The 57,671-nt window shown below is 75.9% G+C and carries 17 protein-coding genes (1 of these 17 running past the window's edge); 7 read left to right on the forward strand and 10 right to left on the reverse strand.

Annotation, left to right across the window (positions count from 1 at the left end; all coding sequences use genetic code 11):
• Positions 1-4,400, reverse strand: a 4,400-nt coding sequence (locus ACIBEC_RS17735; RefSeq protein WP_396287969.1) for an amino acid adenylation domain-containing protein, incomplete at its 3' end; no start/stop codon positions are given.
• A gap of 583 nt (positions 4,401-4,983) precedes the next feature.
• On the opposite strand from ACIBEC_RS17735, the gene ACIBEC_RS17740 reads away from it, so the two are divergent.
• Positions 4,984-5,613, forward strand: a complete 630-nt coding sequence (locus ACIBEC_RS17740; protein ID WP_360493039.1) for an ATP-binding cassette domain-containing protein — start codon at positions 4,984-4,986, stop codon at positions 5,611-5,613.
• Here the strand turns inward: ACIBEC_RS17740 and ACIBEC_RS17745 are convergent.
• Complete coding sequence (locus tag ACIBEC_RS17745; protein WP_360493042.1) at positions 5,576-6,334, reverse strand: thioesterase domain-containing protein; 759 nt, start codon at positions 6,332-6,334, stop codon at positions 5,576-5,578. The two genes, ACIBEC_RS17740 and ACIBEC_RS17745, sit on opposite strands and share 38 nt — an antisense overlap.
• Before the next feature lie 76 nt (positions 6,335-6,410).
• A complete protein-coding gene (locus tag ACIBEC_RS17750) occupies positions 6,411-7,724 on the reverse strand; it encodes an MFS transporter (RefSeq protein WP_360493044.1) in 1,314 nt (437 codons plus the stop codon).
• A 270-nt stretch (positions 7,725-7,994) separates the two neighbouring features.
• Here ACIBEC_RS17750 and ACIBEC_RS17755 point away from each other — a divergent pair, with 270 nt between their 5' ends.
• Positions 7,995-8,201, forward strand: coding sequence for a hypothetical protein (locus ACIBEC_RS17755; RefSeq protein WP_350516285.1), 207 nt, complete (start codon positions 7,995-7,997; stop codon positions 8,199-8,201).
• 52 nt (positions 8,202-8,253) lie between these two features.
• Positions 8,254-8,694 (forward strand): hypothetical protein, encoded by a 441-nt coding sequence (locus ACIBEC_RS17760; protein WP_360493047.1) that lies wholly within the window; start codon positions 8,254-8,256, stop codon positions 8,692-8,694.
• Between the two features lie 143 nt (positions 8,695-8,837).
• Here ACIBEC_RS17760 and ACIBEC_RS17765 read toward each other — a convergent pair whose 3' ends face one another.
• Both ACIBEC_RS17765 and ACIBEC_RS17770 read right to left on the reverse strand, forming a co-directional pair.
• Positions 8,838-9,500, reverse strand: a complete 663-nt coding sequence (locus tag ACIBEC_RS17765) for a response regulator transcription factor (protein WP_360493050.1) — start codon at positions 9,498-9,500, stop codon at positions 8,838-8,840.
• Positions 9,488-10,627 carry a sensor histidine kinase gene (locus ACIBEC_RS17770; protein ID WP_360493569.1) on the reverse strand — a complete coding sequence of 380 codons (1,140 nt, stop codon included), beginning with the start codon at positions 10,625-10,627 and terminating at the stop codon, positions 9,488-9,490. Before ACIBEC_RS17770 ends, ACIBEC_RS17765 begins: the two co-directional genes overlap by 13 nt.
• A 373-nt stretch (positions 10,628-11,000) precedes the next feature.
• Between ACIBEC_RS17770 and ACIBEC_RS17775 the strand changes: the two genes are divergently transcribed.
• The 4 genes from ACIBEC_RS17775 (at position 11,001) to ACIBEC_RS17790 (ending at position 16,567) form a co-directional block, all read left to right on the forward strand.
• Positions 11,001-11,810, forward strand: a complete 810-nt coding sequence (locus tag ACIBEC_RS17775) for an ABC transporter ATP-binding protein (RefSeq protein ID WP_396287975.1) — start codon at positions 11,001-11,003, stop codon at positions 11,808-11,810.
• 2 nt (positions 11,811-11,812) lie between these two features.
• Positions 11,813-14,575: an ABC transporter permease gene (locus ACIBEC_RS17780; RefSeq protein ID WP_360493052.1), complete on the forward strand. Its 2,763-nt coding sequence runs from the start codon at positions 11,813-11,815 to the stop codon at positions 14,573-14,575.
• Between the two features lie 64 nt (positions 14,576-14,639).
• Positions 14,640-15,053 (forward strand): hypothetical protein, encoded by a 414-nt coding sequence (locus tag ACIBEC_RS17785; protein WP_350516289.1) that lies wholly within the window; start codon positions 14,640-14,642, stop codon positions 15,051-15,053.
• A gap of 128 nt (positions 15,054-15,181) precedes the next feature.
• On the forward strand, positions 15,182-16,567 hold the full coding sequence (locus ACIBEC_RS17790; protein WP_360493055.1) for a serine hydrolase domain-containing protein: 1,386 nt from the start codon (positions 15,182-15,184) through the stop codon (positions 16,565-16,567).
• Positions 16,568-17,080: 513 nt separating this feature from the next.
• Here the strand turns inward: ACIBEC_RS17790 and ACIBEC_RS17795 are convergent.
• The 5 genes in view from ACIBEC_RS17795 to ACIBEC_RS17815 are tightly spaced (each overlapping or abutting the next) and all read right to left on the reverse strand, a layout consistent with a single transcriptional unit that may run on beyond the window.
• Complete coding sequence (locus tag ACIBEC_RS17795) at positions 17,081-26,362, reverse strand: SDR family NAD(P)-dependent oxidoreductase (protein ID WP_360493058.1); 9,282 nt, start codon at positions 26,360-26,362, stop codon at positions 17,081-17,083.
• Positions 26,359-33,297 carry an SDR family NAD(P)-dependent oxidoreductase gene (locus ACIBEC_RS17800; protein ID WP_360493061.1) on the reverse strand — a complete coding sequence of 2,313 codons (6,939 nt, stop codon included), beginning with the start codon at positions 33,295-33,297 and terminating at the stop codon, positions 26,359-26,361. Before ACIBEC_RS17800 ends, ACIBEC_RS17795 begins: the two co-directional genes overlap by 4 nt.
• On the reverse strand, positions 33,297-52,622 hold the full coding sequence (locus tag ACIBEC_RS17805) for an SDR family NAD(P)-dependent oxidoreductase (protein ID WP_360493064.1): 19,326 nt from the start codon (positions 52,620-52,622) through the stop codon (positions 33,297-33,299). Before ACIBEC_RS17805 ends, ACIBEC_RS17800 begins: the two co-directional genes overlap by 1 nt.
• Complete coding sequence (locus tag ACIBEC_RS17810) at positions 52,622-57,340, reverse strand: amino acid adenylation domain-containing protein (RefSeq protein WP_360493067.1); 4,719 nt, start codon at positions 57,338-57,340, stop codon at positions 52,622-52,624. The genes ACIBEC_RS17805 and ACIBEC_RS17810 overlap by 1 nt, the downstream gene beginning before the upstream one ends.
• Positions 57,337-57,671 carry the end of an SDR family NAD(P)-dependent oxidoreductase gene (locus tag ACIBEC_RS17815; RefSeq protein WP_360493070.1) on the reverse strand. Its footprint extends 12,124 nt past the window's final position, so 335 of the gene's 12,459 nt are visible here — the last part of the coding sequence; its start codon lies off the right edge, out of view; it ends in the stop codon at positions 57,337-57,339. The genes ACIBEC_RS17810 and ACIBEC_RS17815 overlap by 4 nt, the downstream gene beginning before the upstream one ends.

A 57,671-nucleotide genomic window follows, 5' to 3' on the forward strand; every position in this document is an offset into this window, starting at 1 on the left:
CCGGCCGTCCAACGCACCGCGTCACCCGTGCGGTAGAGCCGGCCGCCCACACCGAACGGGTCCGCGACGAACCGCTCCGCCGTCAGCCCCGGCCGACCCACGTAGCCCTGGGCGACACCGCCGCCGGCCACGTACAACTCACCCACCACACCCGGCGGCACCGGCCGCAGCCAGCCGTCCAGCACATACACCCGGGTGTCGGCGATCGGCCGGCCGACCGGCACCGTGTCGCCGTCGAGGTGGGCCGGGGTGATCCGGCAGACCGCGGCGAAGGTGGTGGTCTCGGTGGGCCCGTAGCCGTTCAGCAGGGTGAGCGAGGGGAAGCGCTCCAGCACGGCCCGGCAGTGCCGCGGCGACAGCGCGTCGCCGCCCGCGAGCAGCCGGCGCACCCCGCCGAGCGCCTCGATGCCGGAGTCGACGACCTCGTGGAACAGGCCGGCGGTGAGCCAGAGCGTCGTCACCCCGTACTCGGCCACGAAGGCGCCCAGCTCGCGGGTGTCCAGCACCCCGGGCGCGGGGATGGCCAGGGTGGCGCCGTTCAGCAGCGCACCCCATATCTCGAAGGTGGCCGCGTCGAAGGAGACCGAGGCCAGCTGCGCGACCACGTCCTCGCCGCCGAGTTCGAGGTAGCCGTTGTCCCGGACGACCCGCTCGACGCCGCGGTGCGTGGCCTCGACGCCCTTGGGGCGGCCGGTGGAACCGGAGGTGTAGACGACGTACGCGGCGCTGCCGGGGGTGAGCGTCACCTGCGGGCGGTCGGTCGGGCGGGCGTCGACGGCCGCGCGGTCGCGGTCGAGCAGGACCACCGCCGGCCCCTCCGGGGTCCAGCGGGCGGCGGAGTCCCGGTCGGTGAGCAGCAGCGTGAGGCCGGCGTCCTCGGCCATGAAATCGAGCCTGCCCAGCGGGTAGGCCGGGTCGAGCGGCGCGTACGCGGCGCCGGCCTTGACCACGGCGAGCAGGGCGACGATCAGGTCGGTGCCGCGCTCCAGGTGGATGCCGACCCGGTCGCCGGGCTCGACGCCGAGGGCGATCAGGTGGTGGGCGAGCCGGTTGGTGCGCTCGTCCAGTGCGGCGTAGTCCAGGCGGACGCCCTCGGCGCGCACGGCGGCGGCCCGGGGGGTGCGGGCCGCCTGGGCCGCGAACAGGTCGGGCAGGGTGGCCTCGGTGACGCTGCGCGCGGTGTCATTCCAGGTGTGCAGGAGGCGCTCGGTCTCGGCGTCGGTGAGCAGCGGCGCCTCGGCCATCGGGTGCTGCGGGCGGGCGGCGAGGCCGGCGAGGAGCACGCCGAGCTGGTCGGCGAGGCGTACGGCGGTGGGCTCGTCAAAGAGGTCGGTGCTGTACTCCAGCGAGCCGGTGAGGCCGCCGTCGGGGTTCTGCCAGAACTCCAGGGTGATGTCGAACAGGGCGGCTTCGCGGGGCAGGACGGTCTCGGTGACGGTGAGCCCGGGCAGGTCGGGCAGCCGGGCCGGGGCGTTCTGCAGGACCAGCATGGCCTGGACGAGCGGGGGGCGGCTGGGGTCGCGTTCGACGACCACGGCGTCCACGACGCGGTCGAAGGGCACGTCGTCGTTGGCCAGTGCGTCCAGGACGTCGGTGCGGGTGCGGTCGACGAAGTCGGCGAAGCTGAGCGTCTCGTCGACGTCCGCGCGCAGCACCAGGGTGTTGACGAAGAAGCCGACCAGTTCGGCGAGTTCGAAGCGGTCGCGACCGGCGTCGACGGTGCCGATGGCGATGTCGCGGCGGCCCGACCAGCGGGAGAGCAGCAGTTGGGTGCCGGCGGCGAGGGTGGTGAACAGGGTGGTGCCGTGGTCCCGGCCGAGGACGGTCAGGCGTTCGACAGTGCTCGGTACGAGGGTGAACAGGTGGCGGGCGCCGGCGGAGCTGCGCAGGGCCGGGCGGGGCCGGTCGGTGGGCAGTTCCAGGGCGGTGACGCCGTCGAGCTTCCGCTGCCAGTAGGCGAGTTGGCCGGCGAGGCGGGGGTTGTCCGCCTGGCTCTGCTGCCAGTGGGCGACGTCGGCGTGCTGGAGGGCGAGGGGTTCGAGCCCGGCCTGGCGGATCAGTGTCTCGGCGGTGGTGTCCGGGTCGGTGGTGGTCAGTGCCGCACGGTAGAGCAGGCCGAGGTCGTGAGCGATGACGTCCATCGACCAGGCGTCGGCGACGATGTGGTGCGCGGTGAGGACCAGCAGGTGGTCCTGGGGTGCGGTGCGCACCAGCAGTGCCCGCAGGGGGCGTCCGGAGCGCAGGTCGAAGGGGGCGGACACCTCGGCCCGCAGCAGTTCCTGGACGGCGGCGTCCCGGACCGGGCCGGTGAGGTCGGCCGGTTCGGCCACCGGCAGTGGCAGGGCGGCGGGTTCGCCGATCACCTGGGCGGGGGCGCCGTCGAGGTCGGTGAAGGCGGTGCGCAGCGGCTCGTGGCGGGCGACGAGGGCGGCCAGGGCGCGCTGCAGCGCGGGGTGGTCGAGGTGGCCGGTGAGGTGCAGTCCGGTGGCGCAGTTGTAGGCGGAGCCGCCGGGTTCGTACTGGTCGAGGAACCAGAGCCGGCGCTGTGCCGGGGAGAGTCCCAGTGGCCGTCCGCGCTCCAGGGTGGGGATCGGTTCGGCGGCGGTCTGGGCGGGGCGCTGTTCCAGGTGCTCCAGGCGGGCCGCGTAGCGGGCCAGGGTGGAGTGGTCGAACAGGTCGGCGGGGGCGGGGCGGTGGCCGAGGCGGCGTTCCACCTGGAAGGCCATCCGCAGGCCGGCGATGGAGTCGCCGCCGCGGGCGAAGAAGTCGTCGTCGGCGCCGATCCGCTCGACGCCGAGGATCTCGGTCCAGATCTCGGCGAGGTGGCGCTCCAGTTCGGTGCGCGGCGGGGTGTGGGCGGGTTCGGCGATGCGGCTGGGTGCGGGCAGGGCGGCGCGGTCGACCTTGCCGTTGGGGGTGAGGGGGAGGCTGTCCAGGAAGCCGAAGGCGGTGGGCACCATGTGGGCGGGGAGCCGCCCGGCGAGGTGGTCGCGCAGTTCGGTGGCGGAGGGGACGGCCTCGGGCAGGCGGGGGACGACATGGGCGACGAGGCGGCGCGGTTCGGGGCCCTGGGCGACGACGACGCACTGGAGCACGCCCTCGTACTCGCTGAGGGCGGCCTCGATCTCGCCGAGTTCGACGCGCAGTCCGCGGATCTTCACCTGGTGGTCGTGGCGGCCGACGAACTCGTACCGCTCGCCGCCGAGTCGGCGTACCCGGTCGCCGGTGCGGTACATCCGGGTGCCGTCGTCGGCGTTGGGGTCGGCGACGAAGCGCTCGGCGGTGAGCGAGGCCCGGTTGACGTAGCCGCGGGCCAGTGCGTCGCCGGCGATGCACAGTTCGCCGACGCCGCCCTCGGGCACGGGGCGCAGGCTGTCGTCGAGCACCATGACCCGGACGCCGGGCACGGCACGGCCGATGCCGGGGACCTCGCCGAGTTCGGGGGGCAGGGGGCCGTTGACGGTGGTGGTGACGGTGGCCTCGGTGGGGCCGTAGGCGGTGAACATGCGCCGGTTGCGGGCCCAGCGGGCCACCAGGTCGGGCGGGCAGGGCTCGCCGCCAGTGGCGAGGCCGCGCAGGTCGGGCAGTTCCACCGGGGGGATGGTGGCGAGCACCGACGGCGGGATCATCGCGTGGGTGACGGAGGTGGTGGACAGGAGTTCGGCGATGCCCTCGCCGACGGTCTGGGTGTCGGCGGCGGGCAGGATCAGGGTGGCCCCGGCGTACCAGGTCTGGACGAGGTCGGCGATGGCGACGTCGAAGTTGGGCGAGACCAGCTGGAGGACGCGGCTGTCCTGGCCGATGGCGAGGGCGTCGGCGTGGGCGGCGCCGAGGGCCTCGACGCCGCGGTGGGTGACGGCCACGCCCTTGGGGGTGCCGGTGGAGCCCGAGGTGTAGATGACGTACGCGGTGTTGTCCAGCAGCACCGGCACGTCGGGGGCGGTGTCCGGGCCGTCCTGGTCGGGCTGGCCGTCCTGGTCGGGCTGGTCGATCCGCAGGGTCCGGGCGGTGGCGCCGAAGGCGTGTTCGCCGGCGTCCCCGGTGAGGATGAGGTTGATGTCGGAGTCGGAGACCATGAAGGCGAGGCGCTCGGCCGGGTACTTGGGGTCGAGCGGGACGTAGGCGCCGCCGGCCTTGAGGACGGCGAGCAGTCCGGTGATCAGGTGCGGGCCGCGTTCGACGAAGACGCCGACCCTGCTCTCGGGCCGCACTCCCTCGGCCACCAGTCGGCGGGCCAGCAGGTTGGCCCGCCGGTCGACCTCACCGTAGGAGAGGCTGACGCCGGCCTGCTCCACCGCGGGGTGGCCGGGCCGGCGGGCGGCCTGTGCTTCGAACAGCCCGTGGAGCGTGGTGCCGGCGATGGCCGACCGATTGAACGACGAGTACATGCCAGACTTCATGCCGGTATCCCAAATCGCTGAGGAATTGTTCGTGGACGCCTGTGACCGTCGAGCGCACGGCGCGTCATCAGCCTCGGCCGGAGCGTGTTTCCGCCGATGCGGCCCGATGTTCTTCCCCGGGTTCGATCCGAAGTCCCCCGGGGCCGACGGCGTATCGGAACGCGTCGGTCCGGCCCGCCACCCCGACTGCACAGCGATGCCTCGGGAAACATTCTTCACCGCCGGAATTCGCTCGAACAGGAGTTTTAGACCTGCCGCAAACACCCACTCCGGAGGCGGTACCAAGGGGGGTCAGCCACCACTCCACGTGGGTATCTGCCGCACCCCACCCCCGGGGGAGTGTCAGCTGAACCCGAATCCATCCTGCAGACGGCATAGTGCGTCGCCACCATGTCTCGGTATGGTGCGGACCATCGATCGAACAGGGTGGGAAGTCGCACACCCACAGGCAGCCACAGGGGCGTCAATGCGGCGATATCGAACCGTTCCACCGCCGGCCCGGCCCGGCGAGGTGGTGGCCTCGCTCAACGCGGTTTCCGTCGCACTCCCCAGCGCCGGTGAGCCGCTTTTCGCACTGAAAAACGTGAACCTCGGAATCCGCTCCGGTTGCTTTCTGGCCGTGATGGGCCCGACGGGCGCTGGAAAGACCACGCTGCTGCGCTGCCTGGCCGGACTGGTCCCGCCGACCTCCGGTTCGACGTGGTGGGCCCCCGGACCGGACCCGGACGAACCGGTCCCCGCCGAACTGCTCCCGGACGAACCGCAACCGGACCACCCGGCCGCCTCGGTGGCCGAGGCCGTCCGGTCAGCGGGCCCGGCCGGCCGGGCCGACCTGGACCTGGTCCACCGGGCGACCCTGCTGGAGCGCAGTCTGGAGCGGCCGGTCCGGGAGCTGTCCGCCTCCGGCCGCCGGCGCCTGGCCGTCGCCCACGCACTGGCCCGGACCCCGCGACTGCTGCTGGCCGACGAGCCCGGCCCGGACCCCAGCCCCGCCGCCGAACGCGCCCGGGCCGCCGTCCTGCGGCGCGCCACCGCGCAGTTCGACGTCGCGGCAGTCATGGCCGTACGGGATCCGGTCGCCGCCTCCCTCGCCCGCGCGACGATCTTCCTCCACCGCGGGCAGGTCGTCGACGCGGTGGCCGGCGCCGCTCCGGCCGAACTCGCCGAGTGCCTGCTCAGGATCGCGCGGCAACCGTCCGCAGCCTGCGGTTGACCAGATCAAGCATCGCCGCCGGCTCGTTGAGGAAGAAGTGGTCGCCGGGCAGCTCCAGGGACTCGCTCGGGCCCGCGCAGTGCCGGGCCCACTCCTTCATGTCGGCGGGCCGCGCCTCCGCGTCGTCCACCCCGGCGAAGGTCGTCATCGGGACGGGCACAGTGACGCCCGGTTCGGTCAGGTACGTCTCGGTGAGCGCGAAATCGGCCCGCAACACCGGCAACAGCAGCGCGAGGATCTCCGGGTCGTTCAGCACCGCGGTCGGCATCCCGTTCATCTGCCGGATCTCCTCGGTCAGTTCGGCGTCCGGCAGCAGGTGCCGGCGCATCGCGGTGCGCTGCGGCACGCAGCCGCCCAGGAACAGCCAGGTCGGCGTCCGCGCCCCGCGCTCGGCCAGCAGCCGGGTCAGCGCGAAGGCGATCTGACCGCCCATGCTGTGCCCGAAGAAGGCGAACGGCTTGTCCGTCCACGGCTCCAGATGCTCGGCCAGCCGCACCACCAGGTCTGCCATCACGGTCGCCGGCGGCTCGCTGATCCGCTCCTCCCGGCCGGGCAGCAGCACCGGGCACACCTCGACGGACGGGTCCAGGAACTCGTGCCAGGACCGGAACACGCTGGTGCCGCCACCCGCGTACGGGAAGCAGAACAGCCGCACCCTGGCCGCCGGGCGCTGGGGCCGGGTGACCACCCAGCGCGGGCTACGGGACTTGGTGGTTTCCACAGGACTGCCTTTCCGGAGCTTTCCGAAGGGGACGCCGCCCGGGGTCTCCGGGGGGCAGGAGGCGGAGCGGACACGGTCAGGGCACGGGGTCGCCGATGTTCTCGGCGGGCTCGGCCGACCTGGTGGGTTCGGGGGCGGAACCGGCAGCGGGCAGGGCGCTGCGGACATCCGGAAACGCCCGCAGCGTACGGCTGAGGCCGGCTCCCAACGCAGCGAGCAGCAGGAGGCCGACGAAGACCGCGACCGCCGTCCCGCGCCCGGCCGTATCGGCGAGCACGCCGCCGAGCAGCGGGCCGGCCACCCCCGCGACGCCGCCGGTGAGCGCCATCGCCGCCCCGACCCGGCCCCGCAGGCCGTCCGGGGTGACGCTCATCTGGTACACCACCACGGTGGCGTGCACGGTCGGCGCGCAGAAGGCGATCGCCGCGAGCACGGCTCCGAAGAGGTACGCGCTGGTGCCGAGCACGAGCAGCGGGGTGACCGCGGCGCCGACCAGGCCGAGGCCGGCGATCGCGACCCGCGGCGCGATGAGCCGCTGCAGGACCGGCGCCACCACGGCGCCGAGCAGGCCCCCGACGCCCGTCATGGCCCCGATCACGCCGATCTCGTCGGCCGGCACCCCCGACCGCTTCGCGAGGGTCACCACCAGCAGGTAGAGCGCGTTGAACGCGATACTCACCGCCACCGCCACCAGCAGGGCGCTGCGCAGCACCGGGCGCTCCCGGATGAAGCGCACGCCGACCTTGAGGTCCCCGGCCAGCGAGCCGCCCTGCCGGGCGGGAGCCGCAACGGCGGCCGGAAGCCGCAGGAACAGCAGCAGCACGAAGGAGGCGGCGAAGGTGACCGCGTTGACGGCGAACGGCAGCCACTGGCGCGCGGCCAGCAGCAGACCGCCGAGGCCCGGGCCGACCAGCGTCGCCAGGTAGCTGCGGGCCGCGTTGCGCGAGACCGCCTCCGGCAGCTGGCTCGGGTGGACGAGCTGGGGCAGCAACGCCTCCTCCGCCGGGGTGAACAGCGCCGCCGCCGCGCCGTCCACGGCGGCCACCAGGAACACCAGGCCCAGGCCCTCGTCCCCCCGCCACAGCGCCAGCACGAGCGCGGCGAGGACGGGGATGCGCACCAGCTCACAGGCGATCAGCACCCGCTTGCGGTTCCACCGGTCCACCAGCGCGCCGGCCGGGATCAGCACCAGCAGCCGGACCATCGCGTTCACGGTGCCGGCCGCGCCCGCGGTGACGGCGGATCCGGTCAGCGCGAGCACCACCAGCGGGATCGCGAACAGCGAGACCTGGCCACCGATTTCGGAGAGCAGCTGACTGACCAGCACCACGTTGTAGTTGCGGTTTCGCGCCAATGGTCTTGGAATCTGCGACTGTTCGACGTCCGGCACCCTGAGATCCCTCCGCCCGCCCTGTTCTGACCTGCGCATGCTGCCACTGGCCTGTCGCAACCGGGAGATCTTTAAGTGAGGACGGAACAACGCTGGTCGAACGTCCGATCGGATCGAGCCGGCGCCGCCTGGAACTCGAAAGAGTAGTGCAGGCAACACCCCCCTTCGGGTGTGCGGTGTACTTACCGGAACGCTCCGAGCGGACAGACTTGGAGACGTACAGCGGCGCGGTTGAGGCCGCGTCTCACAAGGGTTTCGAGGAGTCTTCTCATGGCCGGTTCTGCCGGAAAGCCCGGATCGGGCTGGGTCGTCCTTCCGCTGGTGCTGTTCTTCATCGGCGCCATGCTCACCTCCGTGGTCTCCCACGGCGTGACAGGCAGCACCCACACCACCGTCATGATCGGCGGGTTCGTCCTGGACGCGATCGCCCTGGTCTGGGGCGTCGCCCGCTGGCGCAAGGCGAGCAACGGTGAGTGACCCCTTGACCGTGACCCGGCCGTCCCATCCTGCGACCAGGAGCACCCCGACCATGACCACACCGTTCCCGGCCGACCAGGCCCGGCGGCCCGCCCGCGCCTACCAGCGGAGCCTGGGCCTGCGGGCGGTCGCCGCCACCATCGCGATCGGGGCCGTCTTCGGCCTCGCCTCCTGCAACTCGCCCCAGCAGGTGCTCGATCGGGCCGACATGTGCCTGAAGATCACCGACCTGGCGCTGTTCAACCCGCACCCCGTGGACGCCGACGCCGCGGTCAAGGATGTCAACGACCGCGCGGACAAGATCGACGAGCTGGTGAAGAAGGCCAAGGATGACAAGCTGAAGAAGGCCGCCAGCGACACCGCCAACGAGCTGCGCAACACCAAGCTCAAGGACCGCGACCCCGGCAGCGTCTCCGTGTACGTCGCCGGCCAGAACAAGCGGCTCGAGTCGCTGCGCTCCACCTGCACCAGCGCCGGTGACATGGCGGGCTGACGCACCGCCACTCATGGACCGGAGGCCGTGGTGGGCGGGACCCCCGCCTGCTCACTCCGACCTCCCTCACCGGGTGTCCGGGGCCCCCGCCCCAGACACCCGGTGCTTTCCGTTTCCGGGCCCGCGCGGAACGCCGCTTCCTGCTACGCCTCCTGGACGTCGTGCCCGAGATAGGTCAGCACAGCCAGCACCCGGCGGTGCACACTGCCGCCCTCCGGTGGCAGGTTGAACTTGTCGAAGATGTTCCGGATGTGCTTGCTCACCGCCCGCTCGGTGATCACCAGTTGTTCCGAGATCGCGTTGTTGGCCTTGCCCTGCGCCATCAGCTCCAGCACTTCCTGCTCGCGCGGGCTCAAATTGCGCATCGGCCTGGCCGCGACCTGCCGGCTGAGCAGTTGGGTGACCACCTCCGGGTCGAGCACGGTACCGCCGCCGGCGACCGTCTCCACCGCCTCCAGGAACTGGTCCACCCGCCCCACCCGGTCCTTCAGCAGGTAGCCCACCCCCTTCGCCCCGTGCGCCAGTAGCTCGGCCGCGTACGTCTCCTCAACGTACTGGGAGAGCACCAGGACCGGCAGATCCGGCAGTTCGCGCCGGGCGGCGAGCGCCGCCCGCAGCCCCTCGTCCCGGAACGACGGCGGCAGCCGGACGTCGAGGACCGCCAGGTCGGGCCGGTGGTTGCGCAGCGCGGGCAGGATCTCCGGTCCCGCGCCGACCGACGCCTCCACCGAGTGGCCGTTGCTGCTGAGCAGCAGGACCATCCCCTCCCGTAGCAGGGCGTTGTCCTCCGCGATCACGATCCGCATGGCAGCTCCACTTTCAGCTCCGTAGGCCCTCCGACAGGGCTGGTGAGGGTCGCCGTACCGTCCAGCGCGGCCACCCGGCGGCGGATGCCGACCAGACCGGAGCCGCCGTGTTCGTCGGCACCCCCGCGTCCGTCGTCGGTGACCGTAATGGTCAGCTGTCCGCCGCTGCGCTGGAAGCGTACCGAGGACCTGGTCGCCCGGCTGTGCTTCCTGATGTTGGTCAGCCCCTCGGCGATCACGAAGTAGGCCGCCGCCTCCACTGACGCGGGCACCCGGTGGCCGTTCTCCACCGCGCTCACCTGCAGGTCCACCGGAATCGACGAGCCGGCCGCCAGCGCCCGGACGGCACCGGCGAGTCCACGGTCCGTCAGCACCGGTGGGTAGACCGTCCGTACGACGTGGCGCAGGTCGGCCAGGACCCGCTCGATGCCCTCCTGCGCCTCGTCCAGCCGCGCTTTGGTCGCCTCCGGGTCCTTCGACAACTGCTGTTTGGCCAGCCCGATCCGCAGCGACAGGGCGACCAACTGCGCCTGGACGCCGTCGTGGAGGTCCCGTTCGATGCGCCGTAGTTCGGCGCTGTGCGCCTCGACGGCTCCGGCCCGGCTCTCCGACAGCTCGGCCACCCGCTCTGCCAGCCGGGACGACTCGGACGGGCGCAACAGGTGTACTGTCCAGCCTGCCTGACGCTCGGCCAGGAACCTCTGCAGGTTGAGCACCAGCGGTTCGGCCCGCGACGGGACGCCTCGGCGCCGGGCCACCGCGTCGGCCATGCCCAGTCGTACGCCGTCCAGGGGCAGGCCGACCAGCCACAGCAGCAGGGTCAGCAGGCTGAGCAGCATCACGCTCAGGGTCTGCACCGGCAACCACAGGGCGTCGCGCCAGGTGCCGGGGTCGGTCATCGCCAGTCGGAACCGGTCCGAGAGCGAGCCGTCCAGCGGCAGGTACTGCTCCGGCACCGTGGTGCCCAGGAAGGCGCCCGCGCGTACCCGTTCGTGCCCCGCCAGGCTGCGCAGCGCCCGCACCACCTCCGGCCAGGCGGGGGCGCCGATCAGGAACACGGTGAAGAACAGCGAGGCCGGGACGACGAAGCAGCCGAAGAAGCAGACCACTGCCATCGGCAGGCCCATGTACAGGAAGGCGCTGGCGTCCCGGGCGTCGCGGATGGCCGTGCCGAGTCTCGACGTGTCCTCCTCGGTGTCCGGCTGGGGCTCGAACTCTGACACCGGTAGGGCCTCCTGGGATTGGCGTTGCACTGCGGCGACCGCCGCACCACGGGGTTGCGTCCCACCGTAACGAACCGGAAGCGCACCCTGCGGTGTCTCTGCCACCCCAGCACATGGGTGTGCTGGCTGAACCCCAAGACGGGTGGAAAGGTCATCGCGGCGCCCTCGGCGGAGATCCTAGGGTCGGTTGCGTGGACGCGGGTGACCCGCGGCCACGCCGGCCCACCGCAGTGTCGGCCGGCCGGCCAGGAAGCACGCCCGGGAGGGTTCACTGGTGATCAGGCAGCGCATCGGACGGACGGACGCGGCGGATTCAGCCGTCGAGCAGGAGCAGGGCCACCCGATCGGCCCGGTCGCCCTGACCATGCAGTCGGTGACCCGTCGCTACCTTCGGGGCGGCCAGCCGGTGAACGCCCTGGACGACGTAAGCCTGGAGATCCCCCAGGGGCGGTTCGTCGCCGTGATGGGCCGCTCCGGGTCCGGCAAGACGACCTTCCTGCAGTGCGCCGCCGGCCTGGACCGGCCGACGTCCGGCACCGTGCGGATCGGGACCACCGACCTCGGCTCGCTGAGCGAGGCGGCGCTGACCCGGCTGCGCCGGGACCGGATCGGCTTCGTGTTCCAGTCGCTCAACCTGGTGCCGTCACTGACCGTGCGGGAGAACGTCACGCTGCCGCTGCTGCTGGGCGGCGAGCGACCGGACAGCCCGCAGGCCGTGGAGCGGGCGATGCGCGTCCTGGAGTCGGTCGGGCTGGCAGACCGCGCGGACGACTCCCCGCTGCACCTGTCCGGCGGCCAGCAGCAGCGGGTCGCCATCGCCCGCGCCCTGGTCACCGACCCGGCCGTGATCTTCGCCGACGAGCCGACCGGGGCACTCGACCCCTCCACCGCCAACGACGTCTTCACGCTGCTGCGCCGGGCCGTGGACGACACCGGGCACACCGTGGTGATGGTCACCCACGACCCGGTCGCCGCGAGCTGGTCCGACGAGGCGGTCTTCCTGGCGAAGGGACGGATCGTCACCAACATGGTCCGGCCGCAGACCGCCGACGTCGCCCAGGTCATGGCCGAGATCGGGGGCTGCTGACCATGTCCGCGACCCGCACCGTCCCCCGCGCCGCGGCCCGGGCCCTGCGGAGCCCGAACGGCCCGGGCCGCGGCGAGGGCCAGGCGACCGCCCGCACGGCGCACTTCCTGGCCGTCCGCGCGGTCCGGATGCACCTCAAGGCGTGGAGCGCGGTCTTCGCCGCGCTGCTGCTGACCTCCCTGCTGCTCGGCTCGTTCGCCCTCGCCACGCTGTCCGCCTTCGCCGGGCACGCCCGGGTCGAGCGCTACGCGGCGACCGTCGCGGTCGTCGGCGGCAATCAGACCACCACCTACGAGGCCACCCCGTTCGCCAGCAAGCCGAAGTCCGTCACGGCCGCGCTCACCGAGCGGGTGCGCGTCCCGGAATCTGCCGTCGCCCGGCTGGCCGCCGTCCCCGGCGTCGCGGCGGCGATCCCGGACAGCGCCGTCCCGATCACCCTGACCGCGGCCGACGGCACCACCGCCGTCCCGGGGCCGGACTCGGAGTCCGGGGTCTCCCCCGTCTACGCGCACGGCTGGAGCACCGCCGCGCTGGCGCCCTTCACGCTGCGCTCGGGCCACCAACCGAACGGGCCGCAGGAAGTGGTCCTGGACGGCGCCCTGGCCGCCCGTGCCGGGGCCAAGGTCGGCGACGAGGTAGGCCTCCAGTCGCCGGTCGGCCTGCCCGTGCACTACCGGGTGGCGGGCATCGCCGCACCCCGGGGCGGTGGCGACGGCACCGGCCTGGCCCACCAGGGCACGGTCTTCCTCAGCGACCAGAAGGCTCGCGACCTGGCGGGCCACCCCGGCCGGGTGGACGCGATCGGCGTCCTCGCGGAGGACGGCACAACCGTCCACACCCTCTACCCGGCGCTGCGCGCCGCCCTGGACGGCGGCACCGCGGCCCACGACGCCGTCGGCGAGCGGGCGCCGCAGGACTCCTCGGCCCTGCGGGTGCTGACCGGCAACGCCCGCGGGAACGCGGAGTTCCTCCAAGCCGCGCCCAGCCGGATCGGGCTGCTGATGCTGCTGGCCACGGTCTGCGTGGTGGTCACCATGATCGCCGTGTTGGTGGTCTCCAGCACCGTGGCGCAGGCCGTCCACCAGCGGGCCCGGGAGTTCGCGCTGCTCCGGGCCGTCGGGGCGACCCCCCGCCAGTTGCGGGTCACCGTGGGGCGCGAGACCGCGATGGTCGCCATCACCGCCGCCCTGCTGGGCGCGGCCGGCGCCGTCCCCGTCTACCTGGAACTCGTCGCCATGCTGGAGCAGCGCGGCGCGATCCCCGTCGGCCTCGACCTGTCCATGCCGCCGATGATGCTGGCCTCGGTGGTCCTCACCGGGGCACTGACCCTGCTGGTGGCCCGGGTCGCGGCTGCGCTCGCCTGCGGGCGGACGGCCAAGCTGAAGCCGGCCGCAGCGATGGGCGAGGCCCAGACCGAACCCGAGCAGCCCGGCAAAGGACGCACGATCACCGGCGTCATCCTGCTCTTCGCCGGGGTCAGCGCGGCCGGCACGGCCTCGCTGCAGCGCGGCGAGACCGCCGCCGCGGCCGCCAGTTCGGCCGCGATGGCCCTGGTCATCGCGTGCGCGCTGCTCGGCCCGTGGATCGCCCGGCTCGCCATCCACCTGGTCGGTGGCACGGTGCGCCGCCTCGGTGGGGCAGGCGGCTACCTCGCCGACGCCGCCACCCGGGCGAACTCCCGGCGCCTGGGCGCGGCGATCACCCCGATCGTGCTGGTGGTGGCCTTCGTCGGGGTCCAGCTCTCGGCCGGCGCCACACTGGACCGCGAGGGCGGCCGGCAGGCCGGCAGCTCCATGCGGGCCGACCTGTCGGTCACCGCCGGCGGCGCGGGCATCCCCGAGGAGGTGGTGCAGCGGCTCGCCCGGACGAACGGCGTGAGCGCGGCCACCGGCGTGCTGTACAGCACCATCGTGCTGGCACACCGCGAGGTCGGCGATCCCAAGCTCGACCGGTTCCCGGTGCTCGGCATCACCCCGCAGGCCCTGCCCGCCACCCTCGACCCCAAGGTGACCGCCGGTGACCTCGGCACGCTCGGCCGCGGCACGGTCGCGGTCGGCACCGAGCGCGCCCGCGATCTGAGCCTGTCGGTCGGCTCCACGGTGACGATCCGCTACGGCGACGGCGCGGCCGTGCCGCTGCGCGTGGTCGCGCTCTACGAACGGCAGCTGGCGCTCGGCGAGTTCCTCTTCGCCCACGACGAACTGGCCGCGCACACCGCCGCCCCGGCGAACGGGCGGGCGCTGCTGGCGGTCGGCCCGGGCTCCGACCACCGGGCCGTGCGGGCCGCCGTGGAGCGGGAGTTGGCCGCTGCCGCGCCCGGTGCCACGGTGACCGACCAGCCGTCCCCCGAGCACCTGCGCGAGGAGGACCGCGGCGTCGGCCAGGTGATCACCACGGTCGCGGTGTCCGCGATCGGCAGCTTCACCGTGATCGCGGTGCTGAGCACCCTGGCCCTGATCGTCACCGGACGGCGGCCGGAACTCGCCCTTCTGCGACTGGTCGGCGCCGGCCGGCGGCAGGTCCGTGGCATGCTCCAGGTGGAGGCGTTGATCGTCATGACGGTCGGCCTGGTGATCGGCGCCCTGGCGGCGCTCATTCCCTTGGCCGCCTTCAGTTGGTCACTTGCCGGTTCACTGCCCTATCTGCCGGGAATGCAGGTGGCGTTGATCGTGTCGACCGTCGTGGTCACCACGCTGGCCGGCTACCTGCTGCCCGGCCGGTCCTTCCGGCGCAGGCGGCATCCGGCCGAACTCCGGCGCGTGTGACACCGTTCCGGCAGCAGGGCAGGCAGTAGTTGCAGGCAGAGAAAGAAACGAGGAACTCCACCCGATGCGTCGCGTCGCCGTAGCAAGTCTGCTGGCCCTGGCCGGAGCGGCCGCGCTGGTCCTCAGCGCCTTCCAGCCCTGGTACGAGAAGAGCGATCCTCGGTCGGTGCCGATCGCAGACCTCTTCCAGGGCTTCTCCCCCGACCGCACCGCCACGACCGGCACGTCCATGATGATCCCGCTGGCCGCCGGCGCGGCGATCGCGGCCCTCGCCCTGCTGGTGCGCTCTCGGCTGGTGATGCTCCTGGCCGGGCTGCTCGCCCTGGCCACCTGCGTGCTGTGGACGGTCCAGAAAGCCCTCGAGGTGGCGCCGGTCTCCTTCGACATCACCGACCTGCACACCGGCCTGTGGAACGCCTACGGCGGTGTCCTGCTGCTGCTGATCGCCGTGGCGGTGCTGCCCCCCAGGCGCGCCTGACCGCGCGGCCGCCCGCGTCAGCCGGCCCTCCGGCGTGGGTGTTTCAGCCACGGCTTAACCATCTGCCGTAGCCGTGCCCGGCCTTGAAGACTCTCCCCTGAGCAGTGTTCGACGGGAAGGGACCTGAGGTGGACGGCACATCGGCGGCACCATCGAGAGCAACGCTCGTCACCGCGCTGGATCGCTTCGGCCAACTGGCCCGGGAATGCGCGGTGGTGGGTGCCCAGCTCGCGGTGCACGCGCACGGTTCGCTGCACACCCGGGAGTTCGGCCGCGAGGTCGACGGCGGCACTGAGGTCCACTCCGGTTCGGCCTTCGCGTACGGGTCCACCTCCAAGACCTTCACCGCCGTCTGCGCGCTCCAGTTGGTCTCCGACGGCCTGCTGACCCTGGATGACCCGATCCGCCGCTGGGTGGGCGGCACCGACCCGGCCCTGGACGCGACCGTACGGCAACTGCTCAGCCACACCGCCGGCCTGCCGTCCGACCACGAGTCGCACGATGCGGGCGGCGATCCGCCGGCCCGCCGCCTACAGGCCCTGCTCGCCGCCGTGCCGCCCCCGGCCCGGACCGCCTGGCCCGCCCGGGGCACGTTCTCCTACTCCAACGTCGGCTACCACCTGCTCTCCCAGCTGGTGGCCGATGCCACCGGCCTGAGCTGGCCGGAGACCCTCGACACCTACCTGCTCAGCCCCCTCGACACCCGGGCCGGCTTCCTTCCGGGCCCGCACCCGCGCACCGCCCCGGCCCTGACCGTCCACGGCCACCACATCCAGCCCCCGGCCGCCGGCCACGAGACCCGCACCGTCTCAGCCATCGCGTGCACCACGGACTCCGACTCGCTCGCGGCCGGCGGCCTGGCCGGCACCGCGACCGACCTGGTCGCACTGGCCCGGCTGGCCCTCGGGAACGGGCCGGACCTCTGCGACCCGCAGGTCCTGCAGGAGATGACCACCCCGGTCGACGGCGCCGAACCGTTCGGCCTCGCCGACGGCTGGGGCCTGGGCCTCGGCCGCTTCGGTACGCCCGGCACCGCCTGGTGGGGCCACGACGGCACCCACGACGGCACCACCTGCCACCTGCGTCTGGACTCCACGTCCGGCACCGTGGTCGCGCTTACCACCAACTCCACCACCGGCCGGCAGCTGTGGGACGCCGTCCTGCGCGAACTCGCCGACGCGGGCCTGCCCGTCGGCGTCCACCGCCCCCAACTCCCGCCCGAGGCCCCGGTCGAGGACTTCACCCCCTGCCTCGGCGAGTACCGCAACGGGGAACTCGCCATCACCGCGCGCCTGGACTCCGCCACCCTCACCCTCACCCTCCCGGGCGGCGCCGCGTACCCCGTCACCCCGCGCGCGGACCTTACCTTTTCCGCCCTGCCCCCAGGTCACAGCGCCCCCTTCGTCGGCCGCTTCCTGCGCAGCCCCCACAACCCCACAGCCCTGCAGTACAACGGTCGCGCCCTCACCCGCACCGCCCCGCCGCGTGAACGGGCCGGCGCGGGCCGGGACTGACCGCACTGAGGACCCCGAGCGCGAAACACCGCCCTCGCGGTCGGGACAGGGGTGCCGCGTTGGAAATCGCATCGCAGGCTGAGTCATCTCACCCGACCGCACCGCAGGCGCTCAACAGATCCCGCGAGCGCAGGACATGACGGAAGGCCGCCGACTGCGCGGGTGCCGATACATCATCCGCGCAGGTCGCGGCTTTGATCGTCGATGCTCGGATCCGCTCGGCGCTTCCCCGGCATCTTCACCTGGACAGGGCACCAGCGGCATCATGATCTGTCGTGCTGCTGCGTCCGGCCTGCCTCGCCGCGACCAACACCTTCGCGATGCTGCGGCTCCTGCCGATGAGCGACAGAGAGAAAACATCGGGATCCTCGCACTCCGGCATCGACTGCCGGTCCTGCAACGCCAGGGCAGCGCCACCACCTCCGGGGGTGCGGCCCGGGACGCCGCTCGCCCCGCCACCGCCCCGGGGTGGAGGCGGTGGCGGGGCGAGCGGGTCGGCCGGGGAGCGGCGGATCAGTCCATCGCGGCGGCCAGCCGGTCGATGACGAGGTCCGCCAGGATCTGCGGCGTCGGGTTCTCGTACAGCACGTCGGCGGGCCAGTCGAGGCCGGTCAGTGCGACGAGGTGGTCGCGCAGCTCGATCGCCGTGACGGAGGTGAGACCGAGGTCGAAGAACTCGTCCTCGACGCCCACCTCGTCGACGGACGCGTGCCCCAGCACCGCGGCCACCAGTCCGCGGACACCGCCCAGGACGGCGTCCTGCCACTGGTCGCGCGGCAACGCGGCCAGCGCCAGCCAGAGTTCGGCCTCCCGGTTGGGGCCGGCCCCGGGCTCGTCCTCTGCGGTATCCGCCGCGTCCGCGGTGGGAGCGGCGGGAGCGGTGGGAGCGGCGTCGGGCTCGACGGCCACGGGCTCGGGCACGGCCACGGCCACGGGCACGGGCACGGGCACGGGCACGGGCACGGAAACAACCGGCGCGGAGACCTCGGGCGCGGGGGCCGTGGCCCCCGACGCCTCGGTCCCGGCGGCGGCAGCCCCCGGCGTCGCAGCGGGAAGCGCGTCCCCGTCGACGAGGCGGACCGCAGGCTCACCCGCCGTCAGCGCCCGGAACAGCCCGGCCGCCGCCGCCCGCGGGTCCAGCCCCGGAGCGACCGCCACCGCGACCGCGGAGCGACCGAGGGCCAGGATCCCGGCCGACGGCTCCGACACCCGCTCCCCCACCGACACGACGGCGACCAGCGGTACCGTCCCGTCCTTCCCGACCGTCCCCGGGTCCACCCCGGCCCCGACGATCGCCGCCGTCGGCGCCACCGCACCTTCCGCCTCGGCGAGCCGGACGGCACCGGGCGGGCAGGGGGAGCCCCCCGCCACCAGGCAGCGGGCGCCGAAACGCCGTACCTCCTCGGCCACCGCCCCGGCGAGCCCGTCCGGGAGGCCGGCCAGCAGGACGTCGCCCGCCGGGCGCCACCGCTCGGCCGGTTCCACCGTCCGGTACTCGCGCACGGACACGCCGTCCGCCTCGATCCGGGCCTCGGGGTGCCCCTCGGCGATCACCGCGCAGAGCCGGGCCCGGGCCCGGGCGTCGACCACCGGCGGCAGGATCACCAGGTGGTCGCCGACCGGGTCGCCGCCGTCCGTGCCGAGGGCCCACCGCGGGACGCCGGGCGCCGCGACCGGTTCGGCCCCGGGCAGCGCGACGACGAGGTCCGGCCGCTCGGCGCCGCCCGTCCGCACGCGTGCGCCGTGCCGGGCCAGGGCCCCGGCGAGCGCGTCGGCCAGGTCGTCGTCGCCCCCGGGCGGGGCGAGGAGCAGCACGTCCCGGTCGAGGGCCGGGGCCGGGCCGTCCGGGACGCGCCGCCACCGGGCCGTCTGCACGACCGGGAGCCGGGCGCCGGAGCGCAGTCGGCCGAGGGCTGCGAGGATCTCGGCGGGCGTCTCGTCCCCCCGCAGGTCGAGCAGGCCCAGCGCCGCGGCGACGTCGTCGTTCTCCAGGGCGGACCAGAGCGGGGCGAGCACGGTGTCCGCGGGGGCGGGCGCCACGGGCTCGGGCACCGCGGGCGCCGCTTCGACGGCCTTCGGCACGACGACCTCGGGCCAGTAGTGCCGGCTGCGGAACGCGTACCGCGGCAGCGACACCCGGCGCAGCGGCCTGCCCTCGTGGACGGCCGCCCAGTCCACCGGCACCCCGTGGGTGTGCAGGGCGCCCAGCGCCTCGGTGGCCGCGCGGACGTCCGTCCGGTCCCGTCGCAACAGGGCGACCGGGCGGACCGGGAGGTCCGGAAGGCACACCGCGGCGGCCGGGGCCAGCACCGCGTCGGGGCCGAGCTCCAGGAACGCGGTCGCCCCGTCCTCGTGGGCGCGGCGGACGGCGTCGGAGAAGCGGACCGATCCGCGCAGCTGGTCCACCCAGTAGTCGGCGGAGTCCATCGGCGCGTCGGTGCGGACGGTGGAGACGACCGGGATCCCGGCCGTCCCGAACCGTACCGCCGCGGCCACCTCGCGGAACTCGGCGAGCGCCGGCTCCACGAGCGGCGAGTGGAAGGCGATGCCCACGTTCAGCCGGCGGGTGCGGTGCCCGCGGGCCACGAGCTCGGCGGCGACCGCCGTCACGGCCTCGTCCTCCCCCGAGAGCACCACGGCCGCGGGACCGTTGACGGCGGCGATCGCCACCCGGTCCGCCCGGCCGTCGAGCAGGGCGAGCACCTCCTCCTCGGAGGCCCGGACCGACATCATCGCGCCGCCCGGCGGGAGGGCGCCGAGCACCCGGCCCCGGGCGGCCACCAGCGCGGCGGCCCGGTCGAGCGGGATCAGGCCGGACACGCAGGCGGCGGAGAGCTCGCCGACGGAGTGGCCGATCAGGAGGTCGGGCGTCACGCCCCAGGAGGACAGCAGCCGGAACTGGGCCACCTGGAGGGCGAACAGCGCCGCCTGGGTGTACTCGGTGCGGTCGAGCGGCCCCTCCTCGCCGAAGACCGCCTCGCGCAGCGGGCTGCCCAGGTCGAAGAGCCCGCAGACCTCGTCGAAGGCCCGCGCGTAGACCGGGAAGGTCTCGTACAGTTCCCGTCCCATGCCCGGGAGTTGGCTGCCCTGCCCGGTGAACAGCAGGGCGAGCCGGGGCCGGCCGGCCGTCGCGCGGCGCAGGCCCGGGTCGGTCCGGCCGTCCGCCAGGGCGGTCAGCGCGGTACGGATCGCCGGCTCGTCCGCGCCCGTCACCGCCGCCCGGTACCGCTGGGCGGACCGGGTGGTGGCCAGGGCGCGGGCGACGGCGGGCAGGTCCGTGGTGTCCGCCGCCAGCAGGCGGGCGGCCTGGGCGGACAGCGCCGTCTCGGAGCGCGCCGACAGCAGCCACGGCACGCCCTCCAGGTCGGGCCCGGCCGGCTCGGCGACGGGCGCCGCCGGCGGCTGCTCGATCACCACGTGGGCGTTGGTCCCGCTGATCCCGAACGAGGACACGCCCATCCGGCGGGGGCCCGGCCGCTCGGGCCAGGGCTGGGCCGAGCTCAGCAGGGCGACGTTCCCGGTGCTCCAGTCGACGTGCGGTGACGGCTCGTCGAGGTGCAGGCTGCGCGGCAGCAGCCCGTGCCGGATGGACAGCACGGCCTTGATGACGCCGGCGATGCCGGCCGCCGCCTGCACGTGCCCCAGGTTGGACTTGAGCGAGCCCAGCCAGAGCGGCTCCGGGCGGTCCTGACCGTAGACCGCCAGCACCGCCTGGGCCTCGATCGGGTCGCCGAGCGCCGTGCCGGTGCCGTGCCCCTCGATCGCGTCCACGTCGGCGGGGCGCAGGCCGCCTGCGGCGAGGGCCGCCCGCATCACCTGTTCCTGGGCACGGCCGTTGGGCGCGGTGAGGCCGTTGCTCGCGCCGTCGGAGTTCACCGCGCTGGCGCGCAGCACGGCCAGCACCTCGTGGCCGAGGGCGCGGGCCCGGGAGAGGCGCTCGACGAGCACCATGCCGACCCCCTCGCCGAGCGCGGTGCCGTCGGCCGCGGCGGCGAACGGCTTGCAGCGGCCGTCGGCGGCCAGTCCGCGCTGGCGGCTGAACTCGACGAACACCATCGGCGTCGAGAGCACCGTGACGCCGCCGGCCAGCGCGAGGTCGCACTCCCCCGCCCGGACGGACTGGGCGGCGAGGTGCAGGGCGACCAGGGAGGACGAGCAGGCGGTGTCGACGGTGATGGTCGGGCCCTCCAGGCCGTAGCTGTAGGCGACCCGGCCGGACAGCACGCCGCCGCCGACGCCGGGGGCGAGGAAGCCCTCGGCCGCCGCGCCCTCCAGGAGGCGGCCGTAGTCCTGGTACATGGAGCCGACGAACACGCCGGTGCGGGTGCCGCGCAGCGTGGCCGGGTCGATCCCGGCGTCCTCGCAGGCCTCCCAGACGGTCTCCAGCAGGAGGCGCTGCTGCGGGTCCATCGCGGCGGCCTCGCGCGGCGACACCCCGAAGAAGGCCGCGTCGAAGGTGGTCGCGCCGGCCATGAAGCCGCCGTGCCGGACGTAGCTGTGCCCGGCGGCGGCCGGGTCCGGGTCGTACCGGTCGACCGGCCAGCCGCGGTCCTCGGGGAAGGGGCCGATGCCGTCGCGTTCGGCGCTCAGCAGCTCCCAGAGGTCCTCCGGCGTGGCGACGCCGCCGGGGAGCCGGCAGCCGATCCCGACGAGGACGACGGGGTCGTCCGCGTCGGCCTGCCGGGAGGCGGCCGCGACGGGCGCCGAGGCCTGCGCGCCGGCCAGCAGGTCGTCCAGGTGGCGGGCCAGCGCGGCCGGGTTGGGGTGGCTGAAGACCACGGTCGCGGGCAGCCGCAGGCCGGTGGCGGCGGAGAGCCGGTTGCGCAGTTCGACGGAGCTGACCGAACCGAAGCCGACGTCCTTGAAGGCCCGGTCGGGGTCGACGCCGTCCGCCGAGCCGTGGCCGAGGACGGCGGCGGCGTGCGCGGCCACCAGGTCGAGCAGCACCCGCTGCCGGTCGGCCGGGGTCTTGCCGGCCAGGCGGGCGCCCAGTTCGGGGTCGACGGCCACGCCGCCGCCGGCGGCGGTGCGGCGGGCCGGCGCACCGACCAGGGCGCGCAGCGGGGCGGGCACCCCGTCGCCCATCGCGCGCAGGGTGGCCGGGTCGAGCCGGATGGGTGCGAGCACCGGCTCGTCGGAGGCGAGGGCGCCGTCCAGGGCGGCGAGGCCGGCGCGGTCGGACAGCGCGAGGAAGCCCGAGCGGCCGAAGCCGTCGCGGTCGACCCCCTCGGTCATGGTGCTCTCGGCCTCCCACAGGCCCCAGGCCAGGGAGACCCCCGGCAGGCCCTGGGCGTGGCGCAGCCGGATCAGGGCGTCGAGTCCGGCGTTGGCCGCCGCGTAGTTGGCCTGTCCGAACCCGCCGAGCAGGCCGGCCGCCGAGGAGAAGAACACCAGCCGCGCGTCGGGCAGCAGGGTGTGCAGGTGCAGGGCCGCGTCGAGCTTGGGTGCCAGCACCCGGGTGAGGCGCTCCGGCGTCAGGTCGGTGACCAGGACGTCGTCCAGGACGCCCGCGGCGTGGACGACGGTGGTGAAGCCGGCGCCGTCGACCAGCCGGGCCAGTGCGGCGCGGTCGGAGACGTCGCAGGCCGCCGCCTCGACCGTCGCGCCGGCGGAGGTCAGCGCGTCGACGAGCTCGGCCGCGCCGGGGGTCCGTGCGCCGCGCCGGCCGACCAGCACCAGGTCGTGCACGCCGTGCGCGTCGACCAGGTGGCGGGCGACGAGCTGCCCGAGGGTGCCGAAGGCCCCGGTGACCAGGACCTTGCCGAGCCCCGCGGCCGGGTCCTCGGCCGGGTCGGCGGTCGGCGCCGCGCGTTCCAGCCGGAGCACCGTGGCGGCGCCGTCGGCCAGCGCGATCTGCGGCTCACCGGCGGCCAGCGCGGCGGGTACCGCGGTGAGCGTGGCGTCGGAGTCGTCGGCCAGGTCGAGCAGCAGGAAGCGGTCGGGGTGCTCGACCTGGGCGGAGCGCACCAGGCCGGCCACGGCGGCCTCGGCGACGTCCTCGCGCACCCGGCGGGTGACCACCACGAGGGTCGCGGCCGCGGAGCCCTCGTCCGCGAGCCACTCCTGCACCGTGGTGAGCGCGCTCGCCACGGCGGCGGCCGGCTCACCGGTCGGCGCCGGGACCAGGACGAACGGCGCGGTGCCGGTGGCGGGCTGACGCTTCAGCAGCGCGGCGAGGTCCGGGTCGGGCACCGCGAAGTCGACCGCGGCGCCGTCGGGCAGGGCGCGGCCCACCCAGGCGGGGCGCAGCAGGTCGCGGCTGTCCGACCGGCCCAGGGCGCCCTCGGGCAGCGCGCGCAGCACGAGCGTGTCCACCGTGGCGACCGGCGCGCCCGACGGGTCGGCCAGCTCGATCCGGACGGCGTCGGGCCCGGCCGCGGTGACGGCCACCCGGACGGAGTCGGCGCCGACGGCGTGGACGCGCACGCCCGTCCACTCGAAGGGCAGCGAGGGCCGGTCGGGCGGCCCGGTGAGGAAGCCGCCGAGCGCCACCGGGTGGAGGCAGGCGTCGAGCAGCGCGGGGTGCAGCACGAAGCCGTCCGGCTCGGTGCCGGGCAGCGCGACCTCGGCGAACACGGCGCCGTCGCGGCCGCGCCACAGCGCCCGCACACCGCGGAAGGCCGGGCCGTACGGGAGCCCGGCGCCGCGCAGCCGGGCGTAGAGCTCCTCCACGTCGAGCGGTTCGGCGTCGGCCGGCGGCCAGGCGACCGGCGTGGGCGCCGGTCGGGCGTCGTCGGGTAGCAGGACGGCGGTGGCGTGGGTGGTCCAGTGATCCGTCCCGCCGGTGCGGGTGTGCAGGGTCAGTGCGCGGGAGCCGTCCTCGGCGGGCGCCGCGACGTCGAGCCGCACCCGGACCTCGGCGTCCTCGGGCAGGACGACCGGGGTGAGCAGGGTGAGCTGGTCGACGACCGCGCAGCCCACCTCGTCGCCGGCCCGGGCGGCCAGTTCGGTGATGGCCGCGCCCGGGAGCACCACCAGTCCGTCGACGACGTGGTCGGCCAGCCAGGGCAGGGCGGTCAGGGAGAGCCGGCCGGTCAGGACGGTCTGCTCGCCGCCCAGGCAGGCCCGCAGGACGGGGTGGTCGACGAGGTCCAGGCCCAAGGCGGCCGGGTCGTCGTCGGCGCGCCAGTACGGCTCGGTGACGAAGGCGGTGGTGGGGAGCTCGACGCGGCGGGCGCCGGGCCACACCGCCGACCAGTCCGGCCGCACCCCCCTGACGTGCAACTGGGCGAGCGCGGTGAGCAGTTGGGCCCGGCCGCCCTCGTCGCGGCGCAGGGTGTGCACGACCGCGGCGTCTGCGTCGAGCGCCTCGACGGTCTCCTGCGCCCCGTTGGTGACCACCGGGTGCGGGCTGACCTCCAGCAGGGTCGTGCAGCCGCGCCGGACGAGCGCGGTGACGGCCTCGTCGAAGCGGACCGTCTCTCGCAGGTTGCGGTACCAGTAGTCGGCGTCGAAGGCGTCGTCGCCGTCGATCCACCGGCCTTCGACGGAGGAGAAGAACGGCACCTCGGGGGCGCGCGGGCGCACCGGTGCGAGCGCCTCCAGGACCTGGTCGCGGACGGCCTCGACGTGGAAGCAGTGCGAGGCGTAGTCGACGTCGACCCGGCGGGCCCGCACCTCCTCGGCCTCGCAGGCGGCGAGGAGCTCGTCCAGCGCGTCGACGTCACCGGAGACGACCGCCGAGGACGTGCCGTTGACGGCGGCGACCGCCAGTCGGCCGTCCCAGCGGCCGAGCCGCTCGCGGACCTGGTCGGCGGGCAGCGCGACGGACATCATCCCGCCGCGGCCGGAGAGTGCCGGCAGCGCCCGGCTGCGCAGGGCGACCACCCGGGCGGCGTCCTCCAGGGTGAGCGCGCCGGCCACGCAGGCCGCGGCGATCTCGCCCTGGCTGTGGCCGACCACGGCGGTGGGCCGGATGCCCAGCGAGCGCCAGACCTCGGCGAGGGCGACCATCACGGCGAACAGGGCGGGCTGGACGACGTCGACCCGCTCCAGGTCCCCCGCGCCGCGCAGCACGGCCTCCAGGTCGAAGTCGACGTGCGGGGCGAGCGCGGCCGCGCACTCGGCGATCCGGGCCCGGAACACCTCGTCGGTGTCCAGCAGTTCCACCGCCATGTCCCGCCACTGCGAGCCCTGGCCCGGGAAGAGGAAGGCCACCCCGCCGGACGGGCCGACGGTGCCCTCGACCACGGCCGCCGAGGGGCGGCCGGCCGCGAGTTCGGCCAGACCGGCCGTCAGCTCGGCGCGGTCGGCGCCGCGGACGACGGCGCGGTGCTCGTGCGCGGCCCGGGTGGTGGCCAGCGAGAGGGCGACGTCGCCCTCCCGCAGCGCGGGCCGGGCGGCCAGGTACCCGGTCAGCGCCTCGGCCTGGGCGCGCAGCCCGGCGGCCGACCGGCCGGACAGCGCCCAGGTCCACGGCCCGGGGGCGTCCTCGGCGGGTTCGTCCCGGTCGGCCGCCGCGGGCGGTTCCTCCAGGATCACGTGGGCGTTGGTGCCGCTGACGCCGAACGAGGAGACGCCCGCCCGCCGGGGTTCGGCGCCGGCCGGCCAGGGCGAGTCCTCGGCCAGCAGCTCCACGGCGCCCGCCGACCAGTCGACGTACGGGGTGGGCTCGTCCAGGTGCAGGGTCCTGGGCAGCACGCCGTGGCGCATCGCCATGACCATCTTGATGATCCCGGCGACACCGGCCGCGGCCTGGGTGTGCCCGAGGTTGGACTTGATCGAGCCCAGTCGCAGCGGCTCGGCGCGCTCCTTGCCGTAGGCGGCGAGCACGGCCTGCGCCTCCACCGGGTCGCCCAGCGGGGTGCCGGTGCCGTGCGCCTCGACCACGTCGACCTGGGTGGGGGTGAGGCCCGCGTCGACCAGGGCCTCGCGGATGACCCGCTGCTGGGCGGGGCCGTTGGGGGCGGTCAGGCCGTTGCTGGCGCCGTCCTGGTTGATCGCGCTGCCGCGCACCACCGCGAGGACCGGCCGGCCGGCCTCGAGCGCCGCCGACAGCCGCTCGACCACGAGGACGCCGACGCCCTCGGACCACGCGGTGCCGTCGGCGGCGGCGGCGAACGGCTTGCAGCGCCCGTCGGGGGCCAGCCCGCGCTGGCGGCTGAACTCGACGAAGGCGGTCGGGGTCGCCAGCACCGTCGCACCGCCCACCAGCGCCATGTCGCACTCGCCGCGCCGCAGGGCCTTGACGGCCAGGTGCAGGGCGACCAGCGAGGAGGAGCAGGCGGTGTCCACGGTGACGGCGGGGCCGCGCAGGCCGAGCTGGTAGGCCACCCGCCCGGAGACGACACTGCCCGCGCCCTGGGCTCCCGGGTAGTCGTGGTGCATCACGCCGGTGTAGACGCCGGTGCGGCTCTCCCGCAGGACGGTCGGGTCCAGGCCGGCCCGTTCCACGGCCTCCCAGGAGGCCTGGAGGATCATTCGCTGCTGCGGATCGGTGTAGTGGGCCTCCTTGGGCGAGATGCCGAAGAACCCGGCGTCGAACTCGGCGGCGTCGTGCAGGAACCCGCCCTGCATGACGGTGGTTGTGCCGGGGTGGTCCGGGTCGGGGTGGTAGAGCGCGTCGAGGTCCCAGCCGCGGTTGGCGGGGAACCGGCTGACGCCGTCCCGGCCCTCGGCGACCAGCTTCCACAGGTCGTCGGGCGAGGCGACGCCGCCGGGGTAGCGGCAGGCCATGCCGACGATCGCGATCGGCTCGGCGGAGCGGTCCTGGAGGTCGCGCAGTCGGCGCTTGGTCGACTGGAGTTCCGCGGTGACCCGCCGCAGGTACTCGCGCAGCTTGTCGTCGGTGGTCATCGGGTACGGTCCTCCAGTCCCGGCAGCGGGCTGCCGAGTTCAGCGTCGATCAGGGCGAAGACCTCGTCGTCGGTCGCGGTCTCGAAGGGGTCGAGCGATCCCGGCGCGGCGTGCGGCGTCAGCTCGTCGAGCAGGCCGCGGACGCGTTCGGCGGCCCGGTCGCGGGCGAGGTCGTCGGTGGCGGCGGCGGTGAGCTCGGCGGCCAGCCGGTCGAAGGCCGCGAACAGCGACGGCAGGTCGCCCGAACGGTCCGCGCCGCCGAGCCGCTCGTCGAGGTGGACGACCAGCTCGGCCGGGGTGGGGTGGTCGAAGACCAGGGTGGCCTCCAGGGTCAGGCCGAGCGCGGCGCCGAGCCGGTTGCGGAACTCGACCGAGCTCAGCGAGTCGAAGCCGAGCTCCTGGAAGGAGCGGTCGGACTCGATCGCGCCGGCGTCGGCGTAGCCGAGCACCGCGGCGGCCTGGCCGCGGACGACGGCCGACAGGCGGGTGCGCCGCTCGTCCGGGTCGAGCGCGGCGAGCCCGGCGAGGGCGGGGTCGGCCGTCGCGGGCGCGGGCGGCACGAGCGCGCGCAGCAGGTGCGGGATGGCGGCGGACCGGCCGGGGGTGAGGCGGATCGCGGCCACCTCCGGTTCGGTGCCGGCCAGGGCGGCGTCGAGCAGGCGCAGCGCGGCGTCCGCCGACAGCAGTTCGATGCCGGCCCGGGCGAGCCGGGCGCGGTCGGCGGTCATGCCCTCGTCCGTCGCCCAGGGGCCCCAGGCCACCGAGACGGCGCGGCCGCCGCCCGCGACCCGGTGCCGGGCGAGGGCGTCGAGGAAGGCGTTGGCCGCGGCGTAGTTGCCCTGGCCGGGGCCGCCGAGGACGCCGGCGACCGAGGAGAACAGCACCAGGTCGGCGTCGGGCAGCAGCTCGTGCAGGTGGCTCGCGCCGTCGGCCTTCGGGCGCAGTACGGCGTCGAGGCGCTCGGCGTCGAGGGTGGTGACCACCCCGTCGTCGAGCACGCCCGCGGCGTGGATCACCGTGCCGACCGTCCGGCCGGCCAGCAGCGCGGCGAGCGCGGCGCGGTCGGCGACGTCGCAGGCGGCGGTCTCGACGCGGGCGTCGAGGCCGGCCAGGCCCTCCGGAGCCCGGCCGCTGCGGCTGACCAGCAGGAGGTCACGGACCCCGTGCCGCTCGACCAGGTGGCGGACGACCGGACCGGCGAGGGCGCCGGCGGCGCCGGTGACCAGGACGGTGCCGTGGTCGCGCGGCCCGGGTTCGGCGGCCTCGGCGGGCATCCGGACGAGGCGGGCCGCCCGGACGGCGCCGTCCCGCAGGGACAGCTGCGGCTCGTCGGAGCCCAGCGCGGCCGGCAGGTCGGTGAGGTCGTCGGCCTCGACCAGCGTGAACCGGCCGGGGTGCTCGGACTGCGCGGAGCGCACCAGGCCCCAGGCGGCGGCGGTGGCCGGGTCGGGCGCCGTGGTGAGCAGGACGAGCCGGGCGGTGGCGTACCGCTCCCCCGCCAGCCACTCCTGGATCAGGTCGAGCACCCGCCGGGTGAGCGCGCGGGCGGCGGCGCCGTCCGGCCCGTCGGAGGCGACGGGCAGCACGACCACCGGCGGCACGTCCGCCAGCGCGGACAGCTCCGCGGCCCGGACGACCTCGGCGCCGGACGCTGTCAGGGCGGCCGCGGCGCCGGCCGGGTCGGCGCCGACCACCGCGTAGCGGGCGGCCCGCTCCGGCCGGGGCGGGTCCATCGGGACCCACTCGACCCGGTACAGCGGGTCGGCGGGGGCACCGGCCGGGCGCAGGACGACCGACTCGACGGTCGCCACCGGGCGGCCGGCCGGGTCGGTGAGCCGCACCTCGACGGTGTCGGGGCCCAGGTGGGCGACCCTGGCCCGGGCGGCCGTCGCCCCGGGGTTGTGCACCCGGACGCCCGACCAGGCGAACGGCAGCCGCGGGCGGTCGCCGTCGATGACGCCGGTCAGCGCCACCGCGTGCAGGGCGGAGTCGAGCAGCACCGGGTGCAGGGCGTACGGCCCGGCGTCCCCGCCGGGCACGAGCACGTCGGCGTACACGGCCTCGCCGGCGCGCCAGGCCCGGCGCAGCCCCTGGAAGGCCGGTCCGTACCCGGTCAGGCCGTGGTAGAGCCGGGTGACGTCGATCTCCTCGGCGTCGCCGGGCAGCGGCGGGGTGCTCGGGGTGTCGGCGGGGGCGGGGTCGAGGGCACCGGTGGCGTGCCGGGTCCAGGCGCCGCCGGTCGGGCGGGCGTGCAGCTCGAACTCGCGCCGGCCGTCCGCGTCGGCGGGCCGGACGGTGACCCGCAGGTCGGCGTCGTCGAACAGCAGCGGGGCCTGGATCACCAGCTCGGCGATCCGGGGGCAGCCGAGCCGGGCCCCGGCGTGCAGGACCAGCTCGACGAGGAAGGCGCCCGGGACGATGGCGGTGCCGTCCACGGTGTGGTCGGCCAGCCAGGGCTGGTCCGCCCGGGATGTCCGCGCGGTGAGCACGTCCCCGTCGGCCAGTTCGACCAGCTCGACCGCCTCGGCCCGCGGGCGGGCGCCCGCGGGGGCGGTCTCGACCCAGTGGCGCTCGCGGGCGAACGGGTAGCCGGGCAGCGACAGCCGGCGCGGACACACGGGCGGGGCGAGGGTGATCTCGGCGCCCTCGACCCAGGCGCCGGCGAGGGTCCGCAGGTCGCCGGCCGCGACGGGCGCCGCGGCGCGCCGGCGGCGGCCGCGGTGGCCGGTCCCGGCGCGCAGGGCCTCGATGAGCTCGGCGGTGGTGGTGGCGACGACGGCGAGCCGCTCGTCCAGGTGGTCGCGGCCGGCCCAGAGGGTGTAGGCGAGCGCCTCCAGGTCCACCGCGGGGGCCCGCGTCGCGAGCCGGGCCGCCAGGTCGGCGGGGGTGGTCCCCTCGTCGATCGGCGGCCGGACGCCGAAGGCCGCCTCGACGCGGTGCGCGAGTTCGGCCAACCGCGGGTAGTCGAGGCCGAGTTCGGCCAGCGGCTCGCGCGGGTCGGCCTGGAAGCCGACCACCTCGGTCAGGATCGCCTCCAGCGCCGACGCGGTGTCTGCGTCGGCCGTCCGCTCCAGGTGGGCGAGCAACTCCTCGACCACGGTGTCGAGTCGGGTGGCGTCCTTGGCGGAGAGCACGAACAGCCGGGGTTCGGCCGGCGCCGGCGCGACCGCCTCGGCAGGGTGCTCGGCGAGCACCAGGTGGGCGTTGGAGCCGCCCGCGCCGAAGGAGCTGATCGCCGCCGTGCGCGGCCGGCCCTCGCGCGGCGCCCACGGCTCGGTGGCGCGCTGCACCCGGAAGCGCGAACCGTCCCAGTCCACGGCGGGGTTGAGCGGGTCGGCGTGCAGGGAGGGCACCAGCTGCCGGTGCCGGAACTGGAGCACGACCTTGCTGACGGCGGCGATGCCGGCGGCCGACTCCAAGTGGCCGATGTTCGACTTGACCGAACCGATCGGCCAGGGGCCGCGACCGGCGCCGGCCTGGTCGAACGCCCGCTCCAGGGCGTCGAGTTCGATCGGGTCGCCGAGGCTGGTGCCGGTGCCGTGCGCCTCCAGGTAGCCGAGCTCGGCCGGGTCCACGCCCGAGTCCGCCAGCGACCGGGCGATCAGCGCGGCCTGGGAGGCCGGGTTGGGCACCGAGAAGCCGCCGGTGCGGCCGCCGTGATTGAGGGTCGTGCCGCGGATGACGGCGTGCACGTGGTCGCCGTCGCGCAGCGCGTCGCGCAGCGGGCGCAGCAGCACCACGCCGACGCCCTCGCCGGGCACGTAGCCGTCCCCGCCCTCGCCGAAGGCCCGGCAGCGGCCGTCGGTGGACAGGAAGGACGACTGGCTCAGCAGCAGGTACTTGTTGGGATGGACGTGCAGGTTGACGCCGCCGGCCAGGGCCGCCTCGCAGTCGCCCCGCCGAATCGCCTCGACGGCGAGGTGGATCGCCGTCAGGGACGACGAGCACATGCTGTCGAGGGCGATGCTCGGCCCGCGCAGGTCGAGGAAGTACGAGACGCGGTTGGCGATCGAGGCGGCGAACGAGGACGGCACCAGGCCGGGTTCGTCCTGGACCCCGTACAGCTGGTACTGGTTGTACATCACCCCGGCGAACACACCGACGTCCCGGCCGCGCCAGGCCGACGGGGCGTGGCCGGCCTCCTCGAACGCGTGCCACGCCTCCTGGAGGAACAGCCGCTCCTGCGGGTCCAGGACGGCGGCCTCGTTCGGCGAGATGTGGAAGAACGCGGCGTCGAACTCGTCGATGCCGTCGACGAAGCCGCCCCAGCGGCCGTAGGAGCGGCCGGGCAGGCCCTTGGTGTCGGTGTGGATCGCCCGGTGGTCCCAGCGGTCGGCGGGCACCTCGGTGATGCAGTCGCGGCCGGTGCGCAGGTTCGCCCAGAACTCGTCGAGGTCACGGGCCTTCGGGTAGCGTCCGCTGATCCCGACCACGGCGATCGCGTCGTCCTGGACGTCCGGGGCGGCGGTCCGCTCCACGGCGGCTGCGGGGGCCTGGGCGTGGACGCGCCCGACGGCCTGCACAGGGGCCTGCACAGGGGCCTGGGCGGCGGCCTGAACGGGGGCCGGCGCGGGAACGGGCTCGGCGGCCGGTTCCGCCACGGCCCCGAACTCGCCGGTGATCCGCTCCGCCGACCCGACGAGGGCGACCACGTGCGGGCGGCCGCTGCCGACCGCCGCCAGCAGGATGTCCACGGCGGTCGGGGTGTCCATCGGCCGCAGGCCCATCCGCCGCAGCCCGGCGGTGTCGAGCGGCATCCCGCCCTCGGCCCAGGCCGGCCAGCCGACCGAGACCACGCCCGGCTTCCCCTCCGCGAAGCCGTCCAGGAAGGCGTTGGCGCAGGCGTAGTCGGCCTGACCGGGGTTGCCCCACGCCCCCGCGGTGGAGGAGCAGAGCACCAGGAAGTCCAGCCCGAGGTCCCGGGTCGCCCCGTACAGGTGGCGGGCGCCGGCGAGCTTGGGCGCGAGCACCGCACGGACGTCCTCGGCGGCCTTGCCCGCGATCAGTCCGTCGCGCAGCACGCCGGCGGCGTGGACCACGCCGTGCAGCGCACCGAACCTGGACAGCGCCAGGTCGACGACGCGGCGCACGTCCTCGGCCCGGGTGACGTCGGCCGCCACCACGGCGACCTCCGCCCCGAGGGCGGTCAGCTCGGCGCTCACCGACGGGTCCGCGGCGGAGCGCCCGCAGAGCACCAGGCGGGCCCGGACTGTCCGGGCCAAGTGGCGGGCCAGGGCCAGGCCCGCCCCGCCGAGGCCGCCGGTGATCAGGTAGACGCCCCGGTCGCGCAGCCGCGCGGGGCGCTCCGGGGCCGGCACCGGCCGGACGTCCCGGACCTCGCGCCGCCCGTCGGTGTACCGCACGTCCGGGTCCGGGACGCCGGCGGCGAGTTCCGCCAGCGCGTCGGCCGTGTACGGGGAGCGCACCACGCCGGCCCGGACGTCCGGCTGCTCCCGGCGCAGGGTCCGGAACAGGGCCGCGACGGCCGCGACGGGTACGTCGGCGGCGAGGTGGAGGGCGAGGCGGCCCTGCCCGCGGCGCGCGCGCAGCAGGGCCGCGGCGAACCCGGTCAGGGCGACCGCCTCGGCCGCGAGGTCCTGCGGATCGGCGGGGATCCAGAGCACGTCCGCGGCGTCGGAGCCCGCGAGCAGGGCCGGCCAGTCGTGTGGGGTGCTCGCGTCGACGGTCAGCACGGCGGCCGGCGGCGCGGCCGCGGGCAGTGGCGCCGCCCGCCAGTGCGGTGCGAACCAGACCACCTCGGCCGGCGGCTCCTCGGCGGGCGGCTCTTCGGCGGGAGCGGCCTGCGCCCCCTGCGCCGCCGGGGCGGCCGGGGCCGGTACGGGGCCCGCCACCGGCTCGAACTCCCGCAGGTGCTCGGCCAGGGCCGCGAAGGTGTTGTGCTCGAACAGCAGCGTCGGCGAGAAGTCCCGGCCGAACGCGCCCTCCAGGTCCGCGGCGATGCCCAGCAGGGCCGAGGAGTCCAGGCCCAGCTCGTAGAAGCCCGCCTCCTCGTCGAACTCCGCCCGGTCGAGGCGGTCGGTGAGCAGCCGGCGCACGACCTCCTCGCCCGACTCCCGGGCCGGCGCGGCGGCCTCCAGCCGGGTGATCGCGGCCTCGTCCCGGACCCGCTTGGACGTCAGGCCCCGCAGCCAGAGCCGCAGCTGCCCGTGCTCGTCGTGGAAGCGCAGGTCACAGGTGGTCAGGTCGCCGTCCGCACCGGCCGGGCGCGGCGGCGCCGCGACCACCAGGGAGCGCGTCCCGAGCGGGCCGCGGGCGCGGAACGACTCGATCAGCATCGGGATGTACGGCCGCGCGCCGCCGGCCACGTCCGCGGTGGCGAACACCGTCGGCAGCAGCGTCGAGGAGTCCAGTCCGGCCGGGTGCAGGTGGAAGTACTCGGCGTAGTCCGCGGCCTGCGGGCTCAGCGAGAGGTCCGCCAGCATCTCCCCGGCCCCGACGTACAGGGTGCCGCGGGCCCGCATGAAGTCCCCGTGCTCGATGCCGGTGCGCCGCACGGTCGCGTACAGCTCCGACATGTCGACGGTGCGGGTGGCCCGCGCGCGCAGCGCGGCCAGGTCCGTCGACTCCGCGGGGAACGGCAGGTCGAGCAGGAGCCGGCAGTCGAACAGCGGCTCCACCTCGCCCGACGGCCGCCGGGTGCCGGTGGCCGACACCCGGTAGCCGTCACCCTCGGCGGTGAACCGGATCGTCACCTCGGTGTCGAAGTCCGGTCCGGCCGCCGCCGGGTTGCGGAACAGCAGCCGGCGCAGCTCCACCCGCTCGGTGTCGACCCCGTGGGCCAGCAGGATGCGGTAGATCATGTCGAGGAACGACACGCCGGGCAGGATGCGCGTGCCGTGCACCCGGTGGTCGCGCAGCACCGGGTCGGCCCCTCGCACCACCACGGTGCAGGTCAGGCCATCCAACGCGATCATTACTTTCCTCCCGGCACGGACTGGAACTGGAGCTCGAAGAACGGCGCCGGCACTGCGGGCCCGGACGCCGGGGCGGTCGCGGGGGCGGACGCGGGGACGGACGCGGGGGCCGCCGGCTGCGCCGCCCGGTCGAACCAGAACCACCGCCGCCGGTAGCGGGGCGGATCCAGCGGCGTCCGCGACGGTACGTGCCCGGCCGGCGCCTGGCGCACCACCAGGTGCGCGTTGGTGCCGCCGAACCCGAACGAGCTGACGGCGGCCCGGCGGACGCCCTCGTGGCCCTCGAACGGCCGCAGCTCCCGGACCGGGAACAGCGGCGACTCGTCGAACCGGAAGCGCCGGTTGAGCGTCGCGCAGTGCAGCGTGGGCGGCAGCTGCGCGTGGTGGACGGAGAGCACGACCTTGATCAGTCCGGCGATGCCGGCCGCGCTCAGGGTGTGGCCGATGTTGGTCTTCACGCTGCCGACGCCGCAGAAGCCGATCTCGTCGGTGGCGCCGCGGAAGGCCTCGGTGAGCGCCTTCAGCTCCATCGGGTCACCGATCATCGTGCCGGTGCCGTGCGCCTCCACGTAGCCGATCTGCGTCGGACGGACGCCCGCGTCCGCCAGCGCCCGCTCGATCACCTCCCGCTGCGCGCGGGGGTTCGGCGTGGTGATGCCCATGGTGCGGCCGTCGTTGTTGACGGCCCCGCCCTCGATCACCGCGTAGACCCGGTCGCCGTCCCGCTCGGCGTCGGCCAGCCGCTTGAGCAGCAGCATGCCCGCGCCCTCGCCGAGGACGATGCCGTCGGCCCGCTCGTCGAAGGTGTGGCAGCGGCCGGTCGGCGACAGCGCGCCGGCCTCGCTCATGCCGATGAACGGCACCTCGTCGAGGAGGATCTCCGCACCGCCGGCGAACGCCAGGTCGGACTCCCCGCTCCGCAGGCTCTGCGCGGCCAGGTGCACCGCGACCAGCGCCGAGGAGCAGGCCGAGTCGACCACCACGGACGGGCCGCGCAGGTCGAGGAAGTGGGACAGCTGGGCGGCGATGAAGTTCTGCGCCACCCCGCTGATCGCCTGCGGTCCGCCCGAGCCGTGGTGCGCACCGAAGTTGGCCGCCCGGGCGCCCGCGAAGACGCCCACCCGCCGGCCGCCGACGTCGGCGGCGGTCAGCCCGGCGTCCGCCAGGCACTCCGCGCCGGTCTCCAGGACCTGGCGGACCAGCGGATCGAGGTGCGCGGCGCCCGCCGGGTCCAGCCGGAAGTACTCCGGGTCGAACTGCTCGATGCCCTCCAGGAAGCCGCCCCACTTGCTGATGGTGGTGCCGGGCTCCTGGACGGGGCGCCAGAACCGCTCCTGGTCCCAGCGGGACGCCGGCACCTCGGTCACCGAGTCAGTCCCGGACGCCAGGTTCCGCCAGAACGAGGCCTGGTCGGGCGCACCGGGGAAGTGGGCGGCGATCCCGATGACGGCGATGCCGTCCCGCGGCGCCGCCGCCGTCCGGGCGGCCCCGGACGACTCGGCGGAGGCTGTCACCTCGGCACGCTCGGGCACCTCGGCGCAAGCAGGCGCCTCGGCACCCGCGGGCACCTCGGCGGACGTCGGCACCGCCAAGGACACCCGCGCCGCCGCGGCGGGGAGGTCCGGGACCTGGTCCCGCAGCGCCTCCGCGAGCAGTGCCACGGTGGGGTTCTCCAGCACCGCCGACGGCTCGGCGACTACCCCGAGCTCCCGCTCCAGGGCGGCCAGGATCTGGGCGATCATGATCGAGTCCACCCCGAGGTCGGCGAAGTCGGCGCCCGGCTCCACCTGCGCGGGATCCATCCGCAGCGTCCCCGCGATCACCTCGGTCAGCCGCCGGACCAGGTCCTCCCCGGCCCGGCCGGACGGCGCCACCGCGGTCGCGGCGGCCCCGGACGGCCCGGCGGGGGCGGCGTTCCCGCCCCGAGCGGCCTCCGGCCGGCCGGGCGCCGGCACCGCGAGCAGCGCGCCGGCGTCGAACCGCCCGCCGTCCACCACGCAGGGCAGCACGACCGGCTCCGCGGCGGCCATCGCCCGGTCCAGCAGGTCCAGTCCGACCTCCGGCTCGACGGCCCGCAGGCCGAGGCCGCGGTACGCCGCGGTGTCGACCTCGGGCATGCCCGCCGACCGCCAGCTCGGCCACTGGACGGAGCGCACGAGCGGCCCGCCTGTCGCGGCCCGGTACTCGGCGAGGCGGTCCAGCGCGGAGTTGGCCAGCGCGTAGTCGCTCATGCCGACCGCCAGCGCGGGCACCTGCCCGGCGACGGACGAGTACAGCACGACGAACCGCAGCGGGTCCTGCGCACACGCGTCCAGCAGGCCCTGGAGCCCCGTCGTCTTGGGTTCGAGCACCCGGCTGACGTCGGCCATCCGCTTGCCGATGAAGGCCGGGTCGGTCATCACCCCGAGGCCGGCGCAGTGCACGATCCCGGCGATCGGGCCCAGCTCGCGCCGGGCGCGGTCGATCACCTCGCCGATCCGCTCCGGCGGGGCGCTCTCGACCACCACCCGGACGCCCGGGCGGTCGAGCGCCGCGAGGTCCCGCAGGCGGGCCGCCAGGGCGGGATCGGTGGCCGGGTCGGCCAGCAGGGCCGGCCAGGCGGCCCGCTCGGGCAGCTCGGTGCGGCCGAGCAGGACGAGCCGGTCGGCGCCCCGGTCGAGCAGCCGGGCCGCCACCAGCCGGCCGAGGGCGCCCGTCCCGCCGGTGATCACCACCGTCCGCCCGGCCAGGTCCGCGGACCAGTCGGTGCCCGGCGCGGCCTCGGCGGCCTCCCGCAGCACCGGCGTGTGCCGCACGCCGCCGCGCACGCAGACCTCGGTCACCGGGTCGGTCGCGCCGAGTTCGGCCGCGACCGCCGCCCGCAGCGCGGCCGGCTCCAGGGAGTCGACGTCGAGCGTGCGGGCGAGGATCCCGCGGTACTCGGCGGTGAGCATCCGGACCAGGCCCGCGAGCCCGGCACCCCGCAGGGTGGGCCGCTCGGCGCGGAACGTGGTCAGGCCGTGCGTCAGGTGGAGGTAGGCGAAACCTCCGGCCCGGTGGGCCGCGACCAGCTCGCGCAGGAGCGCGATCCGGGCCGGGTCGGCCGCCACCACGTCGGTGGGCACGGTCGACACGTCGACCAGGTCGACGACCGCCCCGACCCGGCCGAGCGCGGCCGCGAGCTTCGCGCCGGCGGCCTCGTCGTCGCCGTCCAGCCGGAGCAGCTCGGCCGCCGGGCCGAACGCGGCCCGGGCCAGCGGCTCGGTCTCGGCGCTCACCAACGCCACGATCCCGCCCGGCAGTTCGGCCCCGGGCAGCGGCGCGGCCACCCAGTCCTTCACCAGCAGCAGCGAGGACGGCGCGTCCGGCTGCCGCACCGGCTCGGGCGCGGTGCCGCCCGCCAGCCAGTGCCGTACGCGGGCGAACGGGTAGGTCGGCAGGGACACCAGCGGCGGCCGGTCGGCGCGCAGCGCGCTCCAGTCGATGTCGGCGCCGTCCTGCCAGAGCCGGGCGATCCGGTCGAGCCGGCCCTCGCGGACCAGCCGCGCCAGGTAGCTCGCGCCCTCCGGCTCGGCGAGCCAGGCGTGGTCCCCGGCGGTGCCGCCGCCGGCGGGGCCGCCGTCGAGGAAGGCGGCCAGCAGCTCGCGCAGCTGCGCCGTCGACCCGGCGACCACGGCCAGCCGCACCGCCATCGGCACCCGCCCGACCTGGGAGGTGAAGGCGAGCGAGGACAGCGACGGCGCCGAGCCCTCGGGCAGGCCGTCCAGGTGCGCCACGGTCGCGGCCGCGTACCGGCGCAGCGCGTCCTCGGTCCGGGCGGAGAGCACGAACACCTCTTGTTCCGCCGCGGGCCCGGTCGCGGTGGCGGGCGGCGCGGTCGGCGGCTCCTCCAGCACGACATGCGCGTTGACGCCGCCGAAGCCGAAGGAGCTCACCCCGGCGCGCAGCGGCAGCGGCGCGCCGACGGCGTCCACGGGTTCCCACGGGGTCGCGGCGCCGACCGGCTCGAACGGCGTGCCGTCGAGGTCGATCAGCGGGTTGAGCGTGCGCAGGTGGAGGGTCGGCGGCAGGGTCCGGTGCCGCATCGCCAGGACCACCTTGATCACTCCGGCGATGCCGGCGGCGGGCTCCAGGTGGCCGATGTTGCTCTTCACCGTCCCGATGCCGCAGGCGGTGGCCGGGCCGGTGGCGAGCGCGCGGTGGGCCCGGGTCAGGCCGTCGATCTCCACCGGGTCGCCGAGCGGGGTGCCGGTGCCGTGCAGTTCGACGTAGGACACCGTCTCGATCGGCACGCCGGCGTCGCGGTAGGCGTCCACCAGCAGGTCGGCCTGGGCCAGCGGGTTCGGCGCGGTCAGCGAGGACGCGTGTCCGCCGTGGTTGACGGCGCTTCCCCGGATGACTGCGTGCACCCGGTCGCCGTCGGCGAGCGCGCGGGCGAGCGGCTTCAGCACCAGCACGCCCACGCCCTCCCCCTTGACGTAGCCGTCGGCCGCCGCGTCCAGCGCCTTGCACCGGCCGTCCGGCGAGAGCACGCCGAGCTGGTTGCCCGCGACCACGGTCTGCGGCGAGAGCACCAGGCTCACCCCGCCGGCGATGGCCAGGTCGCTCTCCCCGGACCGCAGGGCGCGGACGGCGCGGTGCAGCGCCACCAGCGAGCTGGAGCAGGCGGTGTCGATGCTCTCGCTCGGGCCGCGCAGGTCCAGCAGGTACGAGATGCGGTTGGCCAGCATCGTCCGCGCCAGCCCGGTGCCGGCGTGGGCGTTGACCTGCCCGCCGCCCATCACCATCGCCTCGTAGTCGTTGAACTGCACGCCCGCGAAGACGCACACCCGGCGCCCGGCGAGCCGGTCCGCCCGGCAGCCGGCGTCCTCCAGCGCCGCCCAGGTGTGTTCCAGGAACAGCCGGTGCTGGGGGTCGATCACCTCGGCCTCGGCCGGCGAGATCTTGAAGAACCGCGCGTCGAAGCGGTCGACGTCGTCGAGGAAGCCGCCCCACCGGGCGGTGCCGCCGAAGCGCCGGGACACCTCCCGCCAGTCCCAGCGGTCGGCGGGGGTCTCGGTCACGAGGTCCCGTCCGTCCGCGAGGTGGTGCCAGAACCCGTCCAGGTCGGCCGAGCCCGGGAACCGCCCGGCCATGCCGACGACGGCGATCGCGTCGTCCTCGGCCGGTGCCGCCTCCCGCACCGCGGAGGCGACGGCCTCCGGGCGCGGTGCCGCGGCGGCCGGGACGGCTGCGGGTGCGGCGGGCGCCACGGGCGCGGCGGGCCGGCCCAGTCCCGGGTACTCCTCGGCGAGGTGCCGGGCGAGCTTGCCGATGGTGTTCGCACCGAACAGCGTCGTGGTCGGAACCGACACGCCGTAGCGCTCCTCGATCGCGGCGGACAGCGACTGGAGACCGAAGGAGTCCAGCCCGTACTCGCCGAAACCGGCCTGCGGGTCGAGCGCCGCCGGCGCCAGGCCCAGGTTCTCCGCGATCATCTCCCGGAGCCGGTCCGCCAGTTCACCCGCGGCGTCGACCCCCACCGACCGGACCACCGGTACGGCGGCCGGCACCACGGCCGGCTCGACGACCGGCACCACGGTCGGCACCACGGTCGGCTCGGCCGGGCGCAGGACCTCGCGGGTCCGCATCGACGCGACCTGCTCGCGCATCCGCTCCGGCTCCCCCGGCAGCACGGCCACCTGGGGCCGGCCCAGGCGCAGCACCACGTCGAGCAGCCGCTCGCCCTCCTCGGCCTCCAGGTAGCGGAAGCCGGTGGCGGCGAGGTAGCGGCTCTCGTCCTCCGGGTCCACGTGCATGCCGCCGTCGCGCCACATCGGCCAGTCGATCGAGACGGTGCGCCCGCTGCGGCCGCCCGCCGTGCGCAGCGCCTCGCGCTCCTCGGCGAAGCCGTCCAGGAAGCGGGCGCCCACCGCGTAGTCGACCAGGCCGTAGTCACCGAGCTGGCCCGCGAGCGAGGAGTACAGCACGAAGAGGTCCAGCGGCTCGCCCGCGGTCACCTCGTCGAGCACCCTGGTGCCCTCGAAGCGCGCCCGCAGGTGCGTGCGGAACTCCGCGACGTCCTTGCCGGGCAGCGGCGTGCGGGAGGCGGTGGCGGCCAGGTGGAAGACGCCGTTCAGCGCGCCCCACTGCTCCCTGACGGCGGCGACGACCGCCGCCATGGCGGCCCGGTCCTCGACCGCGGCCCGGAAGTACCGCACCTCGCCGAGCGTGCGCAGCTCGGCGAGCTCCGCGGCCCGGTCCGCCTCCGGCGACCGGCCGGTGAGGGCCACCTTGGCCCCGCGGGCCAGCAGGGTGCGGGCGAGCAGCAGGCCGAGCCCGCCGGTGCCGCCGGTGACCAGGTGGACGCCGCCCGGGCGCAGCGGGGACGGCTGCGCGGGCCGCGGGGCGATCTCGGTCAGCAGCCGGACCGCCCGGCCGGTCTCCGCGAGGCGGACGGCGGCTCCGGAGAGCCGCTCGGCCGCGACCTCGGCGAGCAGCGCGGCCTGGCCGACCCGGCCGGCCACCCGCACCACGCAGACGGCCATGCCGGGCAGGGCGGCCCGCAGCGAGGCCTCGAAGCCGCCCCACGCCTCCGCCATGGCGCCCTCGGGCACCAGGACCTGGAGCCGCGCCGGGGCCCGGGAGGCCATCAGCGCGCGGGCGAGCAGGAACACCGACTCGGTGCCGAGGTCCGCGCGGTCCGGGGTGAGCAGCGGCCACTGGTGCACGATGCGGTCGGCCGGGACGGCCAGCAGCCGGGCGTAGTCCTCGGGCTCGGCGGGGCGGATCGTGACGGTGTCGCCGTCCTCGGCGTACCTGGTGCCGGCCCGGACGTGCACGGCGCCGGGGACCGGCAGGTCACCGAAGACCAGCACCCGGTCGGTGCGCGGCACGGCCGGCGGCACGGGCTCGGCCGCCCACTCCGCCGCGAACAGGCTGACCGGCGCGGCCGGTTCGGCCACCGGCGCCGGGGCGCCGTCGGTGAACCAGTGCCGCTCGGCGGCGAAGGGGTAGCCGGGCAGGGAGCGCAGCGCCGGTGTCCCGGTCCGCCGGGCGGCCCAGTCGACGGTCGCGCCGCGCACCCAGGCGGCGGCCGCCGCCTCGTCGTCACCGTGGCCGTCGAAGGGCTCGGGGTCGGTGCCCCGCTCGACGCGGCCGAGGTGCAGGCCCGCGGTGTCCCCGGCGAGGAACCGCCGCAGGGTGGCGAGCGCGTGGTCGGCCGAACCGGTGACGAATGCCAGGCGTTCGGCGTGCAGGGCGCGGCCGCTCTGCAGGGTGTGCGCGGTCGCGGCGAGGTCCGGCGTCCAGCTCTCCGGCCTGTCCAGGAACGCCCGCGCGTGGGCGCGCAGCCGCTCCCCGTCGCGCGCGGAGAAGGTGAGGACGACCGGGGCGGTGGCCGCGGCCGGCTCGTCGTCGGCGCGGTACTCCTCCAGGACGACGTGGGCGTTGACCCCGCCGTAGCCGAACGAGCTCACGCCCGCGCGGCGCGGCACGTCGGGGGCCGACGGCAGCCAGTCGCGGCCGGCCGCGGCGACCTCGAACGGGGTCCCGGCGAGCGCCAGGTGGGGGTTGGGCCGCGGCCCGTGCGGGTCGCCGGTGATCCGGCCGTGCCGCATCGACAGCAGCACCCGCAGGACGGCGGCGATGCCGGCGGCCGGTTCGAGGTGCCCGATGGTGTTCTTGAGCGCGCCGAGGGCGCAGTGCGGCGCCGAGGGCGCCGGGTGGCCCCAGTCGCGGTAGAGCTCCGCGAAGGCCTGGCGCAGTCCGTTGGTCTCGGCGGGGTCGCCGATGACCGTCCCGGTGCCGTGCGTCTCGATGTAGCCGACGGTCGCCGGATCGACGCCGGCGGCGCGGTGCGCCTTGACGATGACCTCGGCCTGGGCGCGCGGGTTGGGCGCCGTCAGCGAGTTGGACCGCCCGCCGTGGTTGACGGCGGTGCCGCGCAGCACCGCGAGGACGGGGTTGCCGTCGGCGCGGGCCCGGCTGAGCCGCTTGAGCACGACGGCTCCGACGCCCTCGCCGCGCACGTAGCCGGCGGCGTCGTCGTCGAAGGCCCGGCCGACGCCGTCCGGGCTGAGCATCCCGGCCCGTTCGAGGGAGGCGAAGGTCACCGGCGACAGCATCAGGCTGACGCCGCCCGCGATGACGGTGTCGCAGTGCCCGAGGTACAGGGCCTCGGCCGCGCGGTGCAGGGCGACCAGCGAGCTGGAGCAGGCGGTGTCCACGGGCTCGCTGGGGCCGCGCAGGTCGAGGTGGTAGGAGACCCGGTTGGCCAGCATGGACGGGGTCAGGCCGGTCGACGCGTAGGCGTCGGTGGCGGTGCCGGAGCGCTGGACCAGCTCGGCGTACTCGGAGGAACCGACGCCGACGAACAGGCCGGTGTCGGTGCCGGCGAGGGAGGTCGGGTCGATGCCGGCGTCCTCCAGGGCCGTCCACACGGTGCGCAGCAGCAGGCGCTGGCGGGGGTCCATCCAACGGGCCTCGCGCGGGGAGATGCCGAAGAACAGCGGGTCGAACCGGTCGATGTCCGGCATGAAGCCGGCCCGGGTGATCCGGGTCCGGTCGGGGTGCAGCGCCGGGTCGCCGTGGTGGGCGCGGGCGTCCCAGCGGTCCTCGGGCACCTTCTCGAAGAGGTCGCCGCCGCGCTGCAGGTTGGCCCAGAACGCGTCCAGGTCGGCGGACCCGGGCAGGGTCCCGGCCATGCCCACGATCACCACCGGGTCGTCCTCGGCCGGGGTGACCGCGACCGGCGCCTCGACCGCGACGGCCGGGGCGGCCAAGGCGGCCGGGGCCTCCGCCGGGGCGGGCCGGTCCGCGTCGGGGAGAGCGTCCGGGTACTCGCGCGCCAGCCAGGCGGCGAGTTCCTTCGGGGTGGGGGTGGCCAGCAGCTGGTCCGGGCCGACCGGCACCGCGAAGGCCTCGGAGACCTCGCCGGCCAGCCGGACCAGGCTCAGCGAGTCCAGGCCGTGGTCGTGGAAGGAGCCGGCCGGGTCGAGGTCGGCCACCGGGTAGCCGCTGACGTCGCCCAGCAGGCGCAGCACCGCGGCCAGCACCCGGGTGCCGTCCGCCGCGGCCGTCCGGGCGGCCGGAGCGGCGGAGGCGGTCGGGGCGACCGCGTCGATCCAGCAGTGGGTCCGCGCGAACGGGTACCCCGGCAGCGACAGCGGCCGGACCGCGCCCTGGTGGGCGCCCGCCCAGTCGAACGCCTCGCCGGCGGCCCAGCGGCGCGCGGTGTCCTCGGCGTCGGCGGACGGCACGGTGGCGGGGCCGGGCTCCGCGGTCGCGACGCCGGTGTACCCGCCCGGGCGCCCGGCGAGGAAGCCCGCCAGCGCGTCCGCGAACGCCTCCGCCGAGGAGGCGACGACGGCGAGGCGGTGCGCCTGGGCCTCCCGCCCGACCTGGAGGGTGTACGCCAGCCGGCCGAGGTCGACCCCGGCTCCGGCGCCGGCCGACCGGGTGGCCAGCTCGCGCAGCGTCGTCCCGCCGTGCACGGCCCCCGGGCGCACCGCGTCGGTGCGACCGATCAGCCGCACGATGGTGGCCGGGTCGAGGCCGAGCTCGTCGAGCGGCTCGTCCACCGCCGTGACGGGCACGCCCGCCGCGGCCGCGAGGTCCGCCACGTCGACGGCCGGGCGCGCGGCGCGCAGCCAGGCCAGCGTCCGCTCGGCGACCCGGCGCAGGCCCTCCTCGTCCCGGGCCGAGAGCGGGAGGACGGCCGGGCCCGCCGGGGCGGCGACCGGTGCGTCCTGCCGGTACTCCTCCACCACGAGGTGGGCGTTGGAGCCGCCCGCGCCGAAGGCGCTGACGCCCGCGCGCAGCGGCCCGGGGCCGGTCCACGGCGCGAGGTCGCGCTGGACCCGGAACGGCACCCGGTTCCAGTCGACGGCCGGGTTGAGCCGGTCCGCGTGCAGGGAGGGCGCCAGTTCACGGGCCCTCAGCTGCAGCAGGACCTTGGTGAGCGCGGCGATGCCCGCCGCCGACTCCAGGTGCCCGAGGTTGGACTTCACCGAACCGAGGGCGATCGAGCCGGCCGGCAGGTCGCCGAAGGCGCGGACCAGCCCGGCCACTTCGGCCGGGTCGCCGAGCGCCGTCCCGGTACCGTGCGCCTCCACGTACGAGACGCTGCCCGGTTCGACGCCGGCCTCGCGCAGCGTCTCGGCGACGACCTCGGCCTGGGCGGCGGGGCTGGGCACGGCGAACCCGCCGGTCTTGCCGCCGTGGTTGAGGGCGCTGGCCAGGATGACGCCGAGGATCCGGTCGCCGTCGCGCTCCGCCGCGGCCAGCGGCTTGAGCAGGACGGCGCCGACGCCCTCTCCGGGCACCATGCCGTCGCCGTCGGCCGCGAAGCTGCGGCACCGTCCGCTGTCGCCGGTGAAGCCGCCTACCGCGAGCTGGCGGTACTTGCGCGGGTGCGGGGCGAGGTTGACGCCGCCGGCGAGCGCGTAGTCCGCCCGGCCGGCCACCAGGGCCTCGCAGGCGAGGTGGATGGCGGTCAGCGAGGAGGAACACATGGTGTCGACGGCCAGGCTGGGGCCGTGCAGGTCGAGGACGTAGGAGACCCGGTTGGCGATGGAGGAGTACCCCATGCCGCCCGCGAGGCCGCGCTCGTCCTCGAACAGCTGGTAGTGGCCGTACATGACGCCCACGTAGACGCCCACCCGGCTGCCGCGCAGCCGGGTGCGCGGGTAGCCGGCGTCCTCCAGGGCGTGCCAGGAGGTCTGCAGGAACAGCCGCTCCTGCGGGTCGGTCAGCTCGGCCTCGCGCAGTGACATCTGGAAGAAGCGCGGGTCGAACTCGTCGATGCCGTCGAGGAATCCGCCCCAGCGGCTGACCGGTCGGCCGTCGGCCGAGGTCAGCGTGCGGTGGTCCCAGCGCTCCGACGGCACCTCGCGCACGCAGTCGCGGCCGGCCCGCAGGTTCTCCCAGTACGCCTCGGTGTCGTCGGCGAGCGGGTAGCGGCCCGCGACGCCGATGATCGCGATGCGGTGGTCCGCCTCCGGGCGCGGCGCGGCCTGCGGCCGGGACGCCGCCACCACGGCGGGGGCGGCGGCGGGGGCGGGCTGCTCGGGGAGCAGCGCGCGGACGGCGGCGGGGTGGCGCTCCACCAGGTAGTCGGCGACCTCGCGGATCGTCGGGTACTCGAACAGCAGGGTCGCGGGCAGTTCGCCGGTCCGCTCGGCCAGCAGGTCCGCGATCCGGGGCACGGTCAGCGAGTCGACGCCGAAGTTCTCGTAGGTCTCGTCGAGCCAGAGCCGCTCGCGCGGAACCTGGAGGATCTCGACGAAGGCGTCCTTGACGTACTCCCGGGCCGCCTCGGTCAGCGCGTCGGCGTCCCCGTCGGCCGGGGTGCCCGGGCCGGCGGTCGCGGTCGCGGGGGCCGGGGCGGCGGTGACCGCCGGCGCGGTGGCCCGCGGCGCACCCTCCGCCGCCGTCTCGGCGACGACCACGTGCTGGCTCAGCCCCTCGTCGGCGGGCAGGGCCCGGCTGCGGGCGAAGCCGGCCAGCGCGAGGGCCCGGCGCCAGCCGGGGGCGGAGAGCAACGGCGAGCCGGGCAGCCGCAGTTCGGCGTCCTGGTGGAGCCACCAGCCGTCCAACAGCCCGAAGGTGAGGGTCGCGGTCATGACGTTGCTGCTGGCCTCGTTGAGCACCAGGCGGCCGCCCGGCCTGAGCAGCAGGTTGACGGCGCGCAGGGTGGCGAGCAGGTCGGTCGTGGCGTGCAGCACGTTGGCGGCGACGACCAGGTCGACGCTGCCGGGCTGGAAGCCCTGCGCGACCGGGTCGCGCGAGATGTCGAGCTGCTCGAAGCGGACGTACGGGTGCTCGGCGGCGAACCGCTGCCGGCCGTGCTGTAGGAAGGCCCGGGAGATGTCGGTGTAGACGTAGCTCACGTCGACGCCGGAGGCGGACAGCGCGGGCAGGACGCCGGCGGTGGTGCCGCCGGTGCCCGCCCCGATCTCGACGACCGTCAGCCGGCCGCGGTGCCCGTCCAGCTGGTCGCGGACGGCCCCGACCACGAGCTCGTTGGCCCGGTCGACGACCGGGCTGCCCCGGTAGGCGCCCTCGACGAGCGCGGTCGAGCCGCCCGGGAACATCACGTCGGTCGCGCGGACGGTGCCGCGCATGACGCCGAAGAGGTTGTGCATGCAGGGCCTGAGCAGCCGGTCGAAGCGGTTCAGCGCCGTCTTCTGCTCGCACAGCTCGACCAGGTCGCCCTCCGGGTCGGCGCCCACCGGGCGCCCGGTGGGGGCGAGCCGCCCGCCACTGTCGCGCAGGAAGCCGGCCTCGGTGAGCTGGCGCAGGAGCTCGGCGAAGAGCCGGCCGTGCGCGGGTACGACGCCCAGCCGCTCGGTGAGCGCCGCGGGGGTCCACCGCTCGGCCTCGGTCAGGAAGACGCCCTCCTGGCGGAACAGGGTCCACAGCCAGCCGAGCATGATCTCGTCCAGGCGGGCGTCGTCGTCCTCGGTGAGCAGCCGCTCGACCGGCCGGAGCGCCGCGAGGGACGGCACCAGCGACACGTCGTCGGCTGGGGTGCCGGGCGCGGCGGTCTCCTGCTCGACGCCGACCGCGGCCAGCGCGGAGGCGTCGGCCTTGACGACGACGACCTGTCGGTCCGGGCGTCCCAGCACGCTGTGCACGGCCGCCATCCCTTCCTCCGGGGTGATCGAGTGGATGCCGGTGGCCGCCAGGCGGGCCCGGTGGCGCTCGTCCGCGACGATGCCGACCGTCCCCCAGTAGCCCCAGTTGATGACTGCGACGCTGGCCCGAAGCACCCCGTCGAGGTGGTGGGCGAAGGCGTCCTCGAAGGTCGAGCCGGCCGCGTAGTTCCCCTGCCCGGCGCTGCCGGAGAGCGCCACCGCCGAGGAGAAGAAGAGGACGAAGTCCAGGTCGGACGCGTCGGCGAGCGCCGCGTGCAGGGCGACCGAGGTGCGGGTCTTGGCGGCGAGGACGTCCTGGAAGGTGTCCTCCGTCATGGTGGCGACGGTCTGGTCGCGCAGCACGATGGTCGCGTGGAAGACGCCGTGCAGGGCGCCGTGCCGGGCGCGGGTGCGGGCGACCGCCTCGCGCAGGGCCCGCGGGTCCGTCGCGTCGGCCCGCTCGTAGGAGACCAGCTCGCCGCCGGGGTCGATGGCGCGCAGCCGGGCGCGGCGCCCGGCGTCCAGCTCGCTGCGGCCGAGCAGCACGACCTTCGCCCGGTGGCGCCGGACGAGCCAGTCGGCCAGTTCGAGTCCGATGCCCCCGGCGCCGCCGAGGACCAGGTAGACGCCGTCGCGGCGGATCCGCTCCTGCGGGGGCGTGGGCGCGGCGGCGACGAGCCGGCGGCGGTGGAACACGCCGCCGCGCAGCGCGTACGGGCCGCCGGCCGGCACCCGGAGCAGGTCGGCGGTCGGCGCGTCGGCGGACGACCGGTCGACGACGGCCACTCGCCAGCGCGGGTGCTCCTGGGCCAGTGACAGGGCGAGCCCGTGCAGGCTCGCCGCGTACGGGTCGCGGACCGGCTCGTCGCCCGTGGTGAGCGCGTCCTCGGTGACGACGGTGATCCGGATCGGGGAGCCGAGCCGCTGCAGCACCTTGGCGAGCCGGAAGAGCGTCAGGACACCCCGGTCCTGGGCGGTTTCGAGCGCCTCGACGTCGTCGGTGCGCCCGCCCGCGGGGGCGACCAGGACGACGTGGTCGGGCCGGCCGCCGGCGTCCCGGACCTGCCTCGGGTCCAGCTCGGTGACCGTACCGGCCAGGCCCGCCCGCAGGGCCGCGGCGAGCGCGGCGTGCTCCGGGCCGCGGACCAGCCAGGTGGTGCCCCCGGCGGGGGCCTGGCCCGGCTCGGCCACCGGTGCCCAGCTCGGGACGAACATCAGCTCGTCGGGCGACACCGGTGCGGCCTGCGGCGCGGGCGCCTGCGGGGCGGCGGTGGGCGCGGCGCTCCCGGCGGGCCGCAGCGACAGGTCCCGCAGCCGGACCCGGACCTCACCGGTGTCGTCGGTCAGGGTCAGGTCGTAGCGGTCGGCGCCGACGGCCCGCACATGGGCGTACCCGAGCTCCGACACCGGGGCGAACACCTCGGCGGCCGTGAGGGCGAACGGCACCATGGCGGAGCCGGCCGTGCGGTCGCGCAGGACGGCGAACGCGTGCAGCGCGCCGTCCACCACCGAGGGGTGCAGGGCGCAGCCGGCGAACCGGGCGGCCTCCGCGGGGACGCGCAGGCGCACCAGGGCCTCGCCCTCGCCCGACGCGATCCACTCGACGGTCCGCAGGGCGGGGCCGTAGAGCAGCCCGGCGGCCGCGAGGTCGGCGTAGAGGTCCGCGCCCTGGTGGAGCCGGGTCAGCCGGGCCTTCAGGGCCTCGACCGGGACGGCCCCGGGCCGCGGTTCGGCCAGCTGGGCGAGCCGCCCTTCGGCGAGCAACTCATCGGCGTCGCCGAGGAGTTCGAACTCCAGGCCGACGCGGCCGCGGCGCAGCCGCAGACGGGCCGTGCGCTCGGCGCCGGCCACCGTGAACGGCCGCAGCCACCGGACGCCGTCGAGCCGGACGGGCTGCGCGAGGCCGGCCGCCTCGGCGGCCGCGCGGGCCATCTCCAGGATGGCCGCGGCGGGCAGCAGCCGGATCTCGCCGACGCGGTGCCCGTCGATGAGCGGGTGCTCGGGGCCGAAGACGGCCCGGTGGGTCAGACCGTCGAGGCTGTCGGCCGGGTCGACCCCGTCCAGCAGCGGGTGGACGGGGCCCGACACCGCCGTGCGGGCGGGCGGCGACCAGATGGTGTCGGTCAGCCAGCAGCGCAGCTCCTCGAACGGGTAGCCGGGCAGCGGCACGCGCCGCCCGCTGCCCCGGGGCCAGGTGATCCTGGCGCCGGCGACCCAGGCAGCGGCGAGCTCGGCGGGGTCGTCGCCGGCGGGCGCCGCGGCCCGGGCCGAAGCCCGGCCGCGCGCGCTGCCGTTCCAGACGCCGGACAGCGCGTCCCCGCGCAGCCCGGCCACCAGCTCCTCGGCGGTGGCGGCGAGCACGACCATCCGGTCCGCCCACTCCTCGCGCCCGGCCTGCAGGGTGAACGCCACGTCCGCGAGGTCGTACCGCCCCCGCTCCACGGCGTCCGCGAGCTGCGCGGCCAGCACGGGCAGGCGCTCCGGCGCCCGGGCCGACAGCGGGAACAGCCAGGGGCCGGCCTGGCCGGCCGACGGCCGCGCGGCCGACGGGTCGGCGACGTACTCCTCGACGACCAGGTGGGCGTTGGCACCGCCCGCGCCGAAGGAGCTGATGCCCGCCCGGCGGGGCCGGCCGTCCTGCCGGGGCCAGGGGGCGAGCTCGCGCTGCACCCGCAGCGGGGTCGAGTCGAAGTCGATGTTCGGGTTCGGCGGGTCCGCGTGGAGCGAGGGCACCAGCTCGCCGTGCTGCATCTGCAGCAGCACCTTGCTGAGCCCGGCCATGCCGGAGGCGGACTCCAGGTGCCCGATGTTGGACTTGACCGAGCCGATCGGCAGGCTGCCCGGCGCCCGGTCGGAGCCGCCCAGGGCCAGGGCGAGGCCGCGGATCTCCACCGGGTCGCCGAGCGCGGTGCCGGTGCCGTGGGCCTCCAGGTAGCCGAGCGAGTCGGGGTCCACCCCGGCCTCGGCCAGCGCCTGGCTGACCAGCCCGCCCTGCATGACCGGGTTGGGCACGGTGAAGCCGTTGGTCCGGCCGCCGTGGTTGACGCTGGAGCCCAGGATGACGCCGTGGATGTGGTCGCCGTCCCGGACGGCGTCAGCGAGCGGGCGCAGCAGCACGGCGCCCACGCCCTCACCGGGCACGTAGCCGTCGCCGTCCGCGCCGAAGCTGCGGCACCGGCCGTCGCTGGAGGTGAAGCCGCCCTGGCCGAGGAAGCGGTACTTGTACGGGTGCACGTGGAGGTTGACGCCGCCCGCGACGGCGAACTCGGTGTCACCGGCGCGCAGGTCCCGCACCGCCAGGTGGATGGCCGTCAGCGAGGACGAGCACATGGTGTCCACGCCGAGGCTCGGGCCGGTCAGGCCCAGGGTGTACGAGACGCGGTTGGCGATCGACGCGTGCGAGGAGGCGCCGATCCGGCCGTCCTCGGCCTCGTGCAGCTGGTACAGCCCGTACATCGCGCCGACGTAGACACCGACGCGGCGGGAGCGCAGGTCCTCGCGGGTGCGGCCGGCGTTCTCCATGGCGTGCCAGGCGGCCTGGAGGAACAGCCGGTCCTGGGGGTCGATGATCTCGGCCTCGCGGGGCGAGATGCCGAAGAACAGCGGGTCGAAGCGGTCGATGCCGCGCAGGAAGCTGCCCCAGCGGCTGTACCGGGCGGCCTGGTCGGCGGGGGTGGCCTGGTCGTAGTCGCGCCAGTCCCAGCGGTCCGCGGGGATCTCGGTGACGAGGTCCCGGCCCGCCCGCAGGTTGGCCCAGAACTCCTCCGGGGTGTCCGACTCGGCGAACCGCGCGGCCACGCCCACGATGGCGATGGGCATCGGGCCGGCGGGGGCAGCCGGCGCGGACGCGGCGGCGACGGGGGCGGGGGTGGGGGTGGGGGTGGGGGCGGCCTCGACCGCCGGCACGGCCTCGGGCACCGGGGCGGCCTCCGGCGCGGGCGCCGCCGCCCGCGGGGCGAACCGGTCGCCGTACTGCCCGGCGAACCAGCCCGCGAGCGCCCGCAGGTTCTGGTACTCGAAGAACAGGGTCTTCGGCAGCGACCCGAAGTGGTCCTCCAGCCGCCGGGTCAGATCCATGATCAGCAGCGAGTCGATACCGAACTGCTCGAACGCGGTGTCCGCGTCGATCTCCTCCGGCGGGAAGTCGAACACCTCGGCCAACACGCCGCGCAGGAACTCCTCGACGGCGCCGGTCACCTCCGGCGACCGCCCGTCCGGCGCGGACGCGGCGGACTCGGCGGACTCGGCGGACGCGGCGGACTCGGCGGGCGCCGCCACCGACGGCAGGGCCGGGGCCGGTGCGTCGAGGACCTCCCGCAGCCGCGCCAGATGGCCGTGCGCGACCATCACGTGGTCCCCGTCGTGGCCCAGCGCGCGGTCGAACGCCTCCAGCGCCGCGGCGGTCGGCATCGCCACCAGCCCGACCTGACGGGCCATCCGGGCCGCGGTGGCCTCGTCGGCGTCGACGCGGATCCCGCCGTCCGCCCAGAGCGACCAGAGCACGGAGAGGCTGCGCCCGGGCCGGTCGCTCGCCCGGCGCCAGGCCGCGAAGGCGTCCAGGAAGCGGTTGGCGTAGGCGTAGTCGGTCTGTCCGGGGCTGCCGGCGGCGCCGGACATCGAGGAGAAGCAGACGAAGAACTCCAGCGGGTCGCCCGCGGTGGCCCGGTCGAGCTCGAGGGTGCCCGCGACCTTGGGCCCGAGCACGTCCGCGAACTGCTCGTCGGACTTGCGCACCAGCAGCGCGTCCCGGGTGGTCCCGGCGAGGTGCAGCACTCCGTGGATCGGGCCGAAGTCGGCGTGCACCCGCCCGACGAGCTCCGCGGCCGCACCGGGAGCGCCCAGGTCGGCCCGCAGGTAGTGGACGTCGAGCCCGGCGGCGCGCAGAGCGGAGAGGTCGGCCTCCGCCGAACGGCCGGTCAGCACGTAGCGGGCGCCCGCGCCCAGGTGGGCGAGGAGGTGGCGGCCCAGGGCGCCCGCGCCACCGGTCACCAGCACGGTGCCGCGCGGGGCGATCGGGGCGGCGGCCGGGGCGACCGGCTCCCAGCGGAGCACCTGTCGGCGCCCGGCGGTGTACCGGACGCGGAACTCGTGCGCGGCACCGGCCTCGGCCGCGACGGCGGCGGCGAGGTCGTCCGCCTCGACGGCCGCGACCCGGAACTCCGGGTGCTCGTTGGCGAGCGCGCGGGCGAAGCCGTCCAGGGCGTGCACCCGCGCGTCGTCGGCGCCGCCGGTCGGCCGCAGGACCTGGAGCACCCGGACCGGGCGCCCGGTCGGCCGCGCCGCCCAGGAGCGGAACAGCCGCAGCAGTCCGGGCAGCGGGTCACCGTCGGTGGTGCGGACGACGAGCAGGTCCTCGTCGCCCGCCAGGACGGCGTCCTCGGTGGTCCGCTCGGCGCCGGGCAGCTCGCCCTCGCCGAGCAGCCGCACCCGGGTCGGCCGGGCGGCGTCCGCTCCGGCGGGGGCGTCCTGCCACCGCTGGACGAGCAGGTGGGCGGCGGCCGGGCCGTCCAGCGCGGCGGCGCCGTCCAGGGCCCGGGTGACCACGGCGCGCAGCCGCACGGACACCCGGCCGTCGTCGTCGGCGAGCACCACGTCGTGGCCGGCCGGGGTCGCCACGGCGTGCACGTGGCCCCGCTCGGGCAGCGGCCCGAAGATGTCGACGCCGTCCAGGGCGAAGGGCAGCTCGCGCGCCCGGGGGGCCGACGGGTCCTGGTCGGTCCACAGGCAGGCCTGGAGCATGGCGTCGAGCAGCGACGGGTGCAGGGTGAAGCGGTCGAACGACTCGTCGGCGGCCGCCGGGACGGCCACCCGGGCCAGCGCCTCGCCCGGGGTGTGCCGCACCGACTCCAGGCCCTGGAGGCTCGGCCCGTAGCCGCCGCCGAGCGCGGCGAACACCGCGTAGCAGTCCTCGGCCGTGGACGTCCTGGGCAGGCGGGCGCGGATGACCTCCAGGTCGATCCGGGGCGCCGGCGCGGCCTCGTCGAAGCGCAGGGTGCCGGTCGAGCAGAGCACGCCGTCGGCCGTGCCGTCGACCCGCCGCAGCTCGTAGGCGACCCCGCCGTCGGCGGCCGGTTCGAGGTGCAGGCGCACCCGCACCGGCTCGTCCCGGACCAGCACGGGGCGGGCCCAGAGCACGTTCACGATGCCGGTGGCCCGGCCGTGCCCGCGCTCGGCGGCGGCGTCCACCGCGAACTCCAGCGCCGCGACGGCGGGCAGGATCCGGACCGTGCCCAGGGCGTGGTCGCGCAGGTAGAACTCGCCGCCGGTCAGCAGTCGTTCGGGGACGGCCCCGGCCAACGCCGCAGGCGGGTCGATCCAGAAGCCGCGGGTCGCCCGGGGCGGCTGCGGCAGCGAGAGCCGGGCCGGCCGGCGGCCCGCCGGGCGGGGCCACTCCAGCGTCCCGCCCGTGGTCCAGCGCAGGGCCGCCGCGGCCGGGTCGTCGACGGTCACCGGGCCGTCGGCGGCGCCGGGCGCGGCCGTCCCGGTGTGCACGCCCTCGCCGTCCCGCAGCCGGGCGGCCAGCTCGGCGACCCCGGTGACGACCACGGCGAGCCGCTCCCGCAGCTGCTCGCGGCCGGTCCCCAGGGTGTACGCGATCCGGTCCAGGGAGGCAGCCGGGTGGGCGTCCAGCCAGGCCGCCAGCTCGGCCCGGTAGCGGTCGAGCTGCTCGCGGCCGTCGGCCGACAGCACGATCAGCCGAGCGGCTCGGTCCTCGGTGGTGCCACCCATCAACGTTCCCCCGCCTCTTCCATTACCACGTGCACGTTGCTGCCTCCCATGCCGAACGAGCTGACGCCGGCTCGGGCCGGCGCGCCGTCGGGTGTTTCCCACGCCTGCGCCGCGGACTGGATCCGCAGCGGGCTGTCCGCGAAGTCGAGCATCGGGTTGGGCGTCCGAAGGTCCACGAGGCCGGGGAGCGTGCGGTGACGCATCGCCAGCATGACCTTCACGATGCCCGCGACGCCCGCCGCGGCCTCCAGGTGACCGATGTTGGTCTTGACCGATCCGACGCCGGTCCGGCCCGGGACGACCGGGATCCCCCAGTCCTCGTAGAGGCGGGTGAACGCCTCCTTGAGCGCGTCGACCTCGATCGGGTCGCCGAGCGGCGTCCCGGTGCCGTGCGCCTCGATGTAGCCGACGGTGTCCGGCGAGATCCCGGCGGCGCGGTGCGCGGCCAGCACGACCTCGCGCTGCGCCTGCGGGTTGGGCACGGTCAGCGAGTGGGTGTGCCCGCCGTGGTTCTCCGCCGAGCCGATCAGGACGGCGTGCACCGGGTCCCCGTCCGCGAGCGCGCGGTCGAGCAGCTTGAGCGCCAGCAGGACCACGCCCTCGCCGCGTCCGTAGCCGTCCGCCCGCTCGTCGAAGGTCTTGCAGCGGCCGTCGGGGCTGAGCATCCCGGCGCGGCGCAGCCCGGCGAAGCCGTGCGGCGCCAGCAGCAGGTTCGCCCCGCCGGCCAGGGCCAGTTCGCAGTCGCCGTACTGCAGTGCGCGGGCCGCCCGGTGGATCGCGACCAGCGAGCTGGAGCAGGCAGTGTCGAACACCGCGCTCGGGCCGCTCAGGTCGTAGACGTACGAGATGCGGTTGGCCGCGATGGAGGCGACGTTGCCGATCAGGAAGTGGTCGCCCATCTCCGGGGAGCCGGGGCCGAGCAGGCTGAGGTAGTCCGCGCCGCTGAGCCCGACGAAGACACCGGTGCGGCTGCCGGCCAGCTCGGCGGGCACGTGCCCGGAGTCCAGCAGGGCCTCGTGCGCGGCGTGCAGCAGCAGTCGGTGCTGCGGGTCCATCTGGGCCGCCTCGCGGGGCGAGATGCGGAACAGCGACGGGTCGAACGCGTCCACGTCGTCGACGAAGGAGCCGCGGTAGCTCTCCGGGAACAGCCGGGCGGAGAAGCCGCGCTCCAGCGGGTACGGGCGGGTCAGGTCGCGGCCGGCCGTGAGGTGGCCCCAGAACTCCTCCAGGCTCGCCGAGGACGGCAGCCGGCCGCCGACCCCGATGATCGCGACCGGCGGGTAGCCGACGGCGGCCGCGGGCGCACCGGCGATCGGGGCCGGCCCGGCGACCGGGGTCGCGGACGCCCGGGCGACCGGGGCGAGCGCCTCGGGGTGGGTCGCGGTCAGGTGGGCCGCCAGCGAGGCGAGGTCCGGGTGGGAGTAGAAGACGGTGGGCCGCACGGCGATGCCGAGCCGCTCCCGCAGGACCACGGCCAGCTGGGTGAAGCCGACGGAGTCGAAGCCCACCTCGCCCAGGGGCCGGTCGACCGGGACCTCCTCGGCGGACCGCCCCGCGACGCCCGCGGTGGCTTCGCGCAGCCGGGCCAGCAGGTCGCCGGCGGGCGCGGCCTGCCGCGCCGCGGCCGGGGCGGCGGGCGCACCCGGTGCGGTCCGCTCCTGCGGGTGCCCGAACCGGCTCAGCAGTTCGGCCGGCGGGAGGTCCGCCAACGGGCCGACGTCGACCTTCCCGTTGGGGGTCATCGGGAACCGGGTCAGTGTGACCGTCCGGGCCGGGACCATGTACTCGGGCAGCAGCTCGCCGGCCCGTCGGAGGGCCGCGGCCGCGGCGTCGGGGGCGGCGGTCACGAACGCGACCAGCTGCGGGGTGCCCGGCAGGTCCTCGCGCACGACCACCCGGACGTCCCCGGCCTCGAGGTGCCGCCGGACGGCGGACTCGACCTCGCCGAGCTCGATGCGGTGGCCGCGCAGCTTCACCTGCCGGTCGGCCCGGCCGAGCAGCAGCAGCTCCCCGGTGGCCGACCAGCGCGCCAGGTCCCCGGTCCGGTAGAGCCGCTCGCCGGTCGCCGGGTCGCGCGGGAAGCGCTCGGCGGTCAGCTCGGGCCGGTTGCGGTAGCCCCGGGCGACGCCCTCCCCGCCGATCAGCAGCTCCCCGACGGCGCCGAACGGCACCGGGGCGCCGTCCGGACCGGCCACCCGGAAGGTGGTGTTGGCGATCGGGGTGCCGACGGTGACCGGCCGGTTGCGGCGCACCCGCAGCGCGGAGGACCAGATGGTCGTCTCGGTCGGGCCGTACATGTTCCACAACTCGTCGCAGCGGTCGATCAGTTGGGTGGCGAGTTCGGCGGTCAGCGGCTCCCCGCCGCACAGCAGCCGACGCACCCGTCCGGTCCAGCCGGCGTGCAGCAGCATCTGCCAGGTGGCCGGGGTGGCCTGGACGAGCGTCGCTCCCGAGCCGTCCAGCAGCTCGGCCAGCGCCAGCCCGTCCCGGACGGTGGCCGCGGGCGCGATGCGCACGGTGGCGCCCCGGGTGAGCGGCAGCAGCAGCTCCAGTCCGGCGATGTCGAAGCCGGCGGTGGTGACGGCGAGCAGCACGTCGTCCTCGGTGCAGCCCGGCCGGTCGGCCATCGCGGTCAGCAGGTTGACCAGGTTGCCGTGGGTGACCTCGACGCCCTTGGGCCGTCCGGTCGAACCGGAGGTGTAGAGCACGTAGGCGAGGTCGGCGTCGCGGCGGGCGACCGGTTCGGCCGGCGCCGCGGCGCCCGGGTCGTCGACGGGGATCCGGACACCCGGGACGTCCGCGGGCAGCCGGTCGGCCAGGCCCGGTTCGAGCAGGACGGCGGCCAGCCCGGCGTCGGAGCCGATGTGGGCGAGCCTGGCGGCCGGGAAGTCCGGGTCCAGCGGGACGTACGCGGCCCCGGCGGCCTGGACGGCGAGCAGCGCGACGATCAGCACGGCGCGACGGTCCGTCAGCACGCCGACCAGGTCGCCCGGCTGCACCCCGCGGGCGCGCAGCACCCCGGTGAGGGCGCGCACCCGGCCCGCGAGCTCGGCGTACGTCAGCGCGCCCTCGGCGTCCACCACGGCGGTGCGCTCCGGGTGCCGTTCGGCACGGGCGAGCACCAGCTGGGCCGTGCTGACGTCGCGCGGCCGCTCGGCGCGGGTGGCGTTGACCCGCTCCAGGGTGCCCCGCTCGTCGGGGGTGCCCAGGTCGAGGTCGGCGACGCGCCGGTTCGGGTCGGCCGTCACGGCTTCGAGCAGCAGCCGGTAGTGCTCGGCCAGCCGCTCGACGGTGGGGCGGTCGAACAGCTCGGTGTCGTACTTGACGTACAGCAGGGCCTCGGTGTCGCGGACGACCACCTCGACGACGAGGTCGTTCTCGCTCTCCTGGGTGAGGTCGAGGGCGTCCCGGAAGACGGTCTGGCCGGCGGCCATGTCCTGGTCCCCGCCGACGCCCTGCTGCAGGTAGAAGCCGATGCCGAACTCCGCTCCGGCGTCCGGGCCGCGGCGCAGGTCGTCGACGACCGAGGCGAACGGGTAGCCGCCGTAGTCCTCGGCCCGGACCATCTCGTCCTGGACGGCGTTCGCCAGCTCGGTGAAGCTCAGCTGCGGATCGCAGTCCACCCGCAGGACGACCGGGTTGATCAGGTAGCCGACGGTGCGGTCGAAGCGGTACTCGGGGCGGCCGTCGGTCGGCACCATCACGCTGATGTCGCGGTGGCCGGAGTGCCGCTGCAGCAGCGCGGCGAAGGCGCCGAAGACCACGCCGAAGGTGGTCACCCCGGCCGCGCGGGCGGTGCTCCGGACGGCGCTCCAGGTGGCCTCCGGCAGCCGGAGCTGCACCATCGCCCCGCTGGTGTGCGAGGCGGGGCCGACCCGGCGGCGGTCGGCGACCGCCTGGAGCACGGGCGCGGTCGAGGCGCCGCCCAGCCGGTCGAGCCACCAGCGCCGGTACTCCTCGGCCTGCGGGCCGGCCAGCATCTCCCGCTGCCACCGCACGAACTCGGAGTACGGCGTGGCCGGTTCGACCGGCGGCAGCCCGCGGCCGGAGGTCAGCCCGTCGTAGCAGGCGACGATGTCGCGCAGCAGGAGGTGGCTGGAGACGCCGTCGGTGATCAGGTGGTGGAACACGAGCAGCAGCAGGGTCCCGCCGCCGGGCGTGGTGATCAGCCAGGACCGGTGCAGCGGGTCGTGCTCCAGGTCGAACGGCTGCCGGACGAGGGTGCTGACGCGGGCCGTGAACTCGCCGTCGGTCACGTGCCCGAGGTCCAGCCGGGGCACCTCGACCGGGCGGTCGGTGATCACCTGCACCGGTCCGGTGGCGTCCAGCCGGACGGCGATGCGCAGGTCCGGGTTGCGTTCCACCGCGGCGATCAGCGCCTCGGCGAGCCGGTCCGGGTCGACCTGCTCGCCGAGCCAGAGGCCGAGCGGAAGGTTGTAGGAGGTGGCGTCCGGCCGGCCCTCGTGGATGGCCCACAGCGCGGCCTGGCCGCGGGTGAGCGGATAGGGGTTCGGGTCGTACGCCGTCGGCGCGGGGACCGCGGCCGGGGCCGGTACGGGCGCCGTCGCGGCGGCCGGGGCGGCGGCGGCCTGGGCAGCGGCGGCCTGGGCAGCGGCCGGGGCGGCCTCGACCAGGCTGCGCAGCAGCGGCCGCGCCACGTCCTCCGACACCTCGCCGGCGGCGATCGCCGCCAGCAGTTCGCGCAGTGCGGTGCTCATCGGCCCGCCCCTTCCTTCAGTGCGGCCAGCGCGGCGTCGACGCCGAGGCTGCCGTCGCGCAGGCCGGCCAGCAGCGCGGCGATGCCGTCCGACGGCGGCGCGGTCATGGGTGCCGCTGCCGTTACGGGTGCCGGTGCGGGTGTGGACGGCGGTGCGGTCACGGGTGCGGGTGCGGGTGCCGGTGCGGGCTGCTGCGACGCGGGCAACGGCCCGTAGGCCTCGAACACCGCCTGCGCCGCCGACCTGACGGTCTGCCGCACGGAGAACATGCGGGTCGGGATGTTCACGCCGTAGTCGGCGCCCAGGCGCCGGCTCAGTCGGCGCAGGCCCA

The organism is Kitasatospora sp. NPDC051164, from assembly GCF_044455625.1.
Lineage (GTDB): Bacteria > Actinomycetota > Actinomycetes > Streptomycetales > Streptomycetaceae > Kitasatospora.

Bases quoted from the DNA above. Each gene is read 5' to 3' on its own strand.
- ACIBEC_RS17755 (WP_350516285.1), top strand. From the start codon at position 7,995: ATGGCCGGTTCTGCCGGAAAGCCCGGATCGGGCTGGGTCGTCCTTCCG.
- ACIBEC_RS17795 (WP_360493058.1), bottom strand. From the start codon at position 26,362: ATGACCACCGACGACAAGCTGCGCGAGTACCTGCGGCGGGTCACCGCG.
- ACIBEC_RS17765 (WP_360493050.1), bottom strand. From the start codon at position 9,500: ATGCGGATCGTGATCGCGGAGGACAACGCCCTGCTACGGGAGGGGATG.
- ACIBEC_RS17780 (WP_360493052.1), top strand. From the start codon at position 11,813: ATGTCCGCGACCCGCACCGTCCCCCGCGCCGCGGCCCGGGCCCTGCGG.
- ACIBEC_RS17810 (WP_360493067.1), bottom strand. From the start codon at position 57,340: ATGAGCACCGCACTGCGCGAACTGCTGGCGGCGATCGCCGCCGGCGAG.
- ACIBEC_RS17770 (WP_360493569.1), bottom strand. From the start codon at position 10,627: ATGGGCCTGCCGATGGCAGTGGTCTGCTTCTTCGGCTGCTTCGTCGTC.
- ACIBEC_RS17800 (WP_360493061.1), bottom strand. From the start codon at position 33,297: ATGATCGCGTTGGATGGCCTGACCTGCACCGTGGTGGTGCGAGGGGCC.
- ACIBEC_RS17805 (WP_360493064.1), bottom strand. From the start codon at position 52,622: ATGGGTGGCACCACCGAGGACCGAGCCGCTCGGCTGATCGTGCTGTCG.
- ACIBEC_RS17785 (WP_350516289.1), top strand. From the start codon at position 14,640: ATGCGTCGCGTCGCCGTAGCAAGTCTGCTGGCCCTGGCCGGAGCGGCC.
- ACIBEC_RS17760 (WP_360493047.1), top strand. From the start codon at position 8,254: ATGACCACACCGTTCCCGGCCGACCAGGCCCGGCGGCCCGCCCGCGCC.